Genomic DNA, 53732 nt, shown 5'->3' with positions numbered 1-53732 from the left:
ATCGCGCGGTCACGGTCGTGCAGGCGTCCGAGGCGGGCGAATGGTTGCCCCGGGCGGCGACCGAACCCACGGCCGTCGTCTGCCGGGGTGGCATGACGGCTGGCAAGTGGCACGCGCCCTGCGCATGGGCGGAGCGCTGCTGGGGTGAGCGGCGTCCCGGAAACGGTGAGGCGGAGACGGAAAGGCGCCAGTGGCGCGTTTCCCCGCCGAACGGGGAGCGCTTCAGCCGCGAACGAGCGGAGCCCAGCCGATGATCCCCGACGCCTATGATCTCAAACGCATCGTCCGCGCCCATCGCGCGCGCTTCTGGCTGCCGGACCTGCTCGAAGGGTTCGAATTCGCACCGGTCTGGCGTTTCGCCGATCAGGCGCAGTTCGATTCCGACGACGTCGATGCGCTGGCCCGCCGCTTGGCGGCCGGTCCGCAACGGTTGCCGCACCCCGAGACGATATTTGAGTTGGCCGACCGCAGTCGGACCATCCGCAGCCAGGTCGTCTACGCCCGACAGCGCGACGATGGCATCGAGGCGGTCTGGTTCGCCCTGTGGCGTAACCCCAGACGCTGGACCGACATTCATGCCCACGTCCGGATCGCCGACGGCGGTGTCGCAGAATTCGCCACCAACCCGGCGCTCCGCGATGCAGTGCTGGCGGAACAAAGCGGTCAGGCGGCTGCCGCCATCGTCTGGCGCGGGCTCGCGATCCTCGCATCGGCATCGAGCATCAGCGAACGCCAGATCGCCCCGGTCAAGCGCAAACCCTTCGCGCGAGATGGGGTGCGCGGCTGGACGTGGCATCAGGTCGCCATCGATCCGGCCGGGCTTCGCGCCGCATCCGAACCGCTCGGTGGCAGTCATACCAGCCCGCGCTGGCATCTGCGCCGGGGGCATTGGCGCCAGTTGCCAGACGGCCGACGCATCTTCGTGCGCCAATGTGAAGTGGGCGATCCCGCGCGCGGCGGGGTGGTCAAGGATTATGCGGTAGAGGCGCGGAAGACATGACGGAATTTACTCCATCGGCGGCGCAGGCCGCTGCCATCGCCGAGGTCCGCGACTGGTTCGAGAACCGCACCGAGCAGCAACAGGTGTTCCGGCTCTTTGGCTATGCCGGATCGGGCAAGAGCACGGTGCTGAAGTTCGCGCTCGATGAGCTTGGCTTGTCGCCCCACCGCGGCGCGAAGGACGGCACCTGCGTGCCGGGTGTGGTCACTGCCACCTTCACCGGCAAGGCGGCGCTGGTGCTGACCCGCAAGGGCACGCCCGCCCGCACCATCCACAGCCTGATCTATTCCGTGATCGAGGCCACGGAAGCGGAAATCGAGGCCGCAGCGCAGAAAGTCCGAGAGGCCGAGACTGCCGCGCGGCGGCTGACCGGATTTGACCGCACCACGGCCGAGGCTGCGATCGAGGCCATGCGGCAGGCGCTCTCGGCGATGAAGCATCCCCGTTTCGCCCTGAACCCGCAGAGCGATGCGGCGGATGCAAGGCTGATCGTCCTCGACGAGGTGTCGATGGTGGGCGAGGAGATGGCGCGCGATCTGATGAGTTTTGGCAAACCGATCCTCGTTCTGGGCGATCCGGGCCAGTTGCCGCCCATCAAGGGCGAAGGAGCCTTCACCCGCGATACGCCCGACGTGATGCTGACCGAGATCCACCGCCAGGCAACTGAGAGCGCGATCATCCGTTTGGCCACCATGGCGCGGATGGGCGAGCCCATCGGTTTTGGCACCTACGACACCCATGTCGCCAAGATGCGCAAGGGCGACATCTCGCCGGAACAGGCGCTACGCGGCGGGCAGCTGATCTGCGGGCTGAACGCGACACGGCTGCAGATCAACAATGCGATGCGAGCGGCGGCTGGCCTTGGCGGGACGTATCTGCCCACTGGCGCGGCGGAAAAAATCATCTGCCTCAAGAACGACAATTCGCTCGGGTTGATCAACGGCATGTTCCTGACACTCGAGGATATCGTCGACGAGGGCAGCCTCTATTTCTCGGCCGTGGTGCATGACGAGGACGGGCGCCGGGTCTCCCCCTTCGACAGCGACGGCCGCCCCGGGCGGCTGCGCATCTACAAGGGGCATTTCGAGGATCATGTGGCCTACGACGCCAAGCGCCATGACCGCGACTGGCGGGAAAAGCGCAAGCTGACCGAGGCGACCTACGGCTGGGCGATCACCGCCCACAAGGCGCAAGGGTCGCAGTGGGAGAATGTGATCGTCTGGGACGACGGGCTGGGACGCAGCGAGATCGACCGCCGCCGCTGGCTCTATACCGCCATCACCCGCGCCGAGCGCGGGCTCGTCCTTCTGGCCTGAGGGGGCGTGATGATCGATCTGAACGATGTCGCCACGCCGAAGGCACGCCACGATCTGGCCGCCGTGAAGGATCGGCTTGCCGCGACCGCAGGCGACTGGCTCCCCGGCATCTTTCCGGAGGCAAGGATCGCGCGCGACCGTCGTTCCTTGCGCTGTGCCGACCTGTCCGGCCGCCCGCCGCGCAAGGAAGGGTCGTGCACCATCCATCTTGACGGGCCATATGCCGGCTGGGGGTTCGATTATGCCACCGGCGAAAGCGCCGGGCCCATCGACCTGATCGCGCAGGCGACCGGGCTGAGCGACGGCGCGCTTTTCGACGAAGCGGCGCGGATTGCCGGGATGGATCATCCCGCGCCCCGAAACGCGCCGCGCCCGAGGCCCGATCATGCCGGCGAGATTGCGCGACTGGTCGACGGCGCGCAGCCGCTCGTCGGAACCGTGGGCGAAGCCTACCTGCGTGAGCGCGGCCTTGCCGATCCGGGGTGCTCGGATCTGCTGTTCCACCCCGACCTGCCGGATTTCGACACGCGACGCGGTTGGCCGGGGCTGATCGCATTGCCACGCTTGGCAGACGGCACCCGCGCGCCGGGCATCCACCGGACCTTCCTGCTCGACGACGGCAGCGCCAAGGGCCCGGCCGGAAAGAAGATGCTGGGATCGGTAGCGGATGCGGCCGTGCGCCTGTTCGCCATGCCTGAGGACGGCCACCTTGGCATCGCTGAAGGCATCGAGACAGCATTGGCAGCACATGCCCTGTTCGGCACCGCTGTCTGGGCGGCACTCTCTGCCGACGGGCTCACGCGGTTTCAGTGGCCGACGGGCACGACGCGGATCACGATCTACGCCGATGCTGGCGACGCAGGTCGTCAGGCCGCTGCGACCCTGTCGGATCGGCTGAACCGGGCCGACATTCCGAACGAAATCGTGGTCCCGCTGCATGGTGATGATTTCAACGACGATCTGATGCGCGGAGCGCGTGCGGCGGACTATCGCCGGGAGATTTCGGCAGACGAGCCGGTCGGTATTGAGGCCATGACGACAGTGGCAGCTCCGACGCCTGGCGATCCGGACGTTCTGATTGCCGCCGCCGAGGCGCTGACCAACCCGCCCGAACTCGCCGCGCTCTCCAGCCTTCTCGGCCGCCTTGCGCTTGCCCGGCTCGATCCGCTGCCCGAACGCCAGATCCTCGCCCGGATCAAGACCGCGACCGGCATCTCCATGTCCATCCTCGACAAGCAATTGACGGAACTGCGCCGCCGCGTGCATGCGACGGGCGATCCACAGGGCAGGATCGCGCGTCCCGCCTGGTTCGGACGGCTCTGTCAGGACTTGTCCGGCACGCCCGAGCGCAACGAGGCCAATGTGATCATCGCCCTGTCCTCGGATCCGGTCTTTGCCGGGCTCCTGGCCTTCGACGAATTCGCCCAATCCATCGTGGTTCGTCAGCCGCTGCCCTGGGATGATCCGGCCATCCGATTTCCGCGCCCCTGGGACGATGCCGACGATGTGCGCACCGCCGAGTGGTTGCAATTGCGCGGGCTGAACGTCGCCCCGATGGTTGTCGGCCGTGGTGTCGGCGCGGTGGCCCGCGACCTGCGCATCCATCCGGTTCGCGACTGGCTCGGCACCCTGAAATGGGACGGCACGCCCCGTATCGAGACCTGGACCAGCACCTATCTCGGTGCAGCGCCGACATCCTTCCATCACACCATCGGCGCGCTCTGGCTGATCTCGGCTGTGGCCCGGATCTACCGACCCGGCGTGAAGGCCGACCACATGCTGATCCTCGAAGGGCCGCAGGGCGCGCGCAAGTCGACAGCCATCAAGGTGCTGGCGGGTGAGGATTGGTTCACCGACGAGTTGCCCGAGCTTGGGTCCAAGGATGCTGCCATCCACATGCAGGGCGTCTGGATCGTGGAAATTGCCGAACTCGACGCTATCGGTCGCGCCGAGGTCTCGCGCATCAAAGCCTTCCTGACCCGCACCACCGACCGCTTCCGGCCGCCCTATGGCCGCTATACCGTCGAGGTGCCGCGCCAATGCGTCTTCGCAGGCACTGTGAACCCCGACACCTATCTGCGCGATGAAACCGGCAATCGCCGATTCTGGCCGCTACGCTGCGGCACCATCGACATCGCGGCGCTGGCCCGCGACCGTGACCAGATCTGGGCCGAAGCCGTCCATCGCTTCCGCGAAGGCGCGATCTGGTGGCTTGACGATCCGGCGCTGCTTGCCGAAGCCGCCGCCGCGCAGGAGGCGCGCTATCAGGCCGATGCCTGGGACGCCCGTATCGACCGCTGGCTGACCCACGACACCCGCAGCGTCAATCGCGGTCACGCGGGCTGGGATGATTGGCAGGATGAAGAGTTCGAACGTCCCGAGCCGATCCGCGATGTGTCGGTGGGCGAAATCCTCGAAGGCGCGCTCGGCATCGAGCCCGCGAAATGGACCAAGGGCGACCAAATGCGCGTGGGGGCCTGGCTGAAGTCGCGGGATTGGGAGCGATACCGCAGCGGCGCAGGCGCGACCCGCGAATGGCGCTACCGCAGATCGCAGCGCGGCTGACATCGCGATGGCAGTGTCAGGCACCGAAGGGGCATCCATCCGGGTGCCCCTTTTCGTTTGGCCGCTGTCCCACTTCGCGGCGTGTCCCACTTCAAGCGCAAGGTGGGACAGAAAAAACCATTTGAAATCAATCCTGTCCCACCTGTCCCACTTGGGTCGCCAACTTCTCTCTTTCCCATAAAGAGCGCATGTGTCCCCCCCGACCTCATTCTTCCTCATGCGACGTAGGGAAAGAGGTGGGACAAGTGGGACAGGTGGGACACGCCTTGTTTTAAAAGGAAAATCTGGCGTCCCACTTTGATCCGCAAGTGGGACACCCCAAGACCAGGTGGGACAGAAGCGTCGTCTGGCGCATTTTTCTTGAATGGGTGCGCGTGTCATGATTCTCTGCCCATGACCAAAGCCGAAGGCCCACGTTTCAGGTGAGCCTTCAACATGACGCCGACCATCCAGACTGCGGATCTGCACCTCGAACAGGGGCGCCTTTCCACGTCCTGCATCCTTGCCCTCGACCTCGGGACAACGACAGGTTGGGCCTTGCGTGGCCATGACGGTCTGATCACCTCTGGCACGACGTCCTTTCGCCCCGGGCGGTTCGACGGCGGCGGTATGCGGTATCTTCGCTTCACCAACTGGCTGACCGAGGTCGACCGGCTATCAGGCCCCATCGCTGCGATCTGGTTTGAGGAAGTCCGCCGCCATGTCGGAACGGACGCTGCCCATGTCTATGGCGGGCTGATGGCCACGCTCACGGCATGGGCTGAACTCCGCGGCATCCCTTATGAGGGCGTTCCGGTTGGCACCATCAAGCGCCATGCCACCGGCAAGGGCAACGCCGACAAGCAGGCGATGATCGCGGCCGCGCGGGCGCGCGGGTTCAGTCCCGCCGATGACAACGAGGCGGATGCCATCGCCATCCTGCATTGGGCGATCGAAACGAACGGGGGTGTCGCGTGAGGTGGTATCCCCGCGGCTATGGTGGCACCCGCCGTGATCCAGATCGCGTCAAGCAGGACGGCTGGCATGACCATGGGCTATTGGCCGTGTCCATCGACGACCCGCGTCTCACCTGGCCGGAGCAGGAACTGGTCCGCCAGCTGGGTGAAAAACTCTACGGCCCGCGTGTCGAGCCAAGGGAGGTGGCCAATGGGTGATTGGACACCCGCCATGGTCGAAGCGCGCCTTGAGAGCGCGGCCGATGTCTTCCGGTCACTGCCCGATGTGAAGCCTCAGGGCTACTTCAACGCCTGGCCTGAGTATTTTCACACCTTCGCCGATCAGGTCGGTCAGGAACCTCGGATGCGACGGCCGAAGCCCGGCCCGCGAGACATCACCCAAGCCGACGACGCTCTGCTATGGTTGCGCTGGCTGGACCCGGCCGACGCGCGCCTTGTCTGGCTCCGGGCGAACCGCAAGCCATGGAAGCCAATCTGCTGGGAACTGGGCATCAGCCGCGCCACCGCCAACCGGCGCTGGCAATATGGCATCGCGGTCATCGTCTGGCGACTGAACGGCAGACACGTGCCGTCGAAGCGGTCGATGGAGTTCGTGGCGACCCGAGCCAAGCACCTTGCAGAGCGATAATTGAGGTTGCAGGAACCCGCCTCGCGCTCAGTAGTCGAAGATGTCGTCAAGGTCCGTGTAGAAGCCATACTTCGGCGCTTCGACCTTCTCGAGACCGAAGGTGTAGAAGTGCTTTCGTGCGGCACGCCAACCTCGAACCAAGCTGGGAACTCTCGCCTCTGGTTTCGGATCGCCTTTCCAAGCGGCTGGGTCCAGCCATTCTCCGGTCGCAAGCTGCTTGTTAGACGGCAACGGACAATTCACACCATACTTCGAGTGCAATATTTCATTTCGAGCACGCATGGCGCGCCGAACAATGTTCAGTATCCAGCCATCCAGCTCCTTCAGGGGCGTAGGATCCTCCAGCAGGCAGTAGAACCCCATCAATCCCTTCATCTTGGGTAGCCTCTTGCCGTCATGAATGAATGCGTTTAGCTCCAATTCTGACAAGCCACCATAAAGAGAGCGACGCATCTCATAGATCAAGCCAAGAAGGTCCCAATCATATACTGGCGCGACCACACTGCATCTGCTCTTGTTGAAGCCAGTCGAAATATAATGAACCAAGTATATATTGGAAAGGCGCGAAACACGACTCTTTATTCTGCTGACTGTTTTGTCGGGAACTGTGAGTCCGCCTGGAGAAAAGCGGTACCCAAGATAATCAAAGTGAGCAAATGTTCTAAGCTCCTGCGCGCGAGGTGAAATAATGGCAACGCCGGGGGATTTTTCAGAATTCACCTTTAATCCACTGGTTCTGCAGTGATCAAAGAAGCATTTCTCGATCAATTGCGCCTGCGAATAATCTGAGCACAAGGCCACTACGTCGTCTGCAAAGCGAACAAAACGACCCGCTGAAGCGGTCAGTTCAACGTCAAGGTCATGGTTGGCGAGATTTGCGAGCAGCAACGATACCGACGAACCTTGAGGTGTTCCCTTGTACCTCCTCTTAAATTTACCAGAGCCATACTGACTATACTCTGCGAACTGATGATGCATGAAGCGATCAAAAATATGCTTCTCATGCGGAGTTAGGCTCACCTGTCCCGAGTCTTCGATTTTCCCTCTTAAATAGCCGGAAGGAATATTATCGAAATATTTCTCGAAATCGATCTGAACGGCAAACAGTTTTCCACGATGGTCGTACTCACTCAGCGCCAGGATGGCATCGAATACATTCTTGTCCGGATGATAGGCGTACGAAGCGGGGGAGAGCCGCTTCAGGTTGCGACCTCGCGCACGACGTAGCACAACATTGGCGAGGGCAGCGTCCGGGATAGCGAAACCCATGACTTCTCGTGACGTGCCATCAGGTTTCGGAATTTTGTAGCACACTGCCGGAACCGGCTCATATGCTCCGGTCAAGACTTTATGCCAGATCGTCTTGGCGAGGAAATTCGCATTCCGAGAGCAGTACTTGGGATCAAAGTGCCTTGAGATTGGAGCCGCAGGCTTTCGTGAGGATGGCCCAGCGGCAAGTCCCGTGCGTTTCGTGAAACGCTCCTGATACTGCTCCTCTAATTTTTCCGATCTCTCTTTCTTCTCAAATGCGCGTTTTGCAAGCCTTTTGATTTCAACTTTAATCGCGTTCTGCATGAATATTCCTGACTAGGTCGGCGGCGAGGGCGGAGAGTCAGGGAGTCCGACAAGATGATCCACCTCGTCGTCGCGCTCATCTCCTTTGTCTAGGACAGAAGACTCGCACGTCATCGGCAACCTGGTCGCCCGGTACTTTGCCCCCGCCGCCTCGGCTACTACGCCAGTGGTAAAATGAGTATTCGCTCCGAGCTGGCCGGTCAATGTCAAGTTCGTTGCGTGACCGCGACTTATTGAATTCTGTCAAGATCATCTGTCTTGGCGAGACACTTTTCTCCGAGACACCAGACCCCAAGACAGATCGCGTCCAGGACGCTACAGATTCAGTATGCTCGGGAGAAGAGCGCGCAGGCACTGGCCGCGTCGCTGGCTTCCGGGGTCCAGCGAGGGGACCAGTCGGGGTCCGAACTGCCAAGCCTTTGATATATTGGTTCCTTCCTGGCCGTTTTCCTATGCTGGCGGGCGAAGCGCGGCACATCGCTAGCGACAGGGCCGGATTTTTGGGAAGCCACCCGGAAGCCAGCGCCGACTAGACCCGCCTGAAACACTGCAAATTCAAACCCTTGATTCTGGACACCCCTGGTGGCCGCTGGACCCCGCTTGGAGTCCAGTCTGGACCCCGGAGTCCGAAAGCCTGGGGTATCCACCTTGATCCGAGGAATGACCCGCCGATGACGCTGAGCTTTGCCCCGGATCGGATCGCGATGTGGCCGCTGGCGAAACTCCAGCCCTACGCCCGCAATGCGAAGGCGCATGGCGCGGACCAGGTCGCGAAGATCGCCGCTAGCATGGCGGAGTTCGGCTGGACGGTGCCCTGCCTCGTGGCAGAGGATGGCGAACTGATCGCGGGTCATGGCCGGGTGCTGGCCGCGACGCAGCTGGGGCTGCTTGAGGCGCCGGTGATAGTTCTGGGCCATCTGACCGAGGCGCAGCGCCGGGCGTACCGTATCGCAGACAACAAGCTGACGGAGCTTGGCACCTGGGACGAGGCGCTTCTGTCTGCGGAACTGAACGACCTGCTGGCCGAGGATTTCGACCTGTCGCTTGTTGGCTTCTCCGACGGCGAGTTGGACAAGCTTCTGACCTTCGCGCCGGAGGGGGACGGGGAAGAAGGTGGCGCCGGGGGCTCCGTGCCGCCGGTGACCATCCCCGAGCCACCGCGCAATCCAGCATCACGAACCGGGGATCTCTGGATCCTTGGCGACCACCGGCTGCTCTGCGGCGACAGCACCAGCGCGTCCGACGTGCGCCGCCTGATGAATGGCGAGCGGGCGATCCTGTTCGCCACCGACCCGCCATACCTTGTCGACTACGACGGCTCGAACCATCCGACCCGGAACAAGGACTGGTCTGCGTCCTACGGCACCACGTGGGACGACAGTTCGCAGGGCGCGGAACTCTACGACGGTTTCATCGCGGCGGCCGTGGCCGAGGCCATCGCCGAGGACGCCGCCTGGTACTGCTGGCACGCCTCGCGCCGCCAGGCGATGCTGGAGGCTTGCTGGGAAAAGGCGGGTGCCTTCGTCCATCAACAGATCATCTGGGTGAAGGACCGCGGGGTTCTGACACGGTCGCATTACCTCTGGAAGCACGAGCCTTGCTTCATGGGCTGGCGCCGCCCGAACCGCCCGCCGAAGGTGGCCGAGGAAACGCTGCCATCGACATGGGCGCTGCCCAGCTTCGCAAAAGACGACCGGCCCGACCATCCGACGCCGAAGCCGCTCGACGCCTTCGGGATCCCGATGCGCCAGCACGTTGCCCGAGGCGGCCTCTGCTACGAGCCGTTCTCAGGCTCAGGCTCGCAGATCATGGCGGGCGAGGCCAATGGCCGTCGCGTCTTCGCAATGGAAATCAGCCCGGCCTATGTCGATGTCGCCGTCGAGCGCTGGCAGGCCGAGACCGGCCGCGACGCGATCCTCGACGGTGACGGTCGGACCTTTGGGCAGGTGAGAACCGAGCGGCTGCGCGACGACACGGATACGCCGAACCCGGACGCCGCCCCCGAACCCGCGCGAAAGCGCCAGACCGCCGCGTGACATGCATGACCTGGCTTTACCTTCCTCCGGAGTCGCTTCCGGAGCCGGAGACGCATGCCTCTTCGGCCTCTCGCTCTGCTCCGGCGCGGGCGGTCTCGACCTCGGGCTCGCCATCGCCATCCCCGGATATCGTGCTGTGGGCCATGTCGAACGGGAAACCTTTGCCGCAGCCACTCTCGTGGCGCGGATGGAAGACGCGTCCCTGGATCAGGCTGTTGTCTGGGACGACGTTGGAACCTTCGATGGCCGCCCGTGGCGCGGCGCGGTGGACATCGTCACTGCGGGCTATCCGTGCCAGCCGTTCTCCGTCGCGGGCAAGCGCCGGGGTGCCGACGACCCGCGCCACCTCTGGCCCCATGTCGCCCGCATCATCGGCGAGGTCGAGCCGCCCTTCGTCTTCCTCGAGAACGTCGCCCATCATCTCCGCCTCGGCTTCCCCGAAGTCGCCAGCGGACTGGTCGGCATGGGCTACAAGCTTGCGGCAGGCCTCTTCACTGCGGCGGAAGTCGGCGCGCCCCACAAGCGCGAGCGGCTGTTCATCCTCGCCGTCCGAGTGGGGGACGAGCTGGCCGACCCCGCGCGCCTGCTCTGGCACCCGGTCGAGTGGCGGGAACCGGACGGAACTGCTGCGGCTATGGCCGACGCCGAGAGCCAGCGCCAACGAGAACCGGCAGACGAAACCCACGCCGTCGCAGGAAGCGGGGCAGCATGGGATGAACCTGGCAACGACGGCGGCGCTCTGGCCGACGCCCATGGCGAACGACGGCTGCAAGCCGAGCGCCGGCAACCGTCGCTCGGCCGACCTGACGCATTCGGCGGGGCTGTGGATGACGCCGACGGCGCGCGATCACAAGGACGGGGCGACGAGCCTTGCCAACACGCCGGTGAACGGCCTGCTTGGCCGCCAGGTCCTGGTGACGCCGATGGCTGGGCGCGATACCTCCGAGCCGCGCCAGACCTTGAACCCGCTGTTCGTCGAGGCGCTGATGGGCTGGCCCATCGGGTGGACCGGCTTCGCCTCTGTGGCAACGGTGTGGTCCCCCTGGTTGCGGCGCATGCGCTCAGAACTCTGGCAGCTGAACTGTTGGCCGAAGGATGAGGCACCGACATGAAACAGTCGCGCCTCATGTCGCTGGTCGAAGCGGTCGCCAATGTGATCGTCGGTTACGGCATCGCTGTCATCACGCAGATCCTGATCTTCCCGGTCTTCGGGCTGCACACGACGCTGGCGCAGAACCTCAAGATGGGCGCGGTGTTCACCGTGGTGAGCATCGCACGGTCCTACGTCCTGCGGCGGCTGTTCGAGCGGCTGCGGCGGGTCTGATGCGGCCGCTGGCAGATCGGCCATCCCGCTGGTAGCCTTGGCGCATGTCCGAAGGCTGGCAACATATCGAGATCAACGATCACGGGACCATCGTTATCCTGCGTCCGATTTCGGACGAGGGACGGGACTGGTTTGCGGAACATGTCGGCGAACCTGAACCGGGCGGCATCTACACCTGCGAGCCGCGCATGGCACAGGATATCCTGCAGGCCGCCGCCCGAGATCTGCTTTCGTGGCAATGAGAAACCGCCGCCCGGTCGGGGCGGCGGCGTAGCAATCGTCTCACGGAGTCAGGCTGCCGGAAGCCTGTAGACCCGTCCGCGCCCCTCGACTTTCTCGGATGTCACCTCGAGCCCGAGCTTCTTCTTAAGGGCCCCGGCCATCGCGCCCCGCACGGTGTGTGACTGCCAGCCTGTCGCGGCGCTGATCTCCTCGATGGTCGCGCCGTCCGGCGCACGCAGCATGGCGATCAGGGTGGCCTGCTTGGTGCCCTCGCGCGGCGTGCGCGTCTTGGGTGCGGCCTTCGGTTCGGTGGGGGTGTCCGGCGCGGGCTCGTCGGTCGGCGCGTCCGTCGCGCCCGCAGGCGCGGGGTTCGCGTCCTCGGTCTCGATCCCGATGGCGGCGAGGCCTGCGTCGGTGGCGACCAGCGTGACGCCGTGGCCGTCGCCGGTCTCGCGCCAGATGGGCTCGCCCTTGCGCATGTCTGCGTCGACTTCCTGCAGGAAGCCCTTGGCGAGCATCGCGCCGACCACCTTGGCGGCTGCGCCGCCGCGCAGGCTCTCGGGCAGCGGCAGAGCGATGTGCTCGGGCCGCTGGGCCGCGGCGCTCAGGATCAGGGCTTGGGTGTCGGAAAGCTTGGTCATCGTCGTCTCCCGTATCGGGGCGCGCAGGATGCGAGCCCTTCTACGAGGTCGAGCCCGCCAGTCGGCGGGCGGGACCGGGAGCGGGTCGTCTCACTCGGCGTGTTCGCCTTCCCTGAAGGCCATGTCGGTGATCTCGCGCAGCTTGGCGCGGTAGTGGTTCAGTGTGCCGACATGGCCCCAGTTGATCTCGTCGGGGCTGGTCTCGAAATGTTCCGCGCTGAGGGCGGCGAGCCGTTCCAGCATCGCGTCGATCTCGGCCTTGGCGGCGATGAAGGCGTCGAGGGCTTTGTTCGACCGCTCCCTCGAACCGGTGGCGGGAGCGGTCTCACTGTCAGTCGCGCGGCGGGTCATTGTGGTGGCTCCGTGGTGAGTTGCATCGCTTCGTTGGAGTGACGTTCGCTCCGGTGGCGACGCTTATCAAATCGATAAGCACATGAATCTGAATGATAATCGGAGCCGTCGATGCAGGGCATGAGCGAGCGCCAGTACGCTGCGCATGTCGGGCTGTCGCGGGGCGCGATCCAGAAGGCGAAGACGGCCGAGCGGCTGGTCCTCTATCCCGATGGCAGCATCAACGCGGCCGCCAGCGACACCCGGCGCGCCGAGACGACGGACCCGTCCAAGACCCGGAAACCGCCGGCGCCGAAGCTGAAGCCCGTCCCCGAGGCAGCAGTGGCCGCCGTCGGCGACACGCTGCGCGAACAGGGGCTGGCCGTGCCCGCCGTCGGCGGTGGCACGACCTTCCTGCAGGCGAAGACGGCGAACGAGGTGCTGAAGGCGCAGGAGCGGCGCATCCGCCTGCAGAAGCTGAAGGGGGAGTTGATCGAGCGGGCCCGCGCGCTGGCGCTGGTGTTCCGGCTGGCGCGGGAGGAACGGGACGCGTGGGTGAACTGGCCCGCGCGCGCGGCGGCGCTGATGGCGGCCGAGCTCTCGGCGGCATCAAGCGACGCGACAGGCCAGCAGATCGCCATGGAGCCAGCCGCGATGCAGAAGGTCTTGGAGAAACATGTACGCGCCCACCTCGACGAACTCGCCGAGGTCCGGCCCGATTTCCGGTGAGAGCGGCGATGATCCTGGCGGCCTGACGGACTTCGACGGCGCGGGCGAGATCCTGCGCGCCTGGGGCAGCGGGCTCCGGCCCGACCCGGACCTGACCGTCTCGGAATGGGCGGACCGGCACCGGATGCTCTCGGGGCGCGCCTCGGCCGAACCGGGGCGGTATCGCACGGTGCGCACGCCCTACATGCGCGAGATCATGGACCGGCTGTCGCCCGGCGATCCCACGCAGCGGATCGTGTTCATGAAGGCCGCGCAGGTCGGCGCGACCGAGGCGGGCAACAACTGGATCGGGTTCGCGATCCACCAGGCGCCGGGCCCGATGCTCGCGGTCCAGCCGACGGTGGAACTGGCCAAGCGCAACTCGCGCCAGCGGATCGACCCGCTGATCGACGAGAGCCCCGAGCTGCGCGAGCGGGTCAAACCCGCCCGATCCCGCGACGCGGGCAACACGATGCTGTCCAAGGAATTCGCGGGCGGCATCCTGATCATGACCGGGGCTAACTCGGCGGTCGGACTGCGCTCGACCCCGGCGCGGTACATCTTCCTCGACGAGGTCGATGCCTATCCCGCCTCGGCCGATGAGGAAGGCGACCCTGTGACGCTGGCCGAGGCGCGGTCGCTGACCTTCGCGCACCGGCGCAAGGTGCTGCTGGTCTCGACGCCCACGATCCGGGGGCTGTCGCGCATCGAACGGGAATATGAGGCCAGCGACCAGCGGCGGTTCTTCGTTCCGTGCCCGCATTGCGGCGCGATGCAGTGGCTGAAGTTCGACCGGCTGCGCTGGCAGAAGGGCCGCCCGGAGACGGCGGAATATCACTGCGAGGGCTGCGAGCAGCCCATCGCGGAACACCACAAGACGGCGATGCTGGAGGGCGGTGAGTGGCGGGCGACGGCCGTCGCCGCTGACCCGACCACGGTCGGATATCACCTCTCAGCGTTCTATTCGCCGGTGGGCTGGCTCAGCTGGTCCCGCATTGCCCGTGGCTGGGAGGCGGCCCAAGGGTCGGACGAGGCGATCAAGGCGTTCCGCAACACCATCCTCGGCGAGACATGGGTCGAAAGCGGCGAAGCGCCGGACTGGCAGCGGCTTTACGACCGGCGCGAGGCGTGGAAGCCGGGCACGGTGCCAGCGGGCGGGTTGTTCCTGACCGCCGGGGCGGACGTGCAAAAGGACCGGATCGAGGTCGATGTCTGGGCCTGGGGTCGCGGGCTGGAGAGCTGGCTCGTCGATCACGTGGTGATCGAGGGCGGACCCGACCGGCACGACGCGTGGTCGGAACTGACGGCGATGCTGGACAGAAGCTGGCCGCATGAACGCGGCGCGCATCTCAGGATCGCGCGGCTTGCCATCGACACCGGCTACGAGGCCCCCGCCGTCTACTCCTGGTCACGGGCGCAAGGCTTCGCGCAGGTGTCGCCGGTGAAGGGCGTCGAGGGGTTCAACCGCTCGAGCCCGGTCTCGGGACCGACCTTCGTCGACGCAACCGAGGGCGGCAAACGCCTTCGGCGCGGGGCGCGCCTCTGGACCGTGTCGGTCTCGACCTTCAAGGCCGAGACATATCGCTTCCTACGGCTGGAGAGGCCAACCACCGAGGAACGCGCCGAGGGCTCGGCTTTCCCGCCCGGCACGATCCATCTGCCGACATGGGTGGAAAGCGAATGGCTGAAGCAGGTCGTGGCCGAACAACTGGTGACGGTCCGCACCAAGCGCGGCTTCGCAAAACTCGAATGGCAGAAGCTACGCGAGAGGAACGAGGCGCTGGATTGCCGGGTCTATGCCCGCGCGGCGGCCTGGATCGCGGGTGCGGACCGCTGGCCTGACGAAAAATGGCGCGACCTCGAGGATCAGCTCGGGGCGGCGCCAACGGAAATCGATGGCGCGGGGCGGGTCAACCAGCCGCAAGCCGTACCCCAGGGAAAACGGCAGTCGGACTGGCTTGGCCGACGCGGAGGATGGTTCTGACATGACCGACTGGACGGAAACCGAACTCGCAGCACTCCGCCGCGCCTATGCCAGCGGCACGACCCGGGTCAGCTATGATGGAAAATCCGTCGACTATGGCTCGGCAGAGGATCTGCTGGGCCGCATCCGGACCATCGAACGCGCCATCGCTGGGACCACACGGCCGCTGCCTGTGGCCGGGTTGGCGGGCTTCAGCCGTGGGGATCGCTGATGCCCGCGACCTGGATGGACCATGCCATCGCCTCCGTCGCCCCGCGCTTGGCGGCCCGCCGCGTGCTGGCACGGCAGGCCTTCGAGACCCTGGCGCGCGGCTATGATGGTGCGTCGAAAGGGCGGCGGACGGACGGCTGGCGCGCGCCGGGATCCTCGGCCGACACCGAGATCGGCGTGGCCGGGGCGCTCCTGCGCGACCGGATGCGCGATCTGGTGCGCAACAACCCGCATGCGGCCAAGGCCGTGGCGGTGCTGGTGAACAACATCATCGGCGCGGGGATCATGCCGCGCGCCGCGAGCGGAGACGACAAGCTGGACGGGAAGGCCGACGCCCTGTTCACCCGCTGGACAGCGGACTGCGACGCGGACGGCCAGCTGGACTTCTACGGTCTGCAGACGCTGATCTGCCGCGAGATGGTCGAAGCGGGCGAGGTGCTGGTGCGCCGTCGCCTGCGGCGCGCCAGCGACGGCCTGCCGGTGCCGCTGCAATTGCAGGTACTGGAGGCCGACTTCCTAGACGCCACCAAGTCCGGCGCACTCGGCGCGGGCCGCCTCGTGCAGGGGATCGAGTTCGATCCGGTCGGCAAGCGTCGGGCCTATTGGCTTCATGCCGCGCATCCGGGCGATGCATGGGGCGCGCTGCAAGGCGGGCTCGGATCGCGCCCTGTCCCGGCGACCGAGATCGCCCATGTTTACGAGAAGCAGCGCACGCAGGCGCGCGGCGTTCCCTGGGGCGCGCCGGTGATCCGCAGCTTGCGCGATCTCGACGATTACGAGGTGGCCGAACTGGTCCGCAAGAAGACCGAGGCCTGCGTCACCGCCATCGTCTTCGGCGACGACGAGGCGCAGCAGGGCATCGCACCCTCCGTGATCGATGCCGACGGGAACCGGGTCGAGCAGTTCGAGCCGGGGCTGATCGCCTATGCCCGCGGCGGCAAGGACATCCGGTTCAACCAACCCGCCGCCACCGGCGGCTATGGCGAATACAAACGCGCCAGCCTGCACACGATCTCGGCTGGGTTCCGCGTGCCCTACGAGCTGCTGACCGGCGACCTGTCCCAGGTCAACTATTCCTCGATCCGGGCGGGGCTCGTCGAGTTCCGCCGCATGATCGATGCCGTCCAGTGGCAGCTCTTCATCCCGATGCTCTGCGCGCCAGTCTGGCGCTGGTTCACCGAAGCCGCATGGGCGGCGGGCCAGATTCCGACGCCGGATGTCCCGGTGGAATGGTCACCGCCGAAGTTCGATGCCGTCGATCCCTACAAGGACGCAATGGCCGACCTGCTGGCGATCCGGACCGGCACGATGACGCTGGCGCAGGCCATCGCGCGGCAGGGCCACAACCCGGACGCGGTGCTGGCAGAAATCGCCGCGACCAACGCCAAGCTCGATGGCCTCGGTCTCGTGCTCGACAGCGATCCGCGCCGCGTCACCAAGACCGGCAGCGCCCAGGCGGGCGACCCGACCGCAGGGCCGACCAGTGACCCGGCCGCCCCCGCATCCGAAACAGAGAAGGAATAGGGCCATGCCCGAGACCATCATGGCGGCTCCGGTCGCCCTGCCGATGCAGCTGCGGCGCGCGCCCATCCTGCCCGCGACCGTCAACGCCGAGGCGCGCTCCGTCGACGTCGTCTTCACCACTGGCGCGGCCGTCCGGCGGCGGCGCTGGACCGGCTGGGACACCTCAGTACCCTTCGACGAAATCCTCGAGGTCAGCGACCGGGCGGTGGACCTCACGCGCCTCAATGCCGGGGCCCCGGCGCTCGACAGCCATTCGGTCTGGTCCTCGCATTCGCAGGTGGGCGTGGTCGAACGCGCCTGGATCGAGGGCAAGGAAGGCAAGGCCACCATTCGTTTCCCCCGCGAGGGGCTCGACCAGGCCGCCGACCGCATGTTCGGCCTGATCAGCGACGGCATCATCCGCAACGTCTCGGTCGGCTATTCCATCGAGCGGGTAAAGGTGGTCGAGCCCGCCGCCAAAGGAGAGGTCGAGCAGCGCATCGTCGAACGCTGGACCCCACTCGAGGTCAGCTTCGTGACCGTTCCGGCCGATCCCCGCGCGCAGGTCCGCGCGGCCGATCAGGCCAGCTATCCCGTCGAAATCGTCGACACACGCATGCAAAAGGAGGCATCCATGCCTGAGAGCACGACCACCGTGGCTGGGGATGTCCCCGCCAGCACCGAGACCCGCCAAGCGCCCATCGCGGCCCCGGCAAACCCCGAACCGACCGCCGCGCGAATGCCGGAACCGGCTCCGGCGCCCGACAGCGAGGTCATCGCGACCCGCGCCCGCGAAGCGGAGCGTAATCGTGTCTCCACGATCTACGATCTGACCAGCCGCCTGAACCTCGAGCGCAGCTTCGCCGAGGACCTGGTCAGGCGCGGTGTCAGCGTCGACGAGTCCCGCCGCCTGATCCTCGATCAGGTCGCCGCGAAGTCGGATGAGACCCGCACCTTCCCGCATGTCGCCGTCCCGCTCGGCGGCCGGGACGAACGCATCACCCGCCGCGACGCGGTGGCGAACGCGCTCCTGCACCGCTACAGCCCGACGCTGTTTCCGCTGGAGGATGCCGCCCGCCAGTACCGCGGCATGGCGCTGCTGGAACTGGCCCGCGAGAGCCTCGGCAATGCCGGGGTCAACACGCGCGGCCTGTCGCGTGACGAGGTCGCGACGCGGGCGCTGCACTCGACCTCGGACTTCCCCGAGATCCTGTCGGCGGTCACCAACAAGACCCTGCGCCAGGCCTATGACGCCTATCCCCGCACCTTCGCGCTCTTCTGCCGCCAGGTGCTTGCCACCGACTTCAAGTCCATGCACCGCGTTCAGTTGGGCGAGGCCCCGCAGCTTCTGGAAGTGGGCGAGAGCGGCGAGTTCAAGCGCGGCACGCTCGGCGAGAGCAAGGAGAGCTACAAGGTCAAGACCTATGGCCGGGTCGTCGCCATCACTCGGCAGGTGCTGATCAACGACGATCTCGACGCCTTCACCCGTATCCCGGCGATGTACGGCAACTCCATCGCCCAGCTGGAAAGCGATGTCGTCTGGGGCATCATCACCGCCAACCCGGCGATGGCCGACGGAAATGCACTCTTCCACACCACGCACAAGAACCTCGCCGGGACCGGTGCCGCGCTGGACGTGGCAAGCGTCGGTGCGGCGCGGGCGGCGATGGCGCTGCAGACGGGCCTCGACAAGAAGACGGTGCTGAACATCCGGCCCGCCTTCCTGATCGTCCCGGCCGCGCTGGAACTGAAGGCCGAGCAACTGGTCGCCCAGAACCTCGTTCCGGCCGACAGTGCCAAGGTGGTGCCGCAGTCGATCCGGACGCTCTCGCCGATCAGCGAACCGCGCCTCGACGCGGCCAGCGCCACCTCCTGGTATCTGGCGGCCTCGCCCAACCAGATCGACACCATCGAATACGCCTATCTGGAAGGCCAGCAGGGCGCCTACATCGAGACGCGCAACGGCTTCGACGTCGATGGCGTCGAGATCAAGTGCCGCCTCGATTTCGGCGCCAAGGCCATCGACTGGCGCGGCCTTTACAAGAACCCGGGCGCGTAACCCGCACCTCATGACGAACCCCGACACGCGGGCGGTCCACTCGGGCCGCCCTTCGTCTTTCCACAAGGATCCTCCCCATGAAGAACTACGTCCAGCCCGGCAATACCATCACCCTGACCGCGCCCTATGCCGTCGCCTCCGGCGATGGCCTGCTCGTCGGATCCATTTTCGGCGTGGCCTCCGGCACCGCTGCCCTCGGCGAAACCGTCGAGGCCGCGCTCACCGGCGTCTACGATCTGAAGAAGGTCGCATCGCAAGCCTGGGCCGCAGGTGACAAGGTCTATTGGGACAACACCGCCAAGGAAGCGACCAAGACCACCACCTCGAACACCCTGATCGGCGTGGCCGTGGTCGCGGTGGCGGGTGGCGCGAGCGATATTATCGGCCGGGTGCGGCTGAACGCGAGCTTCTGATGAGCGCCTTTGCCGCCGCCGTGGGCGCGCTTTTCGCCGACCCGAACATCGGTCGCGACGCGGTCTACATCACCGACGGCGGCGCGCCGGTCCTCGTGCGCGTCGTCGCCCGGCGTGCCGATGCCGTCACCGACTTCGGCGACGCGCGGCTCTGGTCCGAGACGACCCGGATCGATCTGCGCGTGGCCGAGGTGCCCGCCCCGCGCCCCGGCGACCGCATCGAGATCGAGGGCGAGGCCTTTCTCATCCACGGCGAGCCCGTCCGTGACCGCGAACGGCTGGTCTGGACCGTGGATCTGAGGCCCGCGTGAGACTGAAGCTCGATATCGATCCCGACATCGTCGCGATGATGGCGGCGGAGGTCTCGGCGGGCGAACGCGCGGTCTCGGCCGCAATCCGCGAGGCCGGGACAGGGCTGAAGGCCGCCTGGCGGCTGCAGATCACCGGCGCGGGGCTCGGGGCCCGGCTCGCTCGCACCATCCGGTCGGAGCAGTTCCCCAAGGCTACGCCCAGCCTCAACGCAGCCGCCGTGGTCTGGTCCAATGCCCCGGTCATCGTCGGCGCACATGACACCGGTCCGCTGATCCGCTCGAAGAATGGCTTCTGGCTGGCAATCCCCACGCCTGCCGCGGGCAAGTCCCTGCGCGGCGGCCGGATCACCCCCGGCGAATGGGAACGCCGCACCGGCTTGCGCCTTCGGTTCATCTATCGCCGCCGGGGCCCGAGCCTTCTGGTGGCCGAGGGGCGGTTGAACACGAAGGGCCGCGCCGTGGCGTCCAGGTCGAAGACCGGCCGGGGCCTCGTGACCGCGCCGATCTTCCTGCTGGTGCCGCAGGTCAAGTTGCCAAAGCGGCTGGACCTAGAAAGGGATGCAGAGCGGGCTCATGACGCGGTTCCGGGGCTGATCGTGGCGAAGTGGGTGGAAGCGCGTTGAAGTTTTTCCGGCGCACGAGCGTCAATGCCGCTGCCATCATGGAAGCAGTAGGTTGGTTTGGCCAGGAACCTCACCAAGGTGCCTCCGCAGGAGCGGCTGCAATGCTGCGCGGGATGGAATAAACGACTCGTGGTAGCCGAAGTCGTGCCAGTCAATGTCAGCCCGCGCGCCAAGGCGATCTTGGTGCATCTTGTCCCGCACCTCCTTTACCCGGCGGACATTTGCATCAAGTTGCGCTGCTCCGGTCGGATCGAACTCTCGGCAAAGTGCCGCAATCCAGTCGTTCGTGTTGACCCGAGCGCCTGCGGCGCCGTTGTCCCCAATTCCTGCTAGGTGATGGACTGATCCAAGCCCTTCGCAGACCGAAAACACCCCAACGCTGAATTCGAAGTTCATGATTTGGAAGTAGGGCTCAAAGAGTACTGATCTGCCGGATATCCGCTCCCCATGTGGAACGATAAGGCCAGCCTTCATCTCGAGGCCAACCATAATGTGTTTCAAATTAGACTGCAGCCTTCTCCCGACATCTGGGTGAATGCCGGCCGGGACTGCCCTGATCAGCCAAGGAAGCCAATCAGCGGATGTCGAAAGCGCATGAAAGCCAGGCGGATTGTCGGGATAAAGATCAAGATAGAACACTCTTGGGCCTCTCACTGATCCGCGGGATCACGGTACTGACGGATACACGACGAAAACTGATGGTAACCAGCCCCTGGCAGAGTAGAAAATGCCCACCCCCCGCGAAACCATCCTCGCCGCGCTGCACGCGCGGCTTTCGGCGTTGCCTGCCACCGCCCTGCGCGGTGACGTGCTGCCCGAGCGGCTGCCAACCGCTGGCCTCCTGATACTGCGCGACGGCGAACCGGGGGAGCCCGAGGTCACACTGTCACCGCTGCGTTATCACTACCAACACCGGGCCGAGATCGAGGCAGTTGTACAGGGTGCCGCCCGTGACGCCGCCTTCGACACCCTCTGCGCCAGCATCGGCGCGGTAATTGCGGCCGACAGGACGCTGGGCGGCCTCTGCGACTGGGTCGAGGCGGAAGCGCCGCGCCCGGTCGATCTTCCAGTCGAGGGTGCCGCCAGCCTGAAGGCGGCGGTGATTCCGGTCGTCCTGCACTATTCCACGGCCGATCCGCTCGGCTGACCCCACTCACCACAGGAGAACACGATGGCACGAGCCCATGGGGCGCGGGCGCAGATGGCGCTTGCGTTCGAGACCGTCTATGGCACCGCGCCCGCCTCGGGCTATCGCACAGTGCCCTTCGCCAGCACCACGCTCGGCTCCGAACAGCCGCTGATCGCCTCGGAGCTGCTGGGCCAGGGGCGCGATCCGCTGGCCCCGATCAAGGATGCGGTCACCGCCGACGGCGATGTCGTGGTGCCGATCGACGTCGAGAATTTCGGGCTGTGGCTGAAGGCGGCCTTCGGCGCGCCGGTCACTTCCGGCACCACGCCCAAGACCCACACCTTCCAGTCCGGCAACTGGACACTACCGAGCATGGCCATCGAGACGGCGATGCCCGAGGTGCCGCGCTATGCGATGTACACCGGCTGCGTTTGCGATCAGCTGTCGTGGCAGATGGCGCGGTCGGGGCTGCTGACAGCGACGGCGCGGTTGGTGGCGCAGGGCGAAAGCGTCGCGGCGACCACGGCTGCGGGCACGCCGACGTCGCTGGCCCTGCAGCGGTTCGGGCATTTCAACGGCGCGATCACCCGCAACGGCTCGCCCCTCGGCAACGTCATCTCGGCCGAGGTGACCTATTCCAACGGCCTCGACCGGATCGAGACTATCCGCTCCGACGGCCGTATCGAGGGCGCAGACCCCGGCATGGCCGCGCTGACCGGCCGGGTGGAGGTCCGTTTCGCCGACAGCACGCTGATCACGCAGGCCATCGACGGCACGCCTTGCGAACTGGTCTTCGCCTGGAGCCTTGGCGCCAACGCCAGCTTCACCTTCACCGCCCATGCCGTCTACCTGCCGCGTCCTCGGATCGAGATCCCGGGCCCGCAGGGCATTCAGGCCACCTTCGACTGGCAGGCCGCCAAGGCCGTCAGCCCCGCCCGCATGTGCACTGCCGTCCTCGTCAACACCGTTGTGAGCTATTGAACATGATCAGACTCAACCTGACCGCAGCCCCTGCTTGGCTGACCATCGCCCCCGGCCTTCGCCTGCAGGTAGCACCCCTGACCACCGCGTTGATGGTTTCGGCCCGCGCTGACACTGCCATCGAAGCCCTGCCGGAAACCGCCGCCCAAGAGGAAATGGCGCTGGCCATGGCCAAGGCCGTCGCCCGCCGTGCTGTGCTGGATTGGGAAGGGGTCGGCGACGACGCGGGTGATGCCGTGCCCATCACCCCCGAAGGCATCGACGCCCTGCTAGAAATCTGGCCGGTCTTCGAGGCCTTCCAGACCCAATATGTCGCCAAGGGCCTGATCCTGGACGCGGAAAAAAACGTCTCCGCGCCCTTGCCGAATGGTCCTTCGGCGGGGGCGACCGCTACTGCGCGGCCTGCACAGGGCGTTGCCCAGACTGCCCCGCAAGACTGAACCGGCCAAAGACGGAAGATGGCTGGCAGGTCTGGGATCTGGTCGGCCGCCTTGGCGGGCAACTGCGCGTGATCCCCGGCGCGGTGCTCGGCTGGGACATGGGGGGGGCCTTGGCGATGGCCAATGCCCTCGGGATCGACGCCCTTATCGCCGCCGAACTGCTGCCCGAGATCGAGGCAGTGATGGTGCGCAAGCTGAACGAACAGATCGGAGAGTGACATGGCTGAGAAGAGGGTCTCTGTCCGCTTGGTCGCAGAAGGTGGCCGCCAGGTCCGTGCCGAACTGGAAGGAATTGGCGAGGCGGGCACGCGCGGGTTTGGCCGCCTTTCCTCCGAGATGGAATTGGCCAACGCTCGGCTTGGCAGCTTCGCCCGCAAGGCCGGTATCGCGCTGGCGGCGGCCACCGCCGCCGCTGCTGCTGCGGGCGTGGCAATGGTCCGGTCGGGCCTCGAGGTCATCGGCGCTCAAGCGGACATGGCCGCCTCGCTGAAGACCACGGTCGAAAGCCTGCAGGTGCTGACATGGGCTGGGGAGTTGGCCGGTGTCTCAATGGGCGAGATCGAACAGGCCACCAAGAAGCTAACCACGCGGCTGTCTGAAGCCGCCGCTGGATCCGGATCGGCTGTTGGGGCTTTGCAGCGGCTGAACCTGACAGCCGCCGAGTTGCAAGCGTTGCCGCTCGATCAACGCATCGTCGCCATCCAGGAGGCATTGAATCAGTTCGTGCCGGAGGCCGAGCGCGCCGCCGTGGCATCCGACCTTTTCGGCGACCGGGCCGCACTGGCCTTCCTGCGCATTGACGCCGCTACCCTGCGTGAGGCTGCGCAAGATGTGCAGGATTTCGGGGTGGCGGTGAGTGCGGCCGACGCGGCGCAGATCGAACGCACCGGCGATGCCATCGCCAAGCTGAGCCTGATCTGGCTCGGCCTGACCAATCGCCTGACCGCCGCAGTCGCCCCGGCGCTGGAGACGGTGGCGAATGCACTGGCCGATATGGCGCGCGGCACCGGGCCAATCGGCGGCGCAATCACCGCAGTCTTCGACAACCTCGCCCGGCTTGCCACCTATGCCGCGACCTTTGCCGCATTCATGGCGGGCAGCTGGGTAGCCGGGCTGGCCGTTGCCGCCCTGTCGGTGCGCGGCCTTGCCACGGCGCTGGTCTTTCTGCGCGGGGCGCTGATCCGCACCGGGATCGGCGCTCTGATCGTTGGCGCGGGAGAACTGGTCTATCAGTTTTCGCAACTTGTGACCCGCGTCGGCGGCGTGGGCGAGGCCTTTCGGCTGCTGGGCGATCTGGCATCGGAGGTGTGGTCACGCATCGGCCTCGCGCTCGACGCCGCATTTGCCAATATGGCCGCTGGCTGGGAGGGTCTGAAAGCGGCCGGACTGTCGGCGCTGGAAGGTACCATCGCGGGCGTCGTCAGTTTCGGCGACCGGACAGCCGCCATTTTCCAGGGGGCCTATGACGCTGCGGTGGCGATCTGGGGCAGTCTGCCCGGCGCCATCGGCGATTTCGCCTTTCAGGCCGCGAACGGGCTGATCTCGGGTGTCGAGGCGATGCTAAACGGCGTCGTCACGCGCATCAACAATTTCATCAACGGATTGAACGCCGCGCTGGACCTGTTGCCGGACTGGGCGGTGGGCGAAGGTGGGGTGCGGATCGGCACGCTTGACCCGGTGGAACTGGTGCGGATCGGCAACCCGTTCGAGGGTGCCGCAACCGCCGCCGGGGCAGCCGCCGCAGATGCCTTTTCAGCCGCGCTCTCTCGCACCTATCTCGAGCCACCCGATCTCGGACTGGGCGCGATGGCCGACGATGCGCGTGGCCGGGCCGATGGCTATCGCGAGGCAGCGGGAATGCTGGCCGATACCGCCGGGCGTCCGCTGGCCAGTTGGCAAGCGCTGCGCGACGCGGTGACCGGCACCGGATCGGATGCCGAAACGGCGTTGGCAGATGCCGCCAGTTCGGCGGACGCCCTGAACACAGAATTGGAAGACACCGCAGCCGCTGCCGGAAGTGCGGGCGCTGCGGCGCGCGAAGCCGGGGCGGCGGCGGCTGACGGGGCTGATCGGGCTGCGACCGGCTGGGGCGCGGTGACCGCAGCACTCGCCGACTATGCCGCCAAGGCGCGCAACATCGGCGGTGATATCGGCCAAGCGTTGGTCGGCGCCTTTACCTCGGCCGAGAATGCTGTTGGCGAGTTCGTCAAGACCGGCAAGCTCGACTTCCGCGATCTGGTGACGTCGATGATCGCCGATCTGGCCAAGCTGGCGGCGCGGACTTTCATCCTTGGACCGATTGCCAACGCCCTGTCGGGAGCGCTCGGCGGCGCGGGCGGGATCTTCGCCAACATCCTCCACGCGGGTGGCATGGTCGGATCGCCGGGCCCGGGCCGCATGGTTCCCACGCTGGCCTTTGCCAATGCCCCGCGCATGCACGCGGGCGGCTGGGCCGGGATCAAGCCCGACGAAGTTCCGGCGATCCTTCAGAAGGGGGAGCGCGTGCTCTCCCGCCGCGAGGCAGCAGGTTACGGCCAATCCAGCGCGCCTGCGGTCAACGTCACCATCATGGCCCGCGATGCCGAAAGCTTCCGGCAATCCCGCACGCAGGTGGCGAGCGACATCGCCCGCGCCGTATCGCTGGGCCGGAGAAGTATGTGATGGCGTTTCACGAGGTCAGGTTCCCCGACAACATCAGCCGCGGGGCGCGCGGGGGGCCGGAACGGCGCACGCAAGTGGTCGAACTGGCGTCTGGCGACGAAGAGCGCAACGCCAGCTGGGCCAACTCGCGCCGCCGCTACGATGTTGCCTACGGCATCCGGCGTGCGGATGATCTGGCATCGGTCGTTGCCTTCTTCGAGGCCCGCAACGGTCGCCTGCACGGCTTTCGCTACAAGGACTGGGCGGATTACAAATCCTGCCTGCCGTCGCAGCCGGTCGCGCCGACCGACCAGCCCATTGGCACCGGCAATGGCGCTGTCACCACCTTCGCCCTGCTGAAGCGCTACACTTCCGGCGCGCAAAGCTGGACCCGCGCCATTGCCAAGCCGGTAGCAGGGACCGTCCGCATCACCCTGAACGGCGTCGAGCAGATGTCGGGCTGGAGCGTCGATACGACCACTGGCAACGTCGCCTTCACGACCGCCCCGGGCGCGGGCGTCGCTATCACGGCCGGTTTCGAATTCGACGTCCCCGTCCGTTTCGACACCGACATGCTCGACGTCACGCTCGATCTCGAGCGGCTGGGGTCGATCACATCCATCCCGCTCTTGGAGATCCGGCGATGAACGAAGAAACCGGCTTTGTCGCCGCAGTCCTGCGCGATCTTGCAACCTCCACCGCCGTCATCCTTGCGGCGTGGGGCGCACTGGGCGGAGCCACCAACGCTCTCACCACCCGGATGCGGCTGCGCGATGCGTTGCGCCACATTCTACTCGGCGGTCTGATCGCGGCCGGGATGGGAAGCCTGTCCATGGCGATCATCACCGCCTGGCTCGGCCTGCCGTCGCAAGCGATCCCGGCCGGGGGTGCGGCGGGCTCGGCTGCCTATCTGGTCGGCGTCTTCGGCCCTGCTTTCATAGAGGTTGTCCTCGCCCGCCTGCGGAGCGGCAAGGGGGGCACCCCCGATGCATGAACTCCTCCGCCTTGCGCGCGCCATCCGCTGCGACGCCGCCGACCCGGCACAGGCCTTCAGCCACCGCCTGCGCATCGGTCTTCTGGTCGCCGCCCTGATCCTGATCCTTTCTTCCATCTTCGGGTGATCCCATGCACATGACTGATCGGGGGCTTCTGGCCCTCGTCCGGCACGAAGGACTCGTGCCCGGACCTTATCTCGACGTCAAGAAAGTCTGGACCTTCGGCATCGGGCATACCGGTGCCGCCGGTCCGCCAGAACCGGCACGGATGCCGCGTGGCATGCCGGATGATCTCGATGCAGGGATCCGCGAGGCGTTCCGGCTCTTCCGCGCAGACATCGTGGCCTATGAGGCCGAGGTGCTGCGCTCCGTGAAGGTGCCGCTGGAACCCCACGAGTTCGATGCGCTGGTCAGTTTTCACTACAACACCGGCGGCATCGCCAAGGCATCGCTGACCCGCCATCTGAACGCGGGCAACCGCGCCGCCGCCGCGCAAGCCTTCATGGGCTGGCTCCGGCCCGCTGCGATCCGCACGCGCCGCGAGGCCGAACGCGATCTGTTCCGGGATGGCCGCTATCCGACCGGCACCATCCCGGTCTGGGCGGTGGATCGCAACGGACGGGTGGATTTCTCGCGGCCAGTCCGGCGACTGCCCGAGGCTGAGGCGCTGGCATTGCTGCGCCCGACGAGCACGCCGGAGCCATTGCCTCTGCCGCCCCAACCGCCTGCTACCCGGTCGTGGTGGCAGCGGCTGATGGAAATCTTTAACGGAAAGGCAACATCATGAACTGGAACCTCGCACGCGGGCTGGTCTATCTGGCCTGTCTTGCTGCCTCTGGTCTGGGCATAGCCGGGCTTGCGGATTTCGATCTGATGACCGGCAGCTTCGACCTGCGGCCCTTCAACCTCTACGCCCTGACCGGCACGGCCGGGGGCGTGGTTTCCTCCGCACTGGCCTCGGTCGCTCTGTGGCGCGGCTGGGGGCGGAAGTGAAGGCGCTCCCGCCCGCACTTCAGGCCCATCTCGACGAGGGCACGACGACGCTGGCCTGGTGCTGGCGGATCGTGCGGGCCGATGGGGTGACGCTTGGCTTCACGGACCACGACCGCACCCTGATGTTCGATGGCACCGATTTCGAGCCGGAGAGCGGCTTCGCAGCCTCGGAAGTGCGCTCTGGCTCCGACCTCTCCGTCGATGCGCAGGACGCCCAAGGAGTGCTGACCTCAGACCGGATCACCGAGACAGACATCCTCGACGGTCGCTGGGACAATGCGGCTGTCGAGGTCTGGCGCGTGAACTGGGCCGCGACCTCCCAGCGCCTGCTCATGCGGCGCGGGGCCATCGGCCAGATCCGCCGCGGGCGGCTGGCCTTCGTGGCCGAGGTGCGATCACTGGCCCATGTGCTGGGCCAGACCGTCGGCCGGACGTTTCAGGCGACATGCGACGCGGCCCTTGGCGATGCGCGCTGCGGGGTCGATCTCGAAGCCCCGGCGTTCAAGGGCACTGGCGCAATCATCGACCTGTTGCGCGACCGTGCCTTCACCGCTTCGGGGCTGGGCGGCTTCACCTCCGGCTGGTTCACCTTCGGCACGCTTGACTGGACCAGTGGTGCCAATGCGGGGCGTCGGGCCGAGGTATTGTCCCACGACCTCATCGACGGGGTCGCCATCCTGACCCTGCTGGAAGCGCCGGTGCGCGCCATTGCAATGTCCGACACCTTCATCATCCGCGCCGGATGCGACAAGCGCATCGCGACCTGCGGCACGAAGTTCGCCAATGTCGCCAACTTCCGGGGTTTCCCCAATATCCCCGGCCAGGATGCGGTCCTGCGCTATGCCACGACTGATGGCGGCCACGAGGGGGCGGTGCTGTGACTATGGTCGACTCCGATAGGGTCATTGCCATCGCGCGGTCCTGGCTCGGCACGCCCTATCACGATCAAGCCAGCCTGAAGGGCGTCGGATGCGATTGCCTTGGACTGGCGCGCGGCGTCTGGCGCGATGTCGTCGGGCCTGAACCTTTCCCGATCCCATCCTACAGCCGGGACTGGGGCGAAAGCGGCCCGCGCGAGGTTCTGGCCGAGGGCGCGCGCCGCATGATGCCGGAGATCGCACCCGGCGATGCCTCACCCGGCGCGTTGATCCTGTTCCGCATGATGCCCCGCGCCATCGCCAAGCATGTCGGCATCCTGACCGGCCCCGACACCTTTCTGCACGCCTACGAGCGGCTCGGCGTGATCGAGGAACCGCTGACCCCAACATGGCGACGGCGCATCGCCTTCGCCTTCCTGTTTCCCCAACGCTGAGAGTTCTCCATGGCCACCCTTGTCCTCGGCGCTGTCGGTACTGCCATCGGCGGGGCTTTTGGCGGCGCGATCCTCGGCTTTTCCGGTGCGGCCATCGGCGGCTTCATCGGATCGACCGTGGGGTCGGTGGTCGACAGCTGGATCGTGTCCTCGCTGGCTCCGACCCAGCGGATCGAGGGCGCGCGGCTTGATACGCTGCGCATCACCTCGGCCACCGAGGGTGCGGTGATCCCGCGCCTTTACGGCCGGATGCGGATCGGCGGCAACATCATCTGGGCCACTGACTTCCGCGAGGAGACCAAGACCACAACCCAAGGTGGCGGCAAGGGTGGTGGTGGCGGCAAGGTCAAGACCACCGAGTACCTCTACTATGCGTCCTTCGCCGTGGCGCTCTGCGAAGGCCCGATCACCGGCATTGGCCGCGTCTGGGCCGATGGCAAGGCAATGGACATGACCGGCGTGACCTGGCGCTGGTATCCCGGCAACGAGGCGCAAACCGCCGATCCGTTCATTGCAGCCAAGATGGGCTCGGCCAATACGCCCGCCTATCGCGGCACGGCTTACGTCGTGTTCGAGGATCTGGCGCTGGCCACCTTCGGCAACCGCCTGCCGCAACTCAGCTTCGAAGTTTTCCGCCCGCTGGCCGATGCCGACACCGCCGAGGGACTGAACCGCGCCGTCACCCTGATCCCGGCCTCGGGGGAGTTCACATATGCCACCGAAGCGATCCGCAAGGGCAGCGGCGGGGCAACCGTGGCCGAGAACTTGAACGCGCTTCCCGACCAGCCCGACATCGTCGTGGCGCTGGACCGGCTGCAGGCCATGGCCCCGGCGGTCGAAAGCGTCAGCCTTGTCGTGGCGTGGTTCGGCAACGACCTGCGCGCGGGATCCTGCAAGGTGAAGCCAGGTGTCGAGGTCGCCTCCAAGGCCACCACGCCCGCCAACTGGTCGGTGAACGGGGTCAGCCGCGCCAGCGCCCATCTGGTCAGCCGTGATGTCGAGGACCGCCCGGTCTACGGCGGCACGCCTGCGGATTTCGCGGTGGTGCAGGCGATCCAGGAGATGAAGGCGCGCGGGTTGCGGGTGACGTTCTACCCGTTCCTGCTCATGGATGTGCCGCCCGGCAACACGCTGCCGAACCCCTACAGCGCCAATGCCGCCACGCCCGGCCAGCCCGCGTTTCCATGGCGCGGCCGGATCACCTGCGCCCCAGCGGCGGGTTTCGTTGGATCGGTCGACAAGTCCGGCACGGCGGCAACGCAAGTGTCAGCGCTGTTCGGGGCGGCGACGCCGGGGAATTTCAGCGTGTCGGGCGAGAGCGTCAGCTTCACCGGATCGCCGAGCGACTGGGGCCTGCGCCGCATGGTGCTGCACTACGCCCATCTCTGCGCAGCGGCAGGCGGTGTCGATGCCTTCCTGATCGGCGCCGAGATGCCCGGCCTGACCACCGTCCGCTCGGGGGCCAGCACCTATCCCGCCGTCACCGCCTTCAAGACCCTTGCGGCCGACGTCCGCAGCATTCTCGGCGCGGGCACCAAGATCGGCTATGCGGCGGACTGGTCGGAATACTTCGGCCATCATCCGCAGGACGGCAGTGGCGACGTCTATTTCCACCTCGATCCGCTCTGGTCGGACGCCAACATCGACTTCGTCGGCATTGACAACTACCTGCCGCTGTCCGACTGGCGCGACGGCTTCGACCATGCCGATGCTCTCGAAGGCTGGCCCGCGATCTACGACCGCGCATATCTGCAGGCGAACATCGCCGGTGGTGAAGGCTTCGACTGGTTCTATACCAGCGCCGCTGACCGCTCTGCACAGATCCGCACGCCCATCACCGATGGCGCGGCAGGCAAACCGTGGGTGTTCCGGCCCAAGGATATCCGCGCCTGGTGGACGAACCCGCATTACAACCGGCCGGGCGGGGTGGAGAGCGGCGTGCCGACCGCATGGATCCCGCAGTCGAAGCCGATCCGGTTTACCGAACTCGGCTGCCCGGCCATCGACCGGGGCACCAACCAGCCGAACGTCTTCTTCGACCCGAAGTCGTCCGAGAGCTTCACGCCGTATTTCTCGCGCGGCTGGCGGGACGACGCGATCCAGCGCGCCTACCTGGAGGCCAGCTACCTGCATTGGGGCGACCCGGCTAACAACCCGACCTCCACCATCTATGGCGGCCGCATGGTGCATGTGCCGGAATGCGCAGCCTGGACCTGGGACGCGCGGCCCTATCCGTTCTTCCCCGAACTGACCGATGTCTGGACCGATGGCCCGAACTGGCGGCTGGGGCACTGGTTGACCGGACGGCTGGGGGCGGTCTCGCTGGCGGGCCTCGTGCGTCACCTGTGCCTCCGTGCCGGGATGCCCGAAGCGCTGATCGACGTGTCCGGCCTCTGGGGGGCGGTCGAGGGTTATGCCATCACGGCGCTGGAAGCACCACGCTCCTCGATCAGCACGCTGGCCCGGCATTTCGGGTTCGATGCGATCGAGACGGAAGGCATGATCCGCTTTGTCATGCGCGGTCGGGCGTCCGTTCTGACCTTGGCGCACGATGACCTCGTGGCCTCCCGCGAGGGCGAGGCGCTGGAACTGGTCCGCGCGCAGGAAACCGAACTGCCGCAGGCGCTGAAGTGGCAGGTGGCGCGCGCCGACGAGGACTATGACGCTGCCCTTGTCGAAGCCCGCCGCATCACCGTCGACACCACCCGCATCGCCTCGGAAAGCTTCCCGATGGCGATCCCGCCCGAGGAGGCCGAACGCCGCTGCCGCCGCGCGCTGATGGAAGCGTGGATCGGCCGCGAAAGCGCCACCTTCCGGCTACCGCCTTCGCGGCTGGCGCTGGACCCCGCCGACGTGATCCGGCTTGTGCATGACGGTCGCGACATCGAGTTGCGGCTGGTATCCATCGCCGATTCCGATGGGCGGGGCGTCGAGGCCGTCCGCCAGGACCGCGCCGCCTATGACCTGCCACCCGGCGATCCGCGCACCGTGACGCTGACCCGGGCCGTGGTATTCGGCGCGCCGGATGTGGTGTTGCTCGACCTGCCGCAACTGTCCGAGGACCAGCCCGCGCACCGGCCGATGGTCGCGGCCCATGCCGTTCCTTGGCCGGGCGAGATGGCGGTGTTCCGCAGCCCGGGGTCGGATGGCTTTGCCTTGCTGACCACCTTCGGCAGCCGCGCTCGGATCGGCACGCTGGTGTCGGATTTCTATCCGGGCCCGACCTCTCGCTTCGATCTCGGCAATGCGCTGGTCGTGGATATGGTCTCAGGCACGCTGGAAAGCGTCACCGACCTGACCCTGTTCGGCGGCGCCAATGCGTTGGCAGTGGAGGCAGCACCGGGCAAATGGGAGATCGTGCAGGCGGGTGTCGCCGAACTGATCGCCACTGGGCGCTATCGCCTGACCCGCCTCCTGCGCGGCCAGCGCGGCACCGAAGCCGCAATCGGCAATCCCACCCCGGCTGGGGCACGGGTGGTGATACTGGACACAGCGCTGGCTCCGCTCCCGATCGCCGAGGCCGATCTCGGTCTGCCATGGAACTGGCGCATCGGCCCCGCGGCGCGATCCGTCAGTGACGCCAGCTACACCCCGCTGGCCTTCACGCCAGCCGGTCGCGGCCTCGTGCCCTTCGCCCCGGTCCATGTCGCACAACCGTGGCGGACAGCGCGCAGCCCGGGCGATCTGACGATCCGCTGGACGCGCCGGTCGCGTGCGTTGGTGGCCGATGCCTGGGAACAGGTCGAGGTGCCGCTAGCCGAAGATCTGGAAAGCTACGACGTCCAGATCCTCGACGGGGCAGCGGTCAAGCGGACGCTGACCAGCAGCACGACCTCCGTCCTCTACACCGCTGCCCAGCAGACCGCCGACTGGGGCGCGCTGCTCGGCCCCGGTCAGACACTGGCAATCCGCATCTACCAGCTCTCGAACCGCCTCGGTCGCGGCGATCCCGCAGTCGTCACACTTCAATTCTGAAGGCCCCACATGTCCGACACCTCCACGCATCTTGGCCTGCCATACCTTCTGGCGTCCCAAGCCCAGAAGCATGTCACCCACAACGAGGCCCTGCGCCTGCTCGATGCCATGGTGCAACTGTCGGTCCTCGACCGCACGCGCACCACGCCGCCCGCCAGCCCCGCCGATGGCGATCGGCACCTCGTAGCTTCTGGGGCGACCGGGATATGGGCCGGGTGGGATCTGAACGTGGCCTTCTGGGTCGATGGCTCCTGGCTGCGCCTGGTACCGCGCCAAGGCTGGCTGGTCTGGATCGCGGCCGAGCAGGTCTTTGTCGTCTGGAATGGAAGTGCCTGGGACCCAGTTGGCGTGCCGCAGGATGTCTCTGACGCGATCTTCAGCCTCGTCAACGACGCCGATCCGACGAAGATGGCGCTGTTTTCGCTGTCGGGGATCACCACCGGCACGACCCGGACCTTCACACTGCCCAACACCTCCAGCGAGTTGGCGATCCTTGCAGGCACCCAGACCTTCACGGGCAACAAGACCTTCTCCGGCACGCTGACCGCCTCGGGCACCGTTACGGTTTCGGCGGCCTCAGCCAGCATCGGCACAGCGACGACGACCGCCACCTACGGCATGGGCACCGGGGCGACGACCACCGGCGTCACCAAGACCGTGAACCTCGGCACCGGTGGCGCATCCGGATCGACCACCGTCGTCAACATCGGCTCGGCCACGGCAGGGGCCGGGGGCACCACGGTGGTGAACACGCCCACCGTGACTTTCGCCAATGCGGTGACGCAGGTCGGCATGCCCCAGGCCAACCTGACCGCGCAGCTTCTCGGCCTCGGCGGGGCGACAGCCGACAGCTACAATCGCGTGTCGGTCAATACCCCGGCACTGCTGTTCAACAATGCAGGCGCAGGCATCGAGGCCACCGTCAACAAGGCGGCCGCCGGAAACGACGCGGCATTCGCCTTCAAGACCGGGTTTTCGGCACGGGCGCTGATCGGCCTCTTGGGCAATGACGACTTCAGCTTCAAGGTCAGCCCGGATGGGTCGGCCTTCTTCGATGCCATCAAGGTGGACCGGACCAATGGCCAGGTGGAACTGCCGCAACCCACCATCCTGCCGGGGCTCAGCGCCGCTCCATCCCCTCCGCCCAGCGGCAAGGCGGCCGTATATGCGCGCAATCGGGCGGGGGCCCCTTGGATCGACGTCATGCGCCCCTCCGGCCGGGACTTCCCGCTTCAACCCCACTTCGGGGTCAACCGGATTGCCAACTGGTCGCCCTCGGTCACAACAACGATCACAACAGAAGGCCTGCCGATCACCTCGGTCGGCACCGTGTCCACCCCCACGCTGGCTGCAACGAACCTGGCCGCCAGCATGCGCCGCTGGCGGCTGACCTCGGCGGCGGTGGTGGATTCTGCGGCCGAGCAGCGTTCTGCCGGTTGGGCCTGCTGGCGTGGCAATGCGGCGGGATTGGGCGGCTGGACCTTCGTCACGCGGATTTCGCTCACGACGCTGCAGGCGACCGGCATGGGCTTCTTCGGCCTCTACGGCTCCACCGCCGCGCTGGCGACCACCCTGACGCTGGCCGCCGCCATCAACTGCATCGGCATCGGCTTCCAGCGTGGCACCCACACCCGTTGGCAGCTGGTCGCGAACGACGGCACCGGCGCACCGACACTCACCGACATGGGCGCGTCCTTCTCCATCGCCACGGGCGGGGTACTGACGCTGCTCATCGCGGCACCGCCGAACGGCAGTTCCGTCTGGGTGCGGGTGGTTGACGAGGTGTCCGGCGCTGTGTTCGAGCAGGAGATCACCGCCGACCTGCCTGCAAACACGCAGTTCCTTTCGCCGCGCCTCTTTCTCAATACAGGCACGACAGCCGCCGCGGTCGCCTATGACTGTGCCGGGGTCTACCTGGAAACCGACTTCTAGGCTTCTCGCCTGCCGCGGCTCGCGGGTGGTTCAGGATCTCGCTGCGTTCCGGGAGTACACGTCCAGCGAACCGTCGCGACGGATCAGCAGGACGTCATAGGCATCGCGCTCGTCCTCCGGCCCCATGCCGGGCGAACCGTAGGGCATACCAGGGACCGCAAGCCCGACCGCATCGGGGCGTTCGGCCAGCAGGCGCCGGATGTCGACGGCAGGAACGTGGCCTTCAAGCGCATAGCCATCGACCACGCCGGTATGGCAGGAGAAAGCCTTCGCCGGGACGCCATGGTCCATCTTGAAGCGGATCAGCAGCGTTCCCATCGACACTTCGTCCGTCACGGTGAAGCCTTGCTCGCGCAGGTAGTCGACCCAGGCATCGCAGCATTCACAGCCGCGTCCCTTGACGACATGGATCGGTGGTTCCGCTTGCGACCAGGCGGCGCGCCCCGGGACCGCGACGCTGGCCGCTGCCGCAAGCAGCAGGTTGCGCCGTCCGATGTGCTGCCCGCTCATCCCCGATCCCCTACTACCAAAGCTTCAAAGCCCGTCTCGCGGCGCCATGTCGTCAGCGCATCAAGATCCTCGGACGAGGCAATCTCTTGTTCCGGCAGGGCGTCCCGGTCCGTCGGATCGACCGGCCGACCGTCAACGCGGACCTCGTAGTGCAGGTTCGGGCCACTTACGAGGCCCGTCGCGCCAACGGCACCGATGCTGTCACCGGCCTTGACCCGGGTGCCTTCCCGAACATCCTCGGCAATCTCGGACAGATGGGCATAGCGCGTCACAACCCCGCCGCCGTGATCGATGTCGATGGTCAGACCGTAACCTCGGATCGTACCGGCAAAGACCACACGCCCGGCACCGGTGGCCGAGACCTCGGTTCCGACCGGAGCGGCATAGTCGATCCCGGTGTGCATCCGCACGCCCCCGAGAACAGGATGGTTGCGTCGCCCGAAGACAGACGACAGCCGGGCACCGAGGATCGGCGCGGCAGACCGCTGGACGGCTTCCCCGTCCTCGAACACGATGACGGGTCCTGCGGCTTCGGTGGCGACGAGCTCAAGCACCCGGTCTGCAAGTTCCAGCCGCGCATAGTTCAGCCGAGGCTCGCCCGCGATGCTGCCGTCAGGAAGCTGGTCTTCCTGCCAGACCAGCGCGAAGGTCTCGCCGCCCTGCAGATCGCGCCGGAAATCGACCTGGCCCGCGAGGAGCGCAGTCAGGTCCACGGCGAAGCGCTCCGGCGCGTTGCGCGCGACGAGGGCTTCGTAAAGCGTGCCGTCAAGCACCAGCGTCTCCCGCCGGTCCGTCTCACGGATCGGAGGCTCAAGGCGCTCGGCTGTCACCTGGCCATTGAACGTCAATGCAATCTCGACGCCATCTTCCACGAAAAGCGACAGGCGCGTCAGGCTGGTCGGATCGCCCGATGCGGCCGTCCACTCGACGCGATGACCGGGTCGCAGGTCGGTCAGGTCGTAGACCCCCGCAAGCGCCAGGGCGGCCTCGGCCCGGATGCCCGCGGGGACACCTGCGCGGTCAAGCACGCTGTCGAGCGTGTCGCCTGAGGCGACCGTCACATCGATCACGGCTGGACCGTACGCGGTCGGCGGGTCGGCAACAGCCCGCAAGGGCACAAGAGTGGTGGCGACGAGGACGATGAGGGCAGAGCGGATCATCTGGCAGAATGACCTTTCAGCTGATGGTTCGGCGGATCTTCGGAACGGCGAAACGCCGATCCTCGTGATAATCAATGATGCTGGCAAAGCGCCCGTCCGGGTGGAACAGGAACACCCCGGCTGTATGGTTGACCGTATAATCGCCATCGCGCGGCACCTTCTCGAACCACGCGCGAAATCCCGCGGCGGCGCGTTCGACCTCGGCCAACGGGCCCGTCAGGCCGGTGATGCGCGGATCGAAATTCGCGAGGTAGTCGGACAGGACGGCCGGCGTGTCACGTTCAGGGTCCACCGAGATCAGGGTGACGTTCAGGCGGTCAGCCTCGGGACCGAGATCCTCGAGCCAGCCCGAGATGTCGCTGAGCGTGGTCGGACAGACGTCGGGACAGAAGGTAAAGCCGAAGAAGATCATGGTCGGGCGCCCGATCCAGTCGGACGGCCGGACGGTTGCGCCGCGCTGGTCGGTCAGCGTGAAGTCCATTTCGGCGATCGGCAAAGGCAGACGTGGGTCTGTGGCAGGCGCGGTGCCGCGGCTGCGCCATGCCCCGAGGCCGAGCGTGAAAGCCAGCGCCCCCGCCACCCCGCCGAGGCCGAGGATCACTGCCCTGCGTGTTCGCAATCCGGCCCCTCCGCCCGCATGGACAGGACCTCGACCGGCACCGTCACCTCGCCCGCGTCGCGGAAGGTCAATGTCACGGGGAAGCCCTCGCCTTCCTTCAGGGTGGTTGTCAGGCCCATCAGCATTCCGTGATAGCCCCCGGGCGCCAGCGCCACCGTCTGTCCCGCCGGAACCGGAACCGACATGGCGTGCGGCATCGAGGCGACGCCGTCCGTCACGACAGTTTCGTGCAGCATCGGCATTCCCGCGACGGGCGTCGCGATGCCGACCAGCGCGTCATCGGCGCTGCCTGTGTTGGTGATCTCGACATAGAGCACGCCGGGGCGTTCGGCGCCGATCGTCGCGCGGGACCATGCGTGCTCGATCATCAGGTTTCCGATGGTGAAGGTTTCGCAGGCCAGGGCAGGCAGGCCGACAAGGGACAGAAGGGCGGCAAGGATCGGGGTTCTCATGGAGCCTCACAGTCTGGAACGAAGGTCATTCAGGATGTCACTGGCGGGCGTGCCGTAGGCGAACTGGCGCAGCCAGTCGCCATCGGGCCCGATCAGGTAGAGCGCCGGGCTGTGCGACATGGTGTAGCCATCCGGCGCGGCCGGGTCGTCCTGGCGTTCGAAGTAGATGTGGAAGCTCTCCGCGGCGGCGCGCGTCTGCACCTCGTCTCCGGCGAGGCCCAGGATCGCCGGGTGGAAGGCGGATGTGTAGGCGGCAAGCCCCAGACGGCGGTCGCGGACGGGATCGACGGAGATGAAGATCGGTTGCACCTTGTCGGCGTCCGATCCGAGGTCATCCATGACCTGCGCGACCTCGGACAGCGTGGTGGGGCACACGTCCGGACAGCTCGTGAAGCCGAAGAACATCAGAAGGTGCTTTCCCGCGAAGTCCGCCTCGGTGCGGATCCGGCCCTCGGCGTCGGGCAACGAAAACACCGGGCGAAACGCGGCCTCGGCCCGGGGCGGGGTTGCCGGATCGGCCACCAGAACCCAGGTTCCATAGGCCAGACAGGCCAGGCCCGCGGCTGCCCAAAGGGCTTTCTGGAATGTTGTCAGTCTCATGCGGTCCCTGTCTATGATGCGGCGTGCCTAAACCCTCCAGCGGCTTGAGGTTCAAGCGAAAAAGCCCGGTGTCACGGAAAGATGAGGCGTCAGCCGAGCAGAACCGTCGCCAGCAGATTGATGTTCAGCACGATGATCGTGACCGCGATCAGCGCGCAGAGCGCGGTAAGCCAGCGGGGGGCCACCAGATCGCCCATCTTGGCCCGGCTTGCCGTGAACATCACCAGCGGCACGATGGCGAAGGGAAGCTGGAAGGACAGCACGACCTGGCTCAGGATCAGGAGCTGGCCGGTCTCCTCGCTGCCGTAAAGCAGGATCACGGCCATCGCCGGGACAATGGCGATCAGCCGGGTGATCAGCCGCCGCAACACCGGGCTGATGCGGAAGGCGATGAACCCTTCCATCACGATCTGCCCTGACATCGTGGCTGTCACGGTCGCGTTCAGCCCACAGCACAGAAGCGCGATGCCGAACAGGGTCGGGGCGATGGCGCTGCCAAGCAGCGGCGAAAGCAACGCATGCGCCTGATCGATCTCGACGATTTCGGTTGTGCCGCTGGCGTGGAACGTCGCGGCGGCGAGGATCAGGATCGACGAGTTGACCAGAAGCGCCAGCATCAGCGCGATGGTCGAATCCCAGGTCGCAAGCCGCAGCGCCTCGCGCTTGCCGCCCGGATCCTGTCCGAAGGCCCGGGTCTGCACGATCCCGGAATGGAGGTACAGGTTGTGCGGCATCACGGTCGCGCCGATGATGCCGAGCGCGATGTAAAGCATCTGCGGATTGGTCACGATCTCGGTCGAGGGCGCAAAGCCCGCGATCACCGCGCCCCAGTCGGGGTCGGCCATCGCGATCTGCACGAAGAAACAGGCCGCGATCACCGCCAGAAGTGCGATGATGAAGGCCTCGATCCACCGAAATCCCTTGTTCTGCAGCCAGAGGATCAGGAACACGTCGGCCGCGGTGATGAAGATGCCGATCTCGAGCGGGATGCCGAACAGAAGGTTCAGGCCGATGGCCGTGCCGATCACCTCCGCGAGGTCGGTGGCGATGATCGCCGCTTCGGCAAACAGCCAGAGCGGCACCGACACCCAGCGCGGAAAGGCATCCCGGCAAGCCTGCGCCAGGTCGCGGCCCGAGGCGATGGCGAGCCGCGCGCAGAGCGATTGCAGAAGGATCGCCATGATGTTCGACAACAGCGCAACGAAGAGCAGCGTGTAGCCGAAGGCCGCCCCCCCGGCGAGCGAGGTGGCCCAGTTCCCGGGGTCCATGTAGCCGACCGCGACGAGGTAGCCCGGTCCGATGAAGGCAAGGAACCGGCGGAAGGGCGACGCGCCGCGCGGCACTGCGATCGAACGGAACACTTCGGACAGGGACGGCGTGGTGCTGTCGGTACGCCAGGCATGGATCGGCATGGATGGAACCCCAGAAGGACGCGTCTGCAAAGGCCGGGCGCAATATGTTAGATGGTGCTAACAATTCTCCCCATGGCTTTACTTGTCAATCCGTCCCGTGCGATGCTTCTGCGATGACAGGGATCGATCCGAAGAACCGCATGGGCACCGATGACCGAGCCGCCGACCTGCGGGCCGAGGCGTTCCAGGGCGTGCGCGCGGCGCGCAGCCGCGAGCTTGCCGAGGACTATGTCGAACTGATCGCCGAACTGATCCACGACCACGGCGAGGCGCGGCCGGTGGATATCGCCGCGCGGCTTGGCGTCCGGGTCCCGACGGTGACCAAGACGCTCGACCGTCTGGCCCGGGAGGGCCTGATCACCCGGGCGCGGTATCGGTCCGTGTTCCTCACCGACGAGGGCCGCGCGCTGGCCCGGGAGTGCCGTCGGCGGCACGAGATCGTGCTGCGGTTCCTGCTGAGCCTGGGCCTCGACCCCGAAACCGCCGAGCGCGACGCCGAGGGGATCGAGCATCACGTCAGCGCGCGCACGCTGGCCCTCTTCGCGGCCTTCGCCAGCAAGTCCTGACGGCGGCGTCAGGCGTTCTCGACGGCGAAGCGCACATCGGCGATCAGGCTTTCCGCGCTGAAGTTCTCCAGCCGTTTGCCGTTCAGGAAAAAGGTCGGCGTCTGCCGGATGTCCAGGGCTTCGACATCCGCCATGTCCTGGTTGATCGTTCCGGTGATGCCGGGAAAGAGCTTGTCCGTCTCGGCCCGGTCCAGATCGAGGCCCGCATTCCCGGCGATCTCCCAGGCCACGTCCATCTCGGGCGCCCCGTGGACCGCCCAGCCCGGCTGCTCTTCGAACAGGGCGTCAAGCACCGGTTCGAACTTGCCCTGCATCCGCGCCGCCTCGAGGATCCGGGCAGCCTCGTCCGACCCTTCGTGGAACAGGGTATAGCGCAGCACAACGCGGACCTGATCCGGGAACAGCCGGAGGATCTCCTTGATGACCGGATGGTACGCCCGGCAGGCCTCGCAGGAGGGGTCGAAGAACTCGACCAGCGTGACGGGCGCATCGGCCGGGCCGAAGCTGGGCGAGTAGGGGCGGTCGAGGAGTGCTGCGTCCACGGGCGGCGCAGCGGCGGCGCGGGCATCGGCGTCTGCCTGACGCCGGGTGTTCACGACAAAGGCGCCGCCCCCGAAAGCGACGAGCCCAAGGGCTGAGGCCCCGATCAAGACAGTGCGGCGATTCATGCGCGGGTCCCCCTTGGAAGGATCAGACAGGCAAGGATGGCGGCAAAGGCCGCCAGCGAAAGGTAAGGAATGGGCAATCCCAGGATCACCTGCGCCGGGCCCGAGCAGGAAGGGCCGTTCTCGGTGCAGGGAACGACCGGAGCAGGCAGGAGCCCCGCATAAAGTCCGGAATGCCAGGCCGCGAGCGCCAGCCCGGCGATTCCGAACGGCAGGGCATAGACCCGCGCCAGGCGGTCGCCCCGCCAGATCGACAGGCCAAGGATCGGGACCAGCGGGAACATGGCGATACGCTGGTACCAGCACAGGGTGCAGGGCATCTGCCCCAGCACCTCGCCGATGAAGAGAGCCCCGAGGGTGGCGGCAAGAGCGATCACGAACGCAGTCGTCACCGCAAGGTCGTCCCGGGGCGGGGTGTCAGCGTCAGCCTTGGTCACGAACGGGCTCCTTGCGGCGGCGCTGTGGCAGGGACGACGCGAGGAGGCAGGCCGCTCCCAAGGTGATCGCCATGTCCGCGACGTTGAACGTCGGCCAGTGCCAGTCCTGCCAGAAGACGTCGAGGAAGTCCGTCACCGCACCCTGCCGCAGCCGGTCGATGATGTTGCCAATCGCCCCGCCGACGATCAGGGCGAACCCCGTGCGCTCGACCGGATGGCGCGCGCGCAGGGCCATCACGGCGAACACCAGCGTCAGCCCGGCGGTCACGGCGGCCATCAGCAGCGGCCGACCGGACATCGGACCGGACAGGAGGCCGAAGCTCGCGCCTTCGTTGAAACCGAGCGTCAGGTCGAGACCGGGAAGAATGGCAACGGGCTGGCCGGGCACCAGGCCGGAGAGCGCGGCCGCCTTGGTGGTCTGGTCGAGCAGAACCGTGGCCAGCACCACAATCGCAGGTCGGGTCATGGAGCGGTTCCCTGGCGCAGCCCGATCCAGCGCGGCACGGCGGCGGTGTAGCGGTCGTAGTCCGCCCCGAGTGCCGCCCGCAGGGCCGTCTCCTCCGTGCGCGCCTGTGTGACAGCCGACCACAGGAAGACGAGCGGCGCGACGACAGTGGGCAGCGATGACACCGCGAGCGCGACACCGGCCAGCAAGGCGAACTGCCCCACGAAGGTGGGGTTCCGGCTGTAGCGGTAGAGCCCGCCCGTGACGAGGGCGCCCGTCGCGCCGGGCACGACCCCCACCCGCCAGGAGGCGCCCATCGACATCTGTGCCGCAAAGGCGACCATCGCCCCCACGCCCGCGAGGAAGACACCGATCAACCCGGCGGCAACCGTCCGGCCTTCGGTCCAGAGCGGATCGGCCTTGTGCAGCGCAGGCCATGCCAGCCAGAGAAGCGGCCCGAAGAAGGCAAGCACGAAGGCCGCACGAAACCCCAAGGCGGCCAGCCGCTCGCGTCCCCTTGCCTGCCCGAACAGCCAGACCGGCCTGCCCGCCGCCCGCGTCGCCGCCGTGGTCCCCCAGAGGAACAGTGCCAGATAGCCGAAGAGAAGGGCCAGCGCGGCCCAGCCGAAAGCCGACATCATCGCCTCACGCCTCGCGCTCGGGGTTGAACCGCAAGAGACGCAGCGCGTTCAGCGTCACCAGCACCGTCGCACCCGTATCGGCCAGGATCGCGATCCAGAGGCCCGTCAGGCCGAGGACCGAGGTGACGAGGAACACCGCCTTCAGCCCCAGGGCGATGGTGACGTTCTGACGGATGTTGGCCATGGCCGCGCGCGAGAGGCGGATGGTTGCGGGAATGTCGGTCACGCGGTCGCGCAGGATCGCCGCATCGGCGGTTTCCAGCGCCACATCGGTGCCTGATCCCATGGCGACGCCGACCGACGCCTGCTTCAGGGCGGGCGCATCGTTGATGCCGTCACCGATCATCATGACGCCGTCCTTCGCCCCGATCTCGCGAATATAGGCGAGCTTGTCCTCGGGAAGCATGTCGGCCTCGAACTTCAGGCCAAGGCCGCCCGCGATCGCCGCCGCCGTCCGCGGGTTGTCGCCGGTCAGGATGACGGGGGTCAGGCCCATCGCGGTCAGCTGGCGCACGGCATCCTTCGCATCCGCCCGCGGCTCGTCGCGCATCGCGATCAGGCCGAGCGGGGACTTGGCGCGGAACACCGCGACGGCGGTCTTGCCCTCCTCTTCGAAGATCGTCGCCTGGCGCAGTCCAAGCCCGTCAAGGCCGCCGTTGTCCATGGCGTAGCGGGGCGAGGCGACCCAGGCCGGGGCGCCGTCGACCGTCGCCACGACGCCCTTGCCCATCAGCGCCTTGGCGTCGCTGGCGGCGAGCGGCGCGACGCCCGCGTCCTTCGCCCGGTTCAGGATGGCGACCGCCAACGGGTGGCTCGACCCCGTCTCGACGCCCGCGGCGACAGCCAGAAGCTCGGCCTCGGTCGTCTTGCCGAAGGGCACCACATCGGTCACCTGCGGCCGGCCATGCGTCAGGGTGCCGGTCTTGTCGAAGGCGACCCAGCCGACCTTGGACGCCGCCTCGATCACCGCGCCGCCTTTCATCAGCAGCCCACGCCGCGCGCCGGAGGACAGCGCCGAGGCGATCGAGGCCGGAACCGAGATCACCAGCGCGCAGGGGCAGCCGATGAGAAGCAGCGCCAGGCCACGATAGACCCAGGTATCCCAGGGTTGGCCGAAGGCCAGTGGCGGCACCAGCACGACCAGCGCCGCGACGCCAACGATGGCGGGCATGTACCAGCGGCTGAACCTGTCGATGAAGCGTTCCGTCGGCGCGCGCGCTTCCTCGGCTTCCTCGACCAGCCGGATGATCCGCGCGATGGTGTTGTCCTCGGCCCCTTTTGTCACCGCAACGCGGATGGCCGCTTCGGTATTGATTGCCCCGGCAAACACCGCATCCCCGGGTCCGCGCGTCCTTGGCACGCTTTCGCCGGTGACCGGGCTTTCATCGACGCCCGAGGTGCCCTCGACGATCTCGCCATCCGCCGGGATGCGGTCGCCCGGGCGTACCAGGACGGTCTGGCCAATGGCCAGGCTCGCCGCAGGAACCTCGCGCGTGGTGCCGTTCACTTCGAGGAGCGCCGTCTTGGGCACCAGTTTGGCCAGGGCCCGGATGCCGTCGCGCGCCTTGCCCGCCGCCACACCTTCGAGCACCTCGCCGACCGCGAAGAGGAACACGACCAGCGCTGCCTCTTCCGCCGCGTCGATGAACAGCGCGCCGACGGCGGCGATCGTCATCAGGCTCTCGATGGTGAAGGGTTGGCCCATCCGCAGCGCGGCGAAGGCGCGCCGCGCGACCGGAGCAACCCCGATGAGGCAGGCCGCGACAAAAGCCCATCGGCCGATGTCCGGCGCGATCAACTCGACGATCCAGGCCGCGCCGAGCAGGACTGCCGTGAAGATGACCAGCTTGCCCTTTCCGGTCTGGTACCAGTGCTTGCCCCGGTCGGCGGGGTCGTCGTGGACATGGCCCGGGCTGCCATGGCCCGAGTCGTCACGCGGCGAATCCTTCCCGTGCGTCGCATGGTCATGACCGTCATGGTCGTGGCCCGATGGATCTGCCCCGCCATCCCTCTCGCCAGGCGCCCCTGCCGTCGGCGTCGCGGGCAGCACAAAGTCCTTCCTCGCCGATGCTGCCCGTGGCGCGATCTCATAGCCGAGCGCACGAACGGCGCTCTCGATCCTGTCCCGCCCGGTTTGCGCCTCGTCGAGGGTCAGACGGAGACGTTCCGACATGATGGCGACCTCGACACCGCTCACTCCCGGCAGGCGCGACACCGCATCCTTGATCTTGGTGGCGCAGGATCCGCAATCCATGCCCCTCACGGTCCAGTCGCAGGCGGTTTCGTTTCGTGCTTCGGCCATCGTCAATCCTCGGCCCCAGCGGGGCGATTGTCTTCATCGAGTCGGGAAGCTAATGTCTCTAGCAACTATAGCTTCAAGGGGAATCTGATGCTGACCATCGGAAAACTCGGGGCGCAGGCCGGAGTGAAGGTTCCGACCATCCGCTACTACGAACAGATCGGGCTTCTGCCCGAGGCCGGGCGCAGCGCCGGCAACCAGCGGCTCTACGGACGCAAGGCGTTGGAACGGCTTGCGTTCATCCGCCACGCACGGGACCTCGGCTTCACGCTCGAGGCGATCCGTGACCTTCTCAGCCTCTCGGACAATCCCGAACAGCCTTGCGTCGCAGCCGACGCTATCGCGCGCGCGCAGCTTGCGGAGGTGGAGCGCTGCCTCGCGCGGCTGACGGCGCTGAAGGCCGAACTGGAGCGGATGGTCGTGCAATGCGCGGGCGGCAAGATTGCCGATTGCCGGGTGATCGAGGTGCTGGGCGACCATTCCCTCTGCTCCACCGACCACCGCCATCCGGAGAGCGAGGACAGTCCGTGACCGCACCCGGCACACTCGCCATCTATGCCGGTGCCGCCTTGGCCGAGATCGCGGGCTGCTTCGCGGTCTGGGCCTGGATGCGGCAGGGGGCGAGCGCCATCTGGCTTGTCCCCGGAGTGGCGAGCCTCGCCGCCTTCGCATGGCTGCTCGCGCTTGCCCCATCCGACTTCGCCGGGCGCGCCTATGCGGCCTACGGCGGGGTCTACATCGCCGCATCGCTCCTCTGGCTCTGGATGGTCGAAAAGCAGCGGCCGGACGCCTGGGACCTGACAGGCGGGGCGATCTGCCTCTTCGGCGCGGCGGTCATCCTGTTCGGTCCAAGGGCGATGGGGAGCTAGTCAGGCGCTCGACCGAAGATCGTCAAGGCGGTGTGTCACGCTGGAACAGCCGAAGATAGTGCCACTAGATGATTGTCGTCTTCGCGACGTAGGTCGGTCGCGGATGCGCCAGAAGTGCAGCCGGGGAAGCGATGCATAAGTATATTAAAATCAATAGGTTAGACTGGAGAAGGTTGGATTCCAGGCCCGTCCCCTCCGCCACCTTGGTATAAAACCGGGAACGCCGATTCCCGCCGATTTCCCTCCTTTAGTGGCTATCAGCGCCCTCAACAGCGTGTTTTTGCTGCCGTTGATGTAGATCGCATCGTCCGCGACCTCGACATGCTGGGCGAAAGCCCGGACGTGATCCCGCCGATAGCCGCCCTTTTCGAGCCGAAGCCCGGTGCGCGCTTCGCTCGCCAGCTCTCGCACGGCCGCGCCCGTGAGGCCCTTATGGGCCGAGCTTTTCAGCATGGCCTCGGTCCTTACCGCGTCGGCCCGTGCCTGATCCCGTATCGCCGTAAGGCCCGCGATGCGTTCGCCGAGGGCGGATTCGGCAGGGTCGAGCGAACCCGCCTCGATAGCCTCGTAGAGCCGCTTTAGCCGCATATCGGCCTCGGCCGCGCGCTGGTTCAACTCGGTGATGTGCTGGCTGCGCCGCTCGACACTCTCCTGCCGGCGATCCAGCAGCGAGGCGAGCACGTCTTCGATCCGCTCGGGGTCCAGCAGCCTTTCCTCGATGTGGCTGACCACGATGCGGTCCAGCTTGTCCATCGGGATCGCGCGGCCCTTGCAGCCGGTTTCGCCCTGCCGTGCCCGGATCGAGCAAGCATAATAGCGATAGCGGCCGTTCTTGCCGGTGCGCAGCGTCATGGCCCCGCCGCAATTGCCGCAATAGCAAATGCCGGTCAGCAGGTTCGGGCCGCTGACGACGCGCGGCGGCGTCATCTTCGGATTGTTGACCTGCAACCGCTTCTGCACCGCCTCGAATATCTCAAGGTCGATCAGCGGCGGCACCGCGACGGTGACGACTTCTTCCTCGGGCTTCACCTCGCCTTTCTTGGAACGGCGATTGAACCGATGTTCGCCGATATAGGTGCGGCGGGTCAGGACACGGTGAAGCTGGCCGATGCCCCAACGCCCGCCGCTGCGGGTGAACATGCGGTTCCGGTTGAGGTAGCTGACGATGTTCTTGACGCCCATGGGGCCGGACGTGCCGTCGCCTTCCGATGCTAGGCGGAAGATCAGCCGCACGGTGTCGGCGTGCAACGGGTCGATTTCCAGCTTCTTCTTCATCTTCGTGCCGCGCTGCTCGGCATCGACGACGCGGTAGCCGATGGGCGGCAGCGAACCGTTCCAGAAGCCTTGCCGCGCGTTCTCCTTCAAGGCGCGCAGGACGTGCTTGGCGTTCTCCTTCGACTGGTATTCGTCGAACAGTGACATGATCCGCCGCATCATCTGGTGGATCGGATCGTCACCAAGTTCCTGCGTCATGGATACGAGCTTGACGCCGTTCTTTGCCAGCTTCCGGTAGTAGTATTCCATTTCAAATTCGTCGCGGAAGAACCGCGAGAAGCTATGCACCACCACCACGTCGAACGCTGGCGGCTTGGACGTGCCGGCTTCGATCATGCGCTGGAACTCGGGGCGGCGGTCGTTGGTCGCCGATGCGCCCGGCTCGACGAAGGTTTCCACAAGCTGATAGCCGCGAGACTCGCAATAGGCTTCGCCCTGCCGCTTCTGGTCGGGGATCGACACGTCATGCTCGGCCTGCCGGGCGGTCGAGACGCGCAGATAGAGCGCGGCGCGCAGGGCGACGTGCGGGGAATGAATGTTCATAGCGCGCCTCCTTTCGCCGCGCGGCGTTCGAGCAAGGGCAAGTCCAGTTCGACACGATCATGCAGCACCTTGGGAACGACTTTCTGGCCCTCGCCGGGGTCCATGCGGATCAGGCCGTAGCTCGCCATCTTCTTGAGGGTTCGGGACAGGCTGGGCTTCGCCCGTCCCGTGATCCGCGACAGTTCCTCCAGCGAGCCGGGCGACTGCTCGTCGATGACGCGCAGCAGTTCGCGGTTCCCGCTGGAAAGGAGCTGCGCGAAGGATTCCATGGATGTGAACCACACCTTCGGATCGTCCGCCGCCGGCTTTTCCTCGCCCTTGGCGATCCGCATGGTGCGGGCCTTCATTTCGTCGTAGCCGGCAATCCCGACTTTCAATGTGGTCATAGGACACCTCGCTCCTTCAACACCGCGTCCACCGCCTGCCAGAAGTCGGCCAGCAGCGTGGCCGCGTCCTCGTAGGCATAGGGCTTCACGGTCTGGAGGCGGTGCCGATGGTCCATCGGCTTGCCGCGTCTGCCCCGGCCGACCGGATGGGCGTTATCGAAGCCGACCAGCCGTTCGCCCGAAGGCCCGTGAAGCGTGAGCGAATAATCGAGGCCGTGCGGCTTCTCCGGGGATGCCGGAACGCGGGTGACGATGAACTTCACCCAATGGCCGCCCTCGGGATCGACGACAAGCACCTGACCGTCGAGGTCCAGAAGCGTGTCGAGGCTCTGGTCACGATCCTCGCTCATGGCTTACTGTTACCATCTGGTGTTAACGGTGGCAAGCCCTTATTGTCAGGATCGGTGTCGATGGGGCCGAACAGGCGGTCGAGCACATGACCGAAATACCGCTCGAAGATTTGCAGTTCTTCCTCGGTGATCGGCACCTTCTCGGGCCAGTCGTCGAAAACCGGCAGCGTCTCAACATCGACGATGCGAAGCGGCGAGCTGCGGCGTTCCCGGCCGTCTGGCGTGGGTTCGTCGGCGTAGTCGAAAAGATCGTCGGGAAGTGCTTCGGGGACCGGGTGTCGCGGTCGCCCTTTGCGGGCACGGCGGCGCTCTGCGCACATGGAATCCTCCGTGGTTCTGGTGGATTCCGGGGCGCTATAGGCCCCGGAATTAGGCGAACCATGGAGGGCAGTCGGCGGTCTGTAGCGTGCCGCATTTGCGCCTATGCGCTGGCGGCACCCCTGCCGGAATGGGACTTAGCTTTTGGCTCGCCGTGCCTTGGCGAAACCGCGATCCGTGGCGATGAAGTGTTGAAGCATCGGCACGATGAGCTTGGCGGGATCGGCGACGGGCTGGCCGCTCTGGCGGGCCAGCACCTCGGCATAGGCGATAAGATCGCGGTTGAGCGTTGCGGGCAGCTCCAGCATGACCTTCACGGGCTTGTCGTCGGGCAGCGGGCCGAGTTTCAGTTTCGTCATGGTCAACCTCCTGCCGGCTCGAATACTAAATCGCGGGTGACGATGATCCTGACCGGAAAGCCCGGCCGGATGGTGAGCGTCGGCGCAACCTGCAACTGGCGCTGGACGATCTGCTGGCCGGCCTGATTGACGGTATCCTGCGCCCCGTCGCGGATGGCGCGGATCAGCCGGTCCTCGTCGCTCGTCGCCAGCTCCGAGCCGACTGCGAGCAACGTGGACAGCCCTGCCGCCTTCATCAGATCCCACCAATGGTAATCTACCCCGTCTTCCAGCCCGGCATAGCCGCTGGCGTCCGCGCCCGGCAGGCGCTCCAGAACGATGGAGCGGCCGCCCGGCAGGATCAGGCGGTTCCACACCAAGAGCACCCTGCGCTGGCCGAAGGTCACGCCATCATCGTATTGGCCGATGATGCGGGTGCCCTGCGGGATCAGCAGCAGCGAGCCGGTCGGGCTGTCATAGACGTTTTCCGTCACCTGTGCGGTGATCTGGCCGGGCAGATCGGAACGGATGCCGGTGATGAGCGCGGCGGGGATCACGGTTCCGGCCTGAAGGATATAGGGCGATGCCGGCGGCGCGACGCGATCCGGGGCGACGGTCTGCCGGTCCACCGGCCCGTTGAGAAACGCCGCGTGTCGATCCTGTGTCACGGGCTGCCCGCCGAGGCCAAGCCCGGCAAGGCCGGGCATGGCCGTTCCTGCCGGCGCTCCCGTGCGCGGGCCGGACTGGAAAAAGACGTTGCTCAAGCGCGCGGCTTCTTCCTCGGCCCTGCGGCGTTCTTCCTCGGGATCGACGGCGGGCGTCGTCATGACGGGCGGCGCGACCGGCTGTCCCCGGTTCTGCGCGTCAAGGATCGGACGGCCGAGGTCGCCCGGCAGCGCCGGCCCCAAGGCAGGGCCGGTATAGTCGCGCGGCAGGCCGGACAGGCCGTCCGCCGTGGGCCGGTTTTCGGTCGAATAGAGTTCTTCGCCGCCCGGTCCTCCGTCGCGGGTCTGGAGCGCATAGATGAGCGCCCCGCCGAGGCCGAGAAGCGCGACCGCTCCGACGCCTGCCAGCATTTTGCGCGACAGGCGTGTGACACGGGGCGGCTCGGCGCGCAGGCGCATGGGTGCGATGGTGTCGGTGATGGTCTTCTCGCTCATGACGGGGTGTCTCCGGTCGCGCTGGCGGGCTGCGCGGCGGCGGCCTGCGTCGGGTTGGTGCGGACGATCCTGACGACCTGCTGGCGGTTGCCGCTGCCAAGGCGCAACTCGGCCGCGCCGAACAGGCGGTCCACGATCAGGACGTTCTGGTGGATGCGGGAATTGACGATCTGCGGCTCGCCGTTCGATCCAAGCACGAAGATCGGCGGCATCTCGCCCTGCACGATCCCGGCCGGGAAGACGACATAGACGCGCCTGCCGTCATCGAAGATGGAAACCGGCCGCCATGGCGGGCTGTCGCCCTGCACCTGCAAGGCGTAGCGATAGTTCCGCGCTGCCTCGGCCGGAATGATCGGCGCGGCCGGGACCGTCTGACGCTGGCCGGCAGGCGGTGCCGGATAGGCCCATGCCACGGCGGGCATGTAGAGCGATTCCCGCGCGCGCAGCTCGAGCATGTAAGTGCGCCGGTCGGTGGTGACGACAAGGTTGGTCGAAATGTCCGGCCGCGTCGGCTTCACGAGGATATGGACGCGGCGGTTTGCGCCCGAACCGGATTCCGTATCGCCGATGATCCAGCGGGCGGTGTCGCCGGCCGCGATCGGCCCCGCGCCTGTCAGGCTTTCGCCCGGCTCCAGCGCAATGGTGGTGATCTGCCCGACTGCGGCATAGACCTGATAGAGCGCGCCTTCCGACCACGGATAAATCTGGATGGCGTTATAGTAGCCTTCCCGGCGCGGCTCGACGCGGGCGGCGGCATTGGCGTTCTCGACGCGGCCGGTGGGCGTGCCTGCGGCGGTGCCACCGCGCGCCACGGTCCATGCCGGGGGCACATGCAGCGGCCGGGGCGTGTTGTCGGTTGCCGCTGCCTGCACGGTCGGCAGCGGCGGCACGCTGGCATCGTAGCTGAATTGCGGCGTCCGGTTGGTGGCGCAGCCTGCGAGCATGGTCGTCGAAAGCAGCACGGCCGCGATTGCGGGGGTGCGGGTGATCGTGCTCATTGGCTCATCTCCCGCGACCACGAAATTGCGTTGACGTAGATTCCCAGCGGATTGGCGCGCAGGCGCTCGGCGTCGCGCGGGGGCTGGATGACGATGGTTAGGATGGCCGTCCATCGTTCGGTCGTGGAAAGCTGGCCGTTCTCGAAGTGCCTCTCCGTCCACGCGACGCGGAAACTGTTGGGCGAGGCCCGGATGACGCTCGACACCTCGACGGCGACCTGCTGGCGGCCGACGCGCGTGAAGGGGTCATTCGCCCTCGCGTAATCGTTCAATGCCGCCGCGCCGCGATCCGTGGTCCACTCATAGGCGCGGAGCCAGTTCTGACGGACAATGATCGCGTCGGCCGGGATCGCGCGGACCTGCTCGATGAAGCGGCCGAGATGGAAAGCGATCTGCGGATCGGTTGGGCGATAGTCGGCATTGGCAGGTGCGACGGTCTGCGCCTGACCGAGATTGTCCACCTGCACCACCCACGGCACCACGCTCCCGCGTGCAGACTGCCAGACCAGCGCCGAGGCGAAGCCGGCAGACAGGATCAGCGAGCCGAAGGCCATGAGCCGCCAGTTCCGCGCCTGCACGCGGGCCGAGCCGATACGCTCGTCCCACACTTGCGCGGCCTTCTGATAGGGCGTCTCGGGTTCCGGCGTTTTGCCGTAATGGGTTGCGGGTCGTTTGAAGATGCTCATGAGCGGTCACTTTCGGAAAGGTTGATGGATGAACCGGAGCCGTGGCTGTCGCCGGAGCGCACCGCATGGGCTGCCATGGTGGTGCCGTGGTTCATGGCCTGCGAGCGACGCATCCGCTGTGCCCATGCGGGCGGGCTGCCGGCCGGGCCGGATGCTGCTGCGACAGGATCGGCGCTAGTGCCGCCGACCGTGCCTGCGGTGGAAGAACCGCCGGTCACGCCAAAGGCCGCGCGTGCGCCACCGGAAAAGCTTGATTTGACGGATTCGGTGGCTTTCGAGACGGCGCGCTTCAAGGGAGAGACCGCCGCCGATCCTGCGGCGCCGGCAACACCGCCAAGGCCGGAAGCGACACCGGCCGCGCCAGACTGGCCGAGCGCGCCGACGCTATAGGCTGCGGTTGCCGCGCCCGCGGCCGCCGCGCCGCCGCGGACGGCTGCGGCCCCGCCGGACAGGGCGGCAGCACCACCCTTGGCGGCAAGCATGGCCCCGCCGCCAGCGGCGACGCCTGCACCTGCGACCGCAAGCCCGGTTCCTACAGCTGCGCCCGCGCCGAGCTGCGGGCCGCCAGAGACGATGCCGTTGGCGATACCGGGACCGAAGATGCCGAGGCCGAGCAGCGACAGCGCAGCGAGCACAATCGCCATGGCGTCGTCGATGGTCGGGGTCGCCCCGCCGAAACCGGCCGTGAATTGCGAAAACAAGGTGCTGCCGATGCCGATGATGACGGCGAGGACCAGAACCTTGATGCCGGACGACACCACGTTGCCAAGCACGCGCTCCGCCATGAAGGCGGTCTTGCCGAACAACCCGAACGGGATCAGCACGAAGCCGGCGAGCGTGGTCAGCTTGAACTCGATCAGCGTCACGAAAAGCTGGATGGCGAGGATGAAAAAGGCCAGCACGACCAGCGCCCATGCGAACAGCAGGCACGCGATCTGGATGAAGTTCTCGAAGAAGCTGATCCAGCCCATCAGGTCGGAAATGGAATCGAGCAGCGGGCGGCCTGCGTCGAGGCCGGTCTGTGCGACGCGGCCCGGCCGCATCAGATCGGTGACGGAAAAGCCGGTGCCCGACGCCATGAGGCCGAGGCCGGCGAAGCTCTCGAAGACGATGCGAGCGAGGTTATTCCAATTGCTGATGATGTAGGCGAAGACGCCCACGAACAGGGTCTTCTTGACCAGCCGCGCGATGATGTCGTCATCCGCTCCCCAAGCCCAAAAGAGCGCGGCGAGCGTCACGTCGATGACGATCAGCGTAGTGGCGATGAAGGCGACCTCGCCGCCGAGCAGGCCGAACCCGCTGTCGATGTAGGAGGTGAAGACTCCGAGGAAATTGTCGATGACGCCCGTGTTGCCCATGGTCAGCGCGCCTCGCAAGATTGCGGCGCGGTGGGCGCTGGCGTGCGGCCGAGGAAGCGGTCGCGGGATTCAGCCCAAGCGGCGAGGCAGTCGGCGTCATTCGCCGCCGCCTCGCCTAGCCGCTGGCAACGGCGCAGGGTTTCGCGCAGCGGATCGGCCGGGGGCTGGAGGGCCGATGCCGGCCTTGGCGCGGAAGGCTCGTCCTTCCGCGCCATGTCGATTGCGGTCGCCGTGACGGCGATGGCGACGAACACCACGGCCCCGAGGCGGGCCAGCATCTTGCCGTCCATGGCGAGCCTCCCCGTCAGTTGTTGCCGTTGAACATCTGCGCGTTGCCCGGCTGGTAGCCGCTGCCCGGCGTCAGGAAGCGGCGGCGCTGCTCGCGGCCCTGTTCAGCGGCGGCGGCGCGTTCCGCTTCGGTCAGCGCGTCGGCCCGGCCGTTCGCAGAGATGACGGCGATCAGGTCGGAAAGCTGCTGCGACTGGAGCGCGAGAAGCTGGTTGCCGGCCTGCGTGGCTTGCAGCGCGCCGGTCGCGCCTTGGCTCTGGCCGACAAGCGCGGCCATCTCGGCGCGGTTGCTGTCGATGTTGCCGACCGCACCCGCCTGCACGCGCATTGCGTCCTGCAAGCCGCCGACCGTGTTCTCCCACCGGCTGCGCGCATCGGCGACAAGCTGGGCGTCGGTCGTCGAAAGCGAGACATTGCCGTATTGTTGCTGAAACGCTTGGTCGATCTGCCCGACCTCGAACGCGATGTTCTGCGCTTGGCTAGGGTCAGGACCCATTGATCTTTTGGATGCGGCCTGATTCACGCTCCGCAAGGAGACTGGATCATGAGCAACCTT

The 53732-nt window shown here is 66.7% G+C and carries 61 protein-coding genes and 1 pseudogene (1 of these 62 running past the window's edge); 36 read left to right on the top strand and 26 right to left on the bottom strand.

Annotated elements, in window-relative coordinates; genetic code table 11:
* The 6 genes from ACEYYA_RS10880 to ACEYYA_RS10855 form a co-directional block, all read left to right on the top strand.
* On the top strand, nt 1-254 hold the final stretch of the coding sequence (locus tag ACEYYA_RS10880) for a hypothetical protein (protein WP_374800505.1). Its footprint begins 640 nt before the window's first position; 254 of the gene's 894 nt are visible here — the last part of the coding sequence; its start codon lies beyond the left edge, outside the window; it ends in the stop codon at nt 252-254.
* Nucleotides 251-1000: a hypothetical protein gene (locus ACEYYA_RS10875; RefSeq protein ID WP_374800503.1), complete on the top strand. Its 750-nt coding sequence runs from the start codon at nt 251-253 to the stop codon at nt 998-1000. Before ACEYYA_RS10880 ends, ACEYYA_RS10875 begins: the two co-directional genes overlap by 4 nt.
* Complete coding sequence (locus ACEYYA_RS10870) at nt 997-2316, top strand: ATP-dependent DNA helicase (RefSeq protein WP_374800501.1); 1320 nt, start codon at nt 997-999, stop codon at nt 2314-2316. The genes ACEYYA_RS10875 and ACEYYA_RS10870 overlap by 4 nt, the downstream gene beginning before the upstream one ends.
* Before the next feature lie 9 nt (nt 2317-2325).
* Nucleotides 2326-4881, top strand: a complete 2556-nt coding sequence (locus ACEYYA_RS10865) for a VapE domain-containing protein (protein ID WP_374800499.1) — start codon at nt 2326-2328, stop codon at nt 4879-4881.
* Nucleotides 4882-5316: 435 nt separating this feature from the next.
* Complete coding sequence (locus tag ACEYYA_RS10860) at nt 5317-5838, top strand: crossover junction endodeoxyribonuclease RuvC (protein ID WP_374800497.1); 522 nt, start codon at nt 5317-5319, stop codon at nt 5836-5838.
* A gap of 189 nt (nt 5839-6027) precedes the next feature.
* A complete protein-coding gene (locus ACEYYA_RS10855; protein WP_374800495.1) occupies nt 6028-6465 on the top strand; it encodes a DUF6362 family protein in 438 nt (145 codons plus the stop codon).
* Between the two features lie 27 nt (nt 6466-6492).
* On the opposite strand, the gene ACEYYA_RS10850 is transcribed toward ACEYYA_RS10855, so the two are convergent.
* The gene (locus ACEYYA_RS10850) at nt 6493-8040 is read right to left on the bottom strand and encodes a reverse transcriptase domain-containing protein (protein WP_374800493.1); all 1548 of its coding nucleotides are present in this window, start codon (nt 8038-8040) and stop codon (nt 6493-6495) included.
* A 671-nt stretch (nt 8041-8711) separates the two neighbouring features.
* Here ACEYYA_RS10850 and ACEYYA_RS10845 point away from each other — a divergent pair.
* The 5 genes and pseudogenes from ACEYYA_RS10845 (at nt 8712) to ACEYYA_RS10825 (ending at nt 11642) form a co-directional block, all read left to right on the top strand.
* Nucleotides 8712-10076: a site-specific DNA-methyltransferase gene (locus ACEYYA_RS10845; protein WP_013654494.1), complete on the top strand. Its 1365-nt coding sequence runs from the start codon at nt 8712-8714 to the stop codon at nt 10074-10076.
* A gap of 1 nt (nt 10077) precedes the next feature.
* A pseudogene (locus ACEYYA_RS10840) lies at nt 10078-10584 on the top strand (DNA cytosine methyltransferase); the annotation flags it as partial.
* A 244-nt stretch (nt 10585-10828) separates the two neighbouring features.
* Nucleotides 10829-11188, top strand: coding sequence for a hypothetical protein (locus ACEYYA_RS10835; RefSeq protein ID WP_374800691.1), 360 nt, complete (start codon nt 10829-10831; stop codon nt 11186-11188).
* A complete protein-coding gene (locus ACEYYA_RS10830) occupies nt 11185-11400 on the top strand; it encodes a DUF7220 family protein (protein WP_013654496.1) in 216 nt (71 codons plus the stop codon). The genes ACEYYA_RS10835 and ACEYYA_RS10830 overlap by 4 nt, the downstream gene beginning before the upstream one ends.
* A gap of 44 nt (nt 11401-11444) precedes the next feature.
* Complete coding sequence (locus ACEYYA_RS10825) at nt 11445-11642, top strand: hypothetical protein (protein WP_013654497.1); 198 nt, start codon at nt 11445-11447, stop codon at nt 11640-11642.
* 48 nt (nt 11643-11690) lie between these two features.
* On the opposite strand, the gene ACEYYA_RS10820 is transcribed toward ACEYYA_RS10825, so the two are convergent.
* Together ACEYYA_RS10820 and ACEYYA_RS10815 are read right to left on the bottom strand one after the other, a co-directional pair.
* Nucleotides 11691-12263: a DUF3489 domain-containing protein gene (locus ACEYYA_RS10820; RefSeq protein ID WP_374800490.1), complete on the bottom strand. Its 573-nt coding sequence runs from the start codon at nt 12261-12263 to the stop codon at nt 11691-11693.
* A 90-nt stretch (nt 12264-12353) separates the two neighbouring features.
* Nucleotides 12354-12614 carry a hypothetical protein gene (locus ACEYYA_RS10815; RefSeq protein ID WP_374800488.1) on the bottom strand — a complete coding sequence of 87 codons (261 nt, stop codon included), beginning with the start codon at nt 12612-12614 and terminating at the stop codon, nt 12354-12356.
* Nucleotides 12615-12725: 111 nt separating this feature from the next.
* Here ACEYYA_RS10815 and ACEYYA_RS10810 point away from each other — a divergent pair, with 111 nt between their 5' ends.
* From ACEYYA_RS10810 to ACEYYA_RS10775, 8 genes are all read left to right on the top strand, one after another.
* Nucleotides 12726-13322 (top strand): hypothetical protein, encoded by a 597-nt coding sequence (locus ACEYYA_RS10810; RefSeq protein WP_374800486.1) that lies wholly within the window; start codon nt 12726-12728, stop codon nt 13320-13322.
* Nucleotides 13270-15285, top strand: a complete 2016-nt coding sequence (locus ACEYYA_RS10805; RefSeq protein WP_374800484.1) for a phage terminase large subunit family protein — start codon at nt 13270-13272, stop codon at nt 15283-15285. The genes ACEYYA_RS10810 and ACEYYA_RS10805 overlap by 53 nt, the downstream gene beginning before the upstream one ends.
* Nucleotide 15286: 1 nt before the next feature.
* Nucleotides 15287-15496 carry a phage head-tail joining protein gene (locus tag ACEYYA_RS10800; protein WP_071167294.1) on the top strand — a complete coding sequence of 70 codons (210 nt, stop codon included), beginning with the start codon at nt 15287-15289 and terminating at the stop codon, nt 15494-15496.
* Between the two features lie 14 nt (nt 15497-15510).
* Nucleotides 15511-17019 carry a phage portal protein gene (locus ACEYYA_RS10795; protein ID WP_374800482.1) on the top strand — a complete coding sequence of 503 codons (1509 nt, stop codon included), beginning with the start codon at nt 15511-15513 and terminating at the stop codon, nt 17017-17019.
* A gap of 4 nt (nt 17020-17023) precedes the next feature.
* Nucleotides 17024-19057 (top strand): prohead protease/major capsid protein fusion protein, encoded by a 2034-nt coding sequence (locus ACEYYA_RS10790; protein WP_374800480.1) that lies wholly within the window; start codon nt 17024-17026, stop codon nt 19055-19057.
* Between the two features lie 77 nt (nt 19058-19134).
* Complete coding sequence (locus ACEYYA_RS10785; RefSeq protein ID WP_374800478.1) at nt 19135-19470, top strand: DUF2190 family protein; 336 nt, start codon at nt 19135-19137, stop codon at nt 19468-19470.
* Entirely contained in the window at nt 19470-19781 is a 312-nt protein-coding gene (locus ACEYYA_RS10780) for a head-tail joining protein (RefSeq protein ID WP_374800476.1), read from the top strand. The genes ACEYYA_RS10785 and ACEYYA_RS10780 overlap by 1 nt, the downstream gene beginning before the upstream one ends.
* Entirely contained in the window at nt 19778-20404 is a 627-nt protein-coding gene (locus ACEYYA_RS10775) for a DUF6441 family protein (RefSeq protein WP_374800474.1), read from the top strand. The genes ACEYYA_RS10780 and ACEYYA_RS10775 overlap by 4 nt, the downstream gene beginning before the upstream one ends.
* Nucleotides 20405-20440: 36 nt before the next feature.
* Here ACEYYA_RS10775 and ACEYYA_RS10770 read toward each other — a convergent pair whose 3' ends face one another.
* Nucleotides 20441-21043, bottom strand: coding sequence for a hypothetical protein (locus ACEYYA_RS10770; protein WP_374800472.1), 603 nt, complete (start codon nt 21041-21043; stop codon nt 20441-20443).
* An 88-nt stretch (nt 21044-21131) separates the two neighbouring features.
* On the opposite strand from ACEYYA_RS10770, the gene ACEYYA_RS10765 reads away from it, so the two are divergent.
* The 14 genes from ACEYYA_RS10765 (at nt 21132) to ACEYYA_RS10700 (ending at nt 34801) form a co-directional block, all read left to right on the top strand.
* A complete protein-coding gene (locus tag ACEYYA_RS10765) occupies nt 21132-21551 on the top strand; it encodes an acyl-CoA transferase (protein ID WP_374800470.1) in 420 nt (139 codons plus the stop codon).
* 24 nt (nt 21552-21575) lie between these two features.
* Entirely contained in the window at nt 21576-22514 is a 939-nt protein-coding gene (locus ACEYYA_RS10760) for a phage tail tube protein (RefSeq protein WP_374800468.1), read from the top strand.
* Between the two features lie 2 nt (nt 22515-22516).
* On the top strand, nt 22517-22954 hold the full coding sequence (locus tag ACEYYA_RS10755; protein ID WP_374800466.1) for a hypothetical protein: 438 nt from the start codon (nt 22517-22519) through the stop codon (nt 22952-22954).
* Between the two features lie 68 nt (nt 22955-23022).
* Complete coding sequence (locus ACEYYA_RS10750) at nt 23023-23172, top strand: DUF7697 family protein (protein WP_374800464.1); 150 nt, start codon at nt 23023-23025, stop codon at nt 23170-23172.
* A 1-nt stretch (nt 23173) separates the two neighbouring features.
* Nucleotides 23174-25615 (top strand): phage tail tape measure C-terminal domain-containing protein, encoded by a 2442-nt coding sequence (locus ACEYYA_RS10745; protein WP_374800462.1) that lies wholly within the window; start codon nt 23174-23176, stop codon nt 25613-25615.
* Nucleotides 25615-26241: a phage distal tail protein, Rcc01695 family gene (locus tag ACEYYA_RS10740; protein ID WP_374800460.1), complete on the top strand. Its 627-nt coding sequence runs from the start codon at nt 25615-25617 to the stop codon at nt 26239-26241. Before ACEYYA_RS10745 ends, ACEYYA_RS10740 begins: the two co-directional genes overlap by 1 nt.
* A complete protein-coding gene (locus ACEYYA_RS10735; protein WP_374800458.1) occupies nt 26238-26588 on the top strand; it encodes a hypothetical protein in 351 nt (116 codons plus the stop codon). The genes ACEYYA_RS10740 and ACEYYA_RS10735 overlap by 4 nt, the downstream gene beginning before the upstream one ends.
* Complete coding sequence (locus ACEYYA_RS10730; RefSeq protein WP_314189696.1) at nt 26581-26715, top strand: hypothetical protein; 135 nt, start codon at nt 26581-26583, stop codon at nt 26713-26715. Before ACEYYA_RS10735 ends, ACEYYA_RS10730 begins: the two co-directional genes overlap by 8 nt.
* A 4-nt stretch (nt 26716-26719) precedes the next feature.
* Nucleotides 26720-27376, top strand: coding sequence for a lysozyme (locus ACEYYA_RS10725; RefSeq protein ID WP_374800456.1), 657 nt, complete (start codon nt 26720-26722; stop codon nt 27374-27376).
* On the top strand, nt 27373-27582 hold the full coding sequence (locus tag ACEYYA_RS10720; RefSeq protein ID WP_374800454.1) for a hypothetical protein: 210 nt from the start codon (nt 27373-27375) through the stop codon (nt 27580-27582). Before ACEYYA_RS10725 ends, ACEYYA_RS10720 begins: the two co-directional genes overlap by 4 nt.
* On the top strand, nt 27579-28463 hold the full coding sequence (locus ACEYYA_RS10715) for a DUF2163 domain-containing protein (RefSeq protein WP_374800452.1): 885 nt from the start codon (nt 27579-27581) through the stop codon (nt 28461-28463). Before ACEYYA_RS10720 ends, ACEYYA_RS10715 begins: the two co-directional genes overlap by 4 nt.
* Before the next feature lie 2 nt (nt 28464-28465).
* Entirely contained in the window at nt 28466-28894 is a 429-nt protein-coding gene (locus ACEYYA_RS10710; protein ID WP_374800450.1) for an NlpC/P60 family protein, read from the top strand.
* A gap of 9 nt (nt 28895-28903) precedes the next feature.
* On the top strand, nt 28904-32869 hold the full coding sequence (locus ACEYYA_RS10705) for a baseplate multidomain protein megatron (RefSeq protein ID WP_374800448.1): 3966 nt from the start codon (nt 28904-28906) through the stop codon (nt 32867-32869).
* A gap of 9 nt (nt 32870-32878) precedes the next feature.
* Nucleotides 32879-34801, top strand: coding sequence for a DUF2793 domain-containing protein (locus ACEYYA_RS10700; RefSeq protein WP_113901558.1), 1923 nt, complete (start codon nt 32879-32881; stop codon nt 34799-34801).
* A 30-nt stretch (nt 34802-34831) separates the two neighbouring features.
* Here ACEYYA_RS10700 and ACEYYA_RS10695 read toward each other — a convergent pair whose 3' ends face one another.
* The 6 genes from ACEYYA_RS10695 to ACEYYA_RS10670 all read right to left on the bottom strand — a co-directional run bounded on the left by ACEYYA_RS10695 (nt 34832) and on the right by ACEYYA_RS10670 (nt 39554).
* Nucleotides 34832-35311 carry a DUF411 domain-containing protein gene (locus tag ACEYYA_RS10695; protein ID WP_021096150.1) on the bottom strand — a complete coding sequence of 160 codons (480 nt, stop codon included), beginning with the start codon at nt 35309-35311 and terminating at the stop codon, nt 34832-34834.
* Nucleotides 35308-36471 carry a M23 family metallopeptidase gene (locus tag ACEYYA_RS10690; protein WP_021096151.1) on the bottom strand — a complete coding sequence of 388 codons (1164 nt, stop codon included), beginning with the start codon at nt 36469-36471 and terminating at the stop codon, nt 35308-35310. The genes ACEYYA_RS10695 and ACEYYA_RS10690 overlap by 4 nt, the downstream gene beginning before the upstream one ends.
* A gap of 16 nt (nt 36472-36487) precedes the next feature.
* Complete coding sequence (locus tag ACEYYA_RS10685) at nt 36488-37090, bottom strand: SCO family protein (RefSeq protein ID WP_021096152.1); 603 nt, start codon at nt 37088-37090, stop codon at nt 36488-36490.
* On the bottom strand, nt 37069-37542 hold the full coding sequence (locus tag ACEYYA_RS10680; RefSeq protein WP_021096153.1) for a copper chaperone PCu(A)C: 474 nt from the start codon (nt 37540-37542) through the stop codon (nt 37069-37071). The genes ACEYYA_RS10685 and ACEYYA_RS10680 overlap by 22 nt, the downstream gene beginning before the upstream one ends.
* Nucleotides 37543-37548: 6 nt before the next feature.
* A complete protein-coding gene (locus tag ACEYYA_RS10675; protein WP_021096154.1) occupies nt 37549-38142 on the bottom strand; it encodes an SCO family protein in 594 nt (197 codons plus the stop codon).
* A gap of 89 nt (nt 38143-38231) precedes the next feature.
* A complete protein-coding gene (locus ACEYYA_RS10670) occupies nt 38232-39554 on the bottom strand; it encodes an Nramp family divalent metal transporter (RefSeq protein WP_021096155.1) in 1323 nt (440 codons plus the stop codon).
* 113 nt (nt 39555-39667) lie between these two features.
* On the opposite strand from ACEYYA_RS10670, the gene mntR reads away from it, so the two are divergent.
* Nucleotides 39668-40120, top strand: coding sequence for a manganese-binding transcriptional regulator MntR (gene mntR / locus ACEYYA_RS10665; RefSeq protein WP_021096156.1), 453 nt, complete (start codon nt 39668-39670; stop codon nt 40118-40120).
* An 8-nt stretch (nt 40121-40128) separates the two neighbouring features.
* On the opposite strand, the gene ACEYYA_RS10660 is transcribed toward mntR, so the two are convergent.
* The 5 genes from ACEYYA_RS10660 to ACEYYA_RS10640 are packed head-to-tail and all read right to left on the bottom strand — an operon-like array spanning nt 40129 to nt 44610.
* Nucleotides 40129-40788 carry a DsbA family protein gene (locus ACEYYA_RS10660; RefSeq protein WP_021096157.1) on the bottom strand — a complete coding sequence of 220 codons (660 nt, stop codon included), beginning with the start codon at nt 40786-40788 and terminating at the stop codon, nt 40129-40131.
* Nucleotides 40785-41222, bottom strand: a complete 438-nt coding sequence (locus ACEYYA_RS10655; protein ID WP_021096158.1) for a disulfide bond formation protein B — start codon at nt 41220-41222, stop codon at nt 40785-40787. The genes ACEYYA_RS10660 and ACEYYA_RS10655 overlap by 4 nt, the downstream gene beginning before the upstream one ends.
* Nucleotides 41209-41688, bottom strand: coding sequence for a signal peptidase II (lspA, locus tag ACEYYA_RS10650; RefSeq protein WP_036718269.1), 480 nt, complete (start codon nt 41686-41688; stop codon nt 41209-41211). Before lspA ends, ACEYYA_RS10655 begins: the two co-directional genes overlap by 14 nt.
* Entirely contained in the window at nt 41685-42308 is a 624-nt protein-coding gene (locus ACEYYA_RS10645) for a methyltransferase family protein (RefSeq protein ID WP_374800441.1), read from the bottom strand. The genes lspA and ACEYYA_RS10645 overlap by 4 nt, the downstream gene beginning before the upstream one ends.
* A gap of 4 nt (nt 42309-42312) precedes the next feature.
* On the bottom strand, nt 42313-44610 hold the full coding sequence (locus tag ACEYYA_RS10640; RefSeq protein WP_021096161.1) for a heavy metal translocating P-type ATPase: 2298 nt from the start codon (nt 44608-44610) through the stop codon (nt 42313-42315).
* Between the two features lie 87 nt (nt 44611-44697).
* On the opposite strand from ACEYYA_RS10640, the gene ACEYYA_RS10635 reads away from it, so the two are divergent.
* The gene (locus ACEYYA_RS10635) at nt 44698-45138 is read left to right on the top strand and encodes a MerR family transcriptional regulator (protein WP_374800439.1); all 441 of its coding nucleotides are present in this window, start codon (nt 44698-44700) and stop codon (nt 45136-45138) included.
* Nucleotides 45135-45476 carry a YnfA family protein gene (locus ACEYYA_RS10630; RefSeq protein ID WP_021096163.1) on the top strand — a complete coding sequence of 114 codons (342 nt, stop codon included), beginning with the start codon at nt 45135-45137 and terminating at the stop codon, nt 45474-45476. Before ACEYYA_RS10635 ends, ACEYYA_RS10630 begins: the two co-directional genes overlap by 4 nt.
* 150 nt (nt 45477-45626) lie before the next feature.
* Here the strand turns inward: ACEYYA_RS10630 and ACEYYA_RS10625 are convergent, their stop codons facing one another.
* The 11 genes from ACEYYA_RS10625 to trbJ form a co-directional block, all read right to left on the bottom strand.
* On the bottom strand, nt 45627-47294 hold the full coding sequence (locus ACEYYA_RS10625) for a recombinase family protein (protein WP_374800437.1): 1668 nt from the start codon (nt 47292-47294) through the stop codon (nt 45627-45629).
* The gene (locus ACEYYA_RS10620; RefSeq protein WP_075657231.1) at nt 47291-47680 is read right to left on the bottom strand and encodes an HVO_A0114 family putative DNA-binding protein; all 390 of its coding nucleotides are present in this window, start codon (nt 47678-47680) and stop codon (nt 47291-47293) included. Before ACEYYA_RS10620 ends, ACEYYA_RS10625 begins: the two co-directional genes overlap by 4 nt.
* Entirely contained in the window at nt 47677-48030 is a 354-nt protein-coding gene (locus ACEYYA_RS10615; protein WP_374800435.1) for a toxin-antitoxin system TumE family protein, read from the bottom strand. The genes ACEYYA_RS10620 and ACEYYA_RS10615 overlap by 4 nt, the downstream gene beginning before the upstream one ends.
* Nucleotides 48027-48350: a hypothetical protein gene (locus tag ACEYYA_RS10610; RefSeq protein WP_374800433.1), complete on the bottom strand. Its 324-nt coding sequence runs from the start codon at nt 48348-48350 to the stop codon at nt 48027-48029. Before ACEYYA_RS10610 ends, ACEYYA_RS10615 begins: the two co-directional genes overlap by 4 nt.
* Before the next feature lie 135 nt (nt 48351-48485).
* Nucleotides 48486-48707 (bottom strand): DUF2274 domain-containing protein, encoded by a 222-nt coding sequence (locus ACEYYA_RS10605; protein WP_374800431.1) that lies wholly within the window; start codon nt 48705-48707, stop codon nt 48486-48488.
* 2 nt (nt 48708-48709) lie between these two features.
* A complete protein-coding gene (locus tag ACEYYA_RS10600; protein ID WP_374800430.1) occupies nt 48710-49846 on the bottom strand; it encodes a TraB/TrbI/VirB10 family type IV secretion system protein in 1137 nt (378 codons plus the stop codon).
* Nucleotides 49843-50844 (bottom strand): P-type conjugative transfer protein TrbG, encoded by a 1002-nt coding sequence (gene trbG, locus ACEYYA_RS10595; protein WP_374800428.1) that lies wholly within the window; start codon nt 50842-50844, stop codon nt 49843-49845. Before trbG ends, ACEYYA_RS10600 begins: the two co-directional genes overlap by 4 nt.
* Complete coding sequence (gene trbF / locus ACEYYA_RS10590) at nt 50841-51530, bottom strand: conjugal transfer protein TrbF (protein ID WP_374800426.1); 690 nt, start codon at nt 51528-51530, stop codon at nt 50841-50843. The genes trbG and trbF overlap by 4 nt, the downstream gene beginning before the upstream one ends.
* Nucleotides 51527-52888: a P-type conjugative transfer protein TrbL gene (gene trbL, locus ACEYYA_RS10585; RefSeq protein ID WP_374800424.1), complete on the bottom strand. Its 1362-nt coding sequence runs from the start codon at nt 52886-52888 to the stop codon at nt 51527-51529. The genes trbF and trbL overlap by 4 nt, the downstream gene beginning before the upstream one ends.
* A gap of 2 nt (nt 52889-52890) precedes the next feature.
* Entirely contained in the window at nt 52891-53178 is a 288-nt protein-coding gene (gene trbK-alt, locus ACEYYA_RS10580) for a putative entry exclusion protein TrbK-alt (RefSeq protein WP_374800422.1), read from the bottom strand.
* Between the two features lie 14 nt (nt 53179-53192).
* Nucleotides 53193-53732 (bottom strand): P-type conjugative transfer protein TrbJ (gene trbJ / locus ACEYYA_RS10575; RefSeq protein WP_374800420.1); only part of this gene is annotated, 540 nt, incomplete at its 5' end.

The organism is Paracoccus zhouxuedongae (assembly GCF_041927815.1).
GTDB lineage: Bacteria > Pseudomonadota > Alphaproteobacteria > Rhodobacterales > Rhodobacteraceae > Paracoccus.
This window is presented reverse-complemented; position numbering and strand designations above follow the sequence as displayed.

Excerpts from the sequence above, each read along its gene's own strand:
- ACEYYA_RS10820 (WP_374800490.1), bottom strand. The coding sequence starts at position 12,263 with ATGACCAAGCTTTCCGACACCCAAGCCCTGATCCTGAGCGCCGCGGCC.
- ACEYYA_RS10635 (WP_374800439.1), top strand. The coding sequence starts at position 44,698 with ATGCTGACCATCGGAAAACTCGGGGCGCAGGCCGGAGTGAAGGTTCCG.
- ACEYYA_RS10760 (WP_374800468.1), top strand. The coding sequence starts at position 21,576 with ATGGCACGAGCCCATGGGGCGCGGGCGCAGATGGCGCTTGCGTTCGAG.
- ACEYYA_RS10710 (WP_374800450.1), top strand. The coding sequence starts at position 28,466 with ATGGTCGACTCCGATAGGGTCATTGCCATCGCGCGGTCCTGGCTCGGC.
- ACEYYA_RS10720 (WP_374800454.1), top strand. The coding sequence starts at position 27,373 with ATGAACTGGAACCTCGCACGCGGGCTGGTCTATCTGGCCTGTCTTGCT.
- ACEYYA_RS10850 (WP_374800493.1), bottom strand. The coding sequence starts at position 8,040 with ATGCAGAACGCGATTAAAGTTGAAATCAAAAGGCTTGCAAAACGCGCA.
- ACEYYA_RS10835 (WP_374800691.1), top strand. The coding sequence starts at position 10,829 with ATGGCGAACGACGGCTGCAAGCCGAGCGCCGGCAACCGTCGCTCGGCC.
- ACEYYA_RS10795 (WP_374800482.1), top strand. The coding sequence starts at position 15,511 with ATGGACCATGCCATCGCCTCCGTCGCCCCGCGCTTGGCGGCCCGCCGC.
- ACEYYA_RS10610 (WP_374800433.1), bottom strand. The coding sequence starts at position 48,350 with ATGTGCGCAGAGCGCCGCCGTGCCCGCAAAGGGCGACCGCGACACCCG.
- ACEYYA_RS10790 (WP_374800480.1), top strand. The coding sequence starts at position 17,024 with ATGCCCGAGACCATCATGGCGGCTCCGGTCGCCCTGCCGATGCAGCTG.
- ACEYYA_RS10740 (WP_374800460.1), top strand. The coding sequence starts at position 25,615 with ATGGCGTTTCACGAGGTCAGGTTCCCCGACAACATCAGCCGCGGGGCG.
- ACEYYA_RS10800 (WP_071167294.1), top strand. The coding sequence starts at position 15,287 with ATGACCGACTGGACGGAAACCGAACTCGCAGCACTCCGCCGCGCCTAT.
- ACEYYA_RS10810 (WP_374800486.1), top strand. The coding sequence starts at position 12,726 with ATGCAGGGCATGAGCGAGCGCCAGTACGCTGCGCATGTCGGGCTGTCG.
- ACEYYA_RS10675 (WP_021096154.1), bottom strand. The coding sequence starts at position 38,142 with ATGAGACTGACAACATTCCAGAAAGCCCTTTGGGCAGCCGCGGGCCTG.
- ACEYYA_RS10845 (WP_013654494.1), top strand. The coding sequence starts at position 8,712 with ATGACGCTGAGCTTTGCCCCGGATCGGATCGCGATGTGGCCGCTGGCG.
- ACEYYA_RS10855 (WP_374800495.1), top strand. The coding sequence starts at position 6,028 with ATGGGTGATTGGACACCCGCCATGGTCGAAGCGCGCCTTGAGAGCGCG.
- ACEYYA_RS10700 (WP_113901558.1), top strand. The coding sequence starts at position 32,879 with ATGTCCGACACCTCCACGCATCTTGGCCTGCCATACCTTCTGGCGTCC.
- ACEYYA_RS10625 (WP_374800437.1), bottom strand. The coding sequence starts at position 47,294 with ATGAACATTCATTCCCCGCACGTCGCCCTGCGCGCCGCGCTCTATCTG.
- trbF (WP_374800426.1), bottom strand. The coding sequence starts at position 51,530 with ATGAGCATCTTCAAACGACCCGCAACCCATTACGGCAAAACGCCGGAA.
- lspA (WP_036718269.1), bottom strand. The coding sequence starts at position 41,688 with ATGACCCGACCTGCGATTGTGGTGCTGGCCACGGTTCTGCTCGACCAG.
- ACEYYA_RS10705 (WP_374800448.1), top strand. The coding sequence starts at position 28,904 with ATGGCCACCCTTGTCCTCGGCGCTGTCGGTACTGCCATCGGCGGGGCT.
- ACEYYA_RS10670 (WP_021096155.1), bottom strand. The coding sequence starts at position 39,554 with ATGCCGATCCATGCCTGGCGTACCGACAGCACCACGCCGTCCCTGTCC.
- trbK-alt (WP_374800422.1), bottom strand. The coding sequence starts at position 53,178 with ATGGACGGCAAGATGCTGGCCCGCCTCGGGGCCGTGGTGTTCGTCGCC.
- ACEYYA_RS10690 (WP_021096151.1), bottom strand. The coding sequence starts at position 36,471 with ATGATCCGCTCTGCCCTCATCGTCCTCGTCGCCACCACTCTTGTGCCC.
- ACEYYA_RS10805 (WP_374800484.1), top strand. The coding sequence starts at position 13,270 with ATGTACGCGCCCACCTCGACGAACTCGCCGAGGTCCGGCCCGATTTCC.
- ACEYYA_RS10745 (WP_374800462.1), top strand. The coding sequence starts at position 23,174 with ATGGCTGAGAAGAGGGTCTCTGTCCGCTTGGTCGCAGAAGGTGGCCGC.
- ACEYYA_RS10615 (WP_374800435.1), bottom strand. The coding sequence starts at position 48,030 with ATGAGCGAGGATCGTGACCAGAGCCTCGACACGCTTCTGGACCTCGAC.
- ACEYYA_RS10620 (WP_075657231.1), bottom strand. The coding sequence starts at position 47,680 with ATGACCACATTGAAAGTCGGGATTGCCGGCTACGACGAAATGAAGGCC.
- ACEYYA_RS10785 (WP_374800478.1), top strand. The coding sequence starts at position 19,135 with ATGAAGAACTACGTCCAGCCCGGCAATACCATCACCCTGACCGCGCCC.
- trbL (WP_374800424.1), bottom strand. The coding sequence starts at position 52,888 with ATGGGCAACACGGGCGTCATCGACAATTTCCTCGGAGTCTTCACCTCC.
- ACEYYA_RS10680 (WP_021096153.1), bottom strand. The coding sequence starts at position 37,542 with ATGAGAACCCCGATCCTTGCCGCCCTTCTGTCCCTTGTCGGCCTGCCT.
- ACEYYA_RS10830 (WP_013654496.1), top strand. The coding sequence starts at position 11,185 with ATGAAACAGTCGCGCCTCATGTCGCTGGTCGAAGCGGTCGCCAATGTG.
- ACEYYA_RS10860 (WP_374800497.1), top strand. The coding sequence starts at position 5,317 with ATGACGCCGACCATCCAGACTGCGGATCTGCACCTCGAACAGGGGCGC.
- ACEYYA_RS10825 (WP_013654497.1), top strand. The coding sequence starts at position 11,445 with ATGTCCGAAGGCTGGCAACATATCGAGATCAACGATCACGGGACCATC.
- ACEYYA_RS10730 (WP_314189696.1), top strand. The coding sequence starts at position 26,581 with ATGCATGAACTCCTCCGCCTTGCGCGCGCCATCCGCTGCGACGCCGCC.
- ACEYYA_RS10755 (WP_374800466.1), top strand. The coding sequence starts at position 22,517 with ATGATCAGACTCAACCTGACCGCAGCCCCTGCTTGGCTGACCATCGCC.
- ACEYYA_RS10725 (WP_374800456.1), top strand. The coding sequence starts at position 26,720 with ATGCACATGACTGATCGGGGGCTTCTGGCCCTCGTCCGGCACGAAGGA.
- mntR (WP_021096156.1), top strand. The coding sequence starts at position 39,668 with ATGACAGGGATCGATCCGAAGAACCGCATGGGCACCGATGACCGAGCC.
- ACEYYA_RS10815 (WP_374800488.1), bottom strand. The coding sequence starts at position 12,614 with ATGACCCGCCGCGCGACTGACAGTGAGACCGCTCCCGCCACCGGTTCG.
- ACEYYA_RS10780 (WP_374800476.1), top strand. The coding sequence starts at position 19,470 with ATGAGCGCCTTTGCCGCCGCCGTGGGCGCGCTTTTCGCCGACCCGAAC.
- ACEYYA_RS10640 (WP_021096161.1), bottom strand. The coding sequence starts at position 44,610 with ATGGCCGAAGCACGAAACGAAACCGCCTGCGACTGGACCGTGAGGGGC.
- ACEYYA_RS10645 (WP_374800441.1), bottom strand. The coding sequence starts at position 42,308 with ATGATGTCGGCTTTCGGCTGGGCCGCGCTGGCCCTTCTCTTCGGCTAT.
- ACEYYA_RS10865 (WP_374800499.1), top strand. The coding sequence starts at position 2,326 with ATGATCGATCTGAACGATGTCGCCACGCCGAAGGCACGCCACGATCTG.
- ACEYYA_RS10735 (WP_374800458.1), top strand. The coding sequence starts at position 26,238 with ATGAACGAAGAAACCGGCTTTGTCGCCGCAGTCCTGCGCGATCTTGCA.
- ACEYYA_RS10765 (WP_374800470.1), top strand. The coding sequence starts at position 21,132 with ATGCCCACCCCCCGCGAAACCATCCTCGCCGCGCTGCACGCGCGGCTT.
- ACEYYA_RS10870 (WP_374800501.1), top strand. The coding sequence starts at position 997 with ATGACGGAATTTACTCCATCGGCGGCGCAGGCCGCTGCCATCGCCGAG.
- ACEYYA_RS10605 (WP_374800431.1), bottom strand. The coding sequence starts at position 48,707 with ATGACGAAACTGAAACTCGGCCCGCTGCCCGACGACAAGCCCGTGAAG.
- ACEYYA_RS10600 (WP_374800430.1), bottom strand. The coding sequence starts at position 49,846 with ATGAGCGAGAAGACCATCACCGACACCATCGCACCCATGCGCCTGCGC.
- ACEYYA_RS10660 (WP_021096157.1), bottom strand. The coding sequence starts at position 40,788 with ATGAATCGCCGCACTGTCTTGATCGGGGCCTCAGCCCTTGGGCTCGTC.
- trbG (WP_374800428.1), bottom strand. The coding sequence starts at position 50,844 with ATGAGCACGATCACCCGCACCCCCGCAATCGCGGCCGTGCTGCTTTCG.
- ACEYYA_RS10875 (WP_374800503.1), top strand. The coding sequence starts at position 251 with ATGATCCCCGACGCCTATGATCTCAAACGCATCGTCCGCGCCCATCGC.
- ACEYYA_RS10695 (WP_021096150.1), bottom strand. The coding sequence starts at position 35,311 with ATGAGCGGGCAGCACATCGGACGGCGCAACCTGCTGCTTGCGGCAGCG.